Raw genomic sequence first — 42929 nt, forward strand, 5'->3', positions numbered from 1 at the left:
ATCTACTCGAACGCGTTTGATGCGGACGGGGTTCTGGCGCTGTTCGAGGAAGAGCCGCGTCCTCCTATCAGCGAGCAGGAGCTGGCGTCTCCGGGCATCGTCGTGTATGACTCCGTGGCCTACGTGATCATCGAGGAAACGGTTCCAGGCCGCGGCTACCAGCTGGAGGTTTGCCAAGACATCAGCGATCCGATTTGGGAAGCTGTCGGCGGGTTCAAGATCGGCGACGGAGAGGAGCTGACGCTTGAAATGCCTTGGACTGAGGAACGCGTAGCAGGATTTTTCAGAGTCCGACTACGAAAGTGACGATGCGCGTCGGTTTTCAACGTCAGGGCCGAACACGCTCGATTTTATCAGCCGGTGCCGCGTAAGGTTCCCACTCTTCGATGATGGGCGGAAGCGACCGAGCGCGCTGCCTCATCGTTCGTCTTTCCCACTTCGTGAATCGTAACCCCTCATTCGACACCTCGACATGATTCGAAAACTCAACGAAATCGCCATGCTCTCGCTGCTTCTCTGCCATCCGGCCATCGCTGCGTCGGATCTGCTCAAATACGACGAGCCAGGGCAGATGGAACCGCTCTCCGAGGGGCTGCCCATCGGCAACGGAAGTATCGGCGCCTTGATCATGGGGCGCCCGGCGGAGGAGCGTATCGTCTTGAACAACGATACGCTTTGGGCGGGAGGGCCCTACGATCCAAGCTATCCAGAGGCGAAGGAAGCCTTGCCCGAAATCCGGCGTCTGCTTTTCGAGAACAAGCATCGCGAGGCTCAGGCCCTCGTGCAGGAGTCCTTTCTCTCAAAGCCGCAGGCCCAGATGAGCTATCAAGCGATGGCGGATCTGATGTTGAGTTTCCCCGGCCATGATCAAGCGAAGTCCTACGGGCGTCAGCTCGATCTGAGCGAAGCTGTAGCTACGGTGAGCTACCAGATCGATGGGGTGACCTACACGCGCGAGCATTTCGCAAGCGCTCCCGACGGTGTCGTGGTGGTTCGCCTTCAAGCGGATAGGCCAGGGAGCATCGATGTGACGCTGCACCTCGACTCGCTGCATGAACGCGTTCGCCGGGAGTTTTGGCCGGATGGGTTTAGGATCACTGGGCGAAACAGCGATCGGCATGGGATTGACGGGCAGCTGAGCTGGTCGGTGGAAGCGTCGGTGCTACGCGAAGGCGGCTGGGCGCTGCCGGGAGATAACTACCTCCGTATTCGTGATGCAGATACGGTGACCTTGCTGATTGCCGCCAATACCAGCCATGTGAGCTGGAAGGACGTGAGTGGCAGCCCGATGGCTCGAAATCAAGCGCAGCTCGAGACGGCTAATGCTTATTCCTACGACGAACTGAAAGAGCGGCATCTTGAAGACTATCGATCCCTGTTCGAGCGCGTTTCTCTGGAACTGGAGGGCGCTGATCCGGAACTGGGCCAGCGCTTCACTGACGAGCGCATCGCAACCTTTTCGCAGGATCAGGATCCCGAGATGGCGGCCCTCTACTTCAATTTCGCCCGCTATCTGCTGATCTCCTCATCGCGTCCGGGTGGGCAACCAGCCAATCTGCAAGGGCTCTGGAACGACAAGCTTTTCGCTCCTTGGGACAGCAAGTACACCATCAACATCAATACGGAGATGAACTACTGGCCGGCCCAGGTCACGCAGCTCGCCGAATGCGTCGAGCCTCTGGCTTCCATGTTGCACGACCTGGCGGAATCCGGTCAGCGAACCGCGAAAAACTTCTATGGCGCATCCGGTTGGGTGACCCATCACAATACGGACCTTTGGCGAGCGACCGGCCCGATCGATGGGGCGTTCTGGGGCATGTGGCCCACGGGTGGCGCTTGGCTGAGTCTCTTTCTCTGGGAGCGCTTCGAGTTTAGCGGCGACCTCGAAACGCTGGAGGCGGACTACCCGGTGCTCAAAGGGGCCGCACGGTTCTTTTTGGATACGCTAGTGGAGGATCCAAGAACTGGATACTTGGTGACGGCGCCTTCGAACTCGCCGGAAAACGCCCACCATCCAGGTGTGACCAATGCAGCGGGCCCGACCATGGACAACGCCATCCTGCGCGACCTGTTTTCTGCGGTGGTCCAAGCCAGCGAAGAGCTCGGCGTAGACGAGGCGTTTCGTGAAGAAGTGGAGTCTGCGGCTGAACGCTTGCCTCCTTTCAAGATCGGTGAGGCGGGGCAGTTGCAGGAGTGGCAGTTCGACTGGGATCTAGAGGCTCCGGAAAGGGACCACCGACATGTCTCCCATCTCTACGCGCTGCACCCCAGCAATCAGATTTCTCCCGTACAGACGCCGGAGCTCGCCAAAGCCGCTCGCAAATCGCTGGAGCTGCGGGGAGATGAAGGAACGGGCTGGAGCTTGGCCTGGAAGGTGAATTTTTGGGCCCGCCTGCTCGAGGGCGAACGAGCTCACGATCTGTTGGAGCTGCTGATCAGCCCGGGATTTTGCTACACCAACATGTTCGACGCTCATCCGCCGTTTCAGATCGACGGCAATTTCGGTGGCGCAAGCGGTGTCGTTGAAATGTTGTTACAAAGTCATCTGGTTGAAGGCGAGTCTCGGGTCATTCATTTGCTGCCAGCTCTTCCTGAGGCTTGGAAGGAAGGTGAAATCCGCGGATTTAGAACGCGTGGCGGTTTCGAGGTCGATATGTCTTGGAAGCAGGGAGCTCGCGTATCCGCCAAAATCGAATCGCGATTAGGCGGCTCGTTGGTGGTGAAGATTGGGGATCGTACCCATCGTTTCAATACCGATAAGGGCGAGCTCATCGAGGTCTCAGAGAAGCTCTAAGGGACCTCGCGACCAAACCCGTTTGAAGACGCCCCTCGGGCGCGTCGTTTCCGCATGGACCTTGGCTTACGCCTCGCCCAGCGCGCGAGGCATAGCCAGCGGCCGGGAGCGATCGGAAGAGCTCACTCCTCGATTTCCGCTTCGTCCTCCATGACGTCGACGACTTCCAGTTCGCCCATGGAGACGTCGCCGGGCAACAGGTTGCGTTTCAGTCTTCCGGATTCGTTTCCGAAAAGGCTGGACGCCGCTCGAGCCATGTTGGCGAACTCCTCGTCGAAACTTCTGCCCCTCGCCCTAATGCTGAATCGCGTGATCCAGAGCAGATTCTTCTCTTTGGATTCCACAAGTTTCCTGAAGTCGTAGGCTTGCAGGATTACGAAGTAGCGCTCGGTCTCGATCTCGGCTTCGAGGTCGTTCAGGATGTTGCGTTGCGGCCCTAGGATAGGCCCCATGCTGTAGTAGTCGACCAGCGTGGGCGCGTATCCGAGCAGCTGCGCGTTGTACTCGTTGGCCTTGCGCCTGGCGCGTTCCGCCATGTCCTGCAGGAGCAGCATCGTTTCCAGTTCTCCGATGGACTGGCTCATTTCGGAGCTTTGTTCCGCTGTGAGGCTTCCGTCTGATCCGATGTCGCTGTTGATGCTGTTGATCGAATTCATGGCGTTCGCCATCTCGTCGATGGCGACGTTTCTGAAGCCGTCGTGATGGGGGATCGTCTTTCCCCAGTTCAGGACGATGAGCAGGTCGGTCTTTTGGGGGTCGGTTTCCGGCACGTAGTTCTCTTCCGCCAAAGCGGTCGCGATATGGTTGGCCAACTCCTCCTGGCTCAGGGCGATCAAGGATTCGTCCTTTTCGGTGGGGTCGATCAGTTTGCCAATTCCCAGAGCGTAGGTCTCCGGCTTCCATTGACCGTCTTCGAGCCGCTCGCGTTGGTAGAGCGGACTGACCACCGAGTGGGCGACGGTGCGTGGTGGCTTTTTTTTCACTTCCTTTGCGAACAGCCCGGGAGTGGAAAGAGTCAGTGCGGCGACGCAAAGGAGCGGCAGGGCGAGCGGAGTTGCTTTATTCATGAGAGAAAACGATTCCTAAACTGATAAGAAAGCGCAACGGCTGAAGCTAGGCTTGGAGGCCTCGGAAGTGGATCCCATAAGGAAATGAACGTAGCAGCATCGTCATTTCCGAAACGGAAAACAAGGGACTTCGCTACCTTTAAGGCAATTTTCTAATAAGGCCTTCGAATCGCTATGACTAAGGTTATAACAAGATGATTACGATCATTGGCTTGTGTGGTTCCGTTTCATTTCGCTTCATGATTTCTGCCGTTTTCACATCGGAGCAGGGGGTTCGTTCTCTGTTTCGATTTCCCTCCTCGTTCGTCACAACGCTGCTCTCGCGTGCAGGCCTTGTAGCGTATTCCCCCCTTTTTAGTGAAATGCCGCAGTTCTTAATGGTTTTTGAAAATCTAGAATCGCGAGCCTGGTTCTTGTTTTATATAAAATATATATAGTGAAAAGACTTCTTAACGATAAGGTCGAGTTTGCTTTTCTCGGTTCCTATCGGTTGCCCCAAGTATAAATGCTGCAGTCTTCGTAAGCGAGCGAAGGCTGCAGTCGCTTGTAACGGCTGTGGACGTGACCTTCTCTGTTCGAGATGAATGTGATTTAAGATATATTATGATAAAGTATAAGCGATTCGCGCTGAGCCTTGGGTTGAGTTCAGTCTTTATTTCGAGTTCGATGGCGACGCCTGAAGCGGTGGCATTTGACTGGTTCGAATACTCGGGGCACGACAAGACGATCAGTCGCGTTGTGGAGCCTGGCCAGTTTCACAATCCCATTCTATCAGGTTTCTACCCGGATCCGAGCATTTGCAGGGCGGGCGACGACTACTATCTGGTGAATTCCACCTTCGCGTATTTTCCAGGACTCCCGATCTTTCACAGCAAGGACCTGGTGAACTGGAAGCAGGTGGGGAACGCCATCGATCGACCGAGCCAGCTGACCTACGATGGGCTTGAGGTGTCTATGGGCATCTTCGCACCTGCCATAACCTATCACGACGGGCTCTTCTACTTGATCTGCACTCATGTGACCCGCGAGGGCAACTTCGTGTTGACTGCGGAGGATCCTGCGGGACCGTGGTCCGACCCGTACGTCTTGAAGTTTCGCGGTATCGATCCATCGCTCTTTTTCGACGACGATGGACGGGCTTGGATCGTGAACAACGACGATCCGGAGGGCGAGCCCTTGTACGAGGGCCATCGAGCTATCCGCATCCAGGAGTTCGATCTTGAAGCCATGCAGGTCAAGGGTCCGCGCAAGGTGCTGGTGAATGGAGGTGTAGACATTTCGACCAAACCGATTTGGATCGAAGGGCCGCACCTTTATAAGAAGGACGGCTGGTATTACCTTTCGGCAGCCGAAGGTGGCACCGGTCCAGGCCATTCGCAGGTGGTTTTCCGCAGCAAAAAAGTGGATGGTCCCTACGAGCCTTGGGACCGGAATCCGATCCTCACCCAGCGCGGTCTGCCGGACAAGGTTTTCGGAGCGGTGACTTGCACTGGCCATTCCGACTTGGTCGAGGGGCCCGACGGCAAATGGTGGGCGACCTTCTTGGGAGTCCGCCCCTACGACGGCTCCGCTTCGCCTATGGGACGTGAGACCTTTCTCATGCCTGTGGAGTGGACCGAGGACGGCTGGCCGACGATCTTGCCCGTAGACGAACGGGTGCCTCTCTATCTCGACGCTCCTGGAGGGGCGGTGGTTGAGACATCGGAATCGCTTCCGCTGTCTGGCTCGTTCACCTGGCGCGACCAATTCGACAGCGGCACGCTTTCGAAGGCTTGGATCATGCTCCGCGCGCCCTCCGAGCAATGGTGGAGCTTCGAGCAGGGCTGGGAGGGCAGCGTGGCCATCGCTCCGAGGAAGGCGACCCTGAGCAGCAAGGAAAACCCCAGCTATCTCGCTCGTCGCGTGCAGCATCACGAATTCTACGCTGAAACCTTGATGGAGGTTCCGAGCGAAGAGGGCGTATCCGCAGGGCTTGCCCTGTTTCAAAACGATCGTTTCCACTACTTCCTCGCGGCGCGGAGGCTCGGGCAGAAAAGCATCCTCAGCCTGGAGCGCGTGAAGGATGGAGAAACGGAGGTCTTGAACGAGGTCGAGGTCGCGAACACGGACAAGATCGCTCTTCGAGTGGAAGGAGACGAGGATCTGTGCTCCTTTGAATACGCGGTGAAGCCGGACGCCTGGCTTACGCTGGCGGCGAATCTGGATGCTCGAATGATAACGACTGCTGTCGCGGGTGGATTCGTCGGGGCTACGGTCGGAATGCATGCGCGGCTCGACTGATCGCCTCCGTTGTCCGACAGGCAGATTGTTTCCAGGGAGAGCGACTGTGTTGTTCGCAGCTTCGCTGGTCTTCTGGCGACTGGACCGTAGCGATTGCCGGGAGGGCTGCGCCTTGTTCGGAAGAACGGGAAGGCTGCTATTCGAACGCTGCTCCTCATCGCGAATGCTACGCCCCTTCGTCTGTTTCGTTTCGACGACACCGGTCCTGATTCGGAGAGTGGCGCAGCTCGCTATAGCATTTTGTCGGAGACTGACTTTGGATAATCCCCTCTGTTTTGAATCAATCAGACTCTCGTCCCTATGCTGCTGTTTTCACGGTCTAGAAGCTGTCTCCAATACTTAGGTTATAGAGAAGTCTTCACTAATGCCGCCTAGACTAACACCGCGCTGCGTACAACCTACAGGCTGTTTGTTTGTATTTTTGTTTACGGGCATGCGCGCGCTAAAAGCCTAGCGACAAAGACATTGAACGCCTTGCGCGAAGGAGCGCCTGCATGCTCTCTGGTATATCAGTTGGCGACCCTCTTTGGTTGGAGGGTCGCCTTCGGTATGTGGCGAGTTGACTTCTTTCTTTTATCGCATTCGAGCGTCGCTATATCGATTGTCAGTCGGTGCATTCGAAAGGCGGTCGCATGCTCGTTGCCTTCTGGAGGAAGGCCGGATTTGGAATCGGCTGCGATTGAGTTTGCAAGCGCTCGGCTTGAAACGGGAAGAGCATGTCCGGAACGAGCGCCCGCTTATTTGATACCTTTGCAATCTAGCGATGGACAGCATGCGTCTCTGAATTTGATTCCCCGCATCGGCGGATCTCGATCCAGTTGATCTCGAAGCCTAAGGCTTCAGCTCTGGCGCCAAGCGGTTCGCTCTAGCTTAGATCGGAAACCAAAGGCATCAGGGACGGTTTTTCGTCCTTCTGAGGAGGCAGCTCTGCTCGGCGTCCCCCATCTCCCGGCAGACCTTCGCGAACTCCCAGCTGCGGGCGATTTGCTTCAGGGCGCTTGCGATTCGCTCCTTGCGCAAGCGCCTCGCTTTTAGCTTTTCGATTGCCGTTCCCTCGGTTCCAGGCCGCCGGAAGAACGGACTTCAGCCCGACGCGGTTCCAGGAAAGCAGCGCCTCGGACGAAATGACGCGATGGGGACTGCGCGAATGCAGGTTCGTACGAAGACGACGGATAGGGAGGTTTTGAGAGCTGTTTTTGGAAAAATAGCGTAAGAGGGTTGAGAAAACGAGCAATGTCTTTGTTGGGGAGTTGTTGGCAGGCCATTTGCTCCGCCGAAAAGCGGTGTGGGAGCGCCTTGGAGCGCTTCTCCGCTGAGGCGCGAACAGTAGGTCGTGGTAAGGCCGCCGCGGCTTTTTTGGTGCATTAGGAGAGCTGATTCGATACGCGCAAAAGAGTAGATTCTGGAATATGAGAAATTCCCTTTTTCAACTTGTTGTAGTGGTAGCCTTTTGCAGGATGGACGCCCGACCATGCTGCTCGAAGTGAGAGACCTCCGAATCGAATTCAGCAGCCGCCATTCAAGCGTGGAGGCTGTTCGGGGGATTTCCTTTTCCTTGGAGAAGGGGCAAACGCTTGCTATCGTTGGCGAAAGCGGCAGCGGCAAGAGCGTGACCGCCATGTCGCTTTCCCGTTTGTTGCCGGCGCCTCCGCGCTGCTCGGTCTCGGGCTCGGCCCTATTGGATGGCGTGAATCTGCTGGCGCTGCCGGAGAAGGCGTTGCGTTCCGTGCGCGGCCGCCGCATCGCCTACGTTTTCCAGGAGCCTTCCACCTCGTTGAATCCGTATTTCACCGTTGGCAGCCAGATTGAGGAGGCCTTGAGGTTTCACCGGAAGGACGTGAGGAACGTTCGGGCGGAGGCGATTCGTCTGCTAGAGACGGTGGGCATTCGAGATGCCACCCGTCGCTGCGACGATTATCCGCACCAGATGAGCGGCGGCATGAAGCAGAGGGTGGTGATCGCCATGGCGCTGGCCTGCAAGCCGGACATTTTGGTGGCGGACGAGCCGACTACCGCCTTGGATGTAACGATCGAAGCTCAGATCATCGATCTTTTGCGTTCGCTTCGAGAGAAGGAAGGCATGTCCATTATATTGATCACCCACAATTTCGGCATCGTCGATGGTTTCGCAGACCAGGTCGCTGTGATGTATCGGGGCAGGATCGTGGAGTCCGGGGAAACAGCCAAGGTGCTGGCGTCTCCGCAGCATGAGTATACGAAAGCTTTGATCCGCTGCATCCCACGTCTCGGGGTGAAGCGGAAGCGTCTTCCAGTGGTCGATCACGCCCTGATCGGCGAGACCGGAAATGGGGTCGGTCATGGATAGGGACGCATCCGCCCATTCGCGTCCGCTGCTGGAGGTTCGGGATCTCAGCGTCAGCTACCCTTTGAGCGACGGCGGCCTGTTTCGAAAAGGAGCCTCGTTTCGAGCGGTCAATTCCGTCTCCTTCGCTCTTACCCGCGGACAGACCCTCGGGTTGGTCGGCGAGAGCGGCAGCGGCAAGAGCACCATTGGGAAAGCGATACTGAAGCTGATCCCCCACGACTCGGGCCAGATCGTCTACGACGGCGTGGCGATCGGAGGCATGAGCGAGAAGGAGTTCAAGCCCTTCCGGCGACGCATTCAGACTATTTTTCAGGATCCCTACGCCTCCCTTAACCCTCGGCTAGCCATCGGGGACATCGTGGCCGAGCCGATGCTGGTGCACGAGAAGGGGCTCGGGCGGGCAGATCGCGATGAGCGGGTGGCGCAGCTGCTTAATAAGGTTGGGCTGCCGGCCGATGCCATGCGGCGCTATCCGCATCAGTTCAGCGGTGGACAGCGGCAACGCATTTGCATCGCCCGGGCATTGAGCTCGCGACCGGAGTTCATCATTTGCGACGAATGCGTGAGCGCCCTGGACGTGAGCGTTCAGGCCCAGATCGTGAACCTGCTGCAGGACTTGCAGGAAGAATTCGGACTGAGCTATCTTTTTATCGCCCATGACCTTGCGATTGTGGAGCACATGAGCCATCAGGTGGTGGTCATGCAGAACGGCGAGATCGTCGAGCAAGGCTCCTCAGAAACCATCTACAGTGACCCTAAAACGGAGTATACGAAAGCGCTGCTAAACGCCGTGCCTGCTATGCCTAGCATAGACGGCGCTTAGCGGCATGATCGTGCTGGTACTCGAAACGCTGCTCCTGACAGAACAGAACCGAATAGCGAAAAGAAAATAACCATGAAAACGGATTGGACCGACCTCAAAACTCGAATAGGATTCGACCCTGTGAAGGGCGAGAACTCGTACGACGAGGAGAAGCTCATCGAGTACTTGAACATCAAACTTCGCTCCCGCGGCTGCCCGATCTTTGGCAAGGAGGAGGACTACCCATTTTTGCAGATGGGCAACTCTTTGCTGAAGAGCGTCGAGGAGAAGAACCGTCTCCTGAAGGAGCACCTCTGCCCCGTGGACCAGCGCATCCAGAACTATCTGGAGAGCTTGTTCGCCGACCTGGATGTCCCCGACCAGATCTGGCTTCCTACCAATAGCTTGGTGCTGGAACGTCACGGCATGGCGCGAGCTCTCTCGCTGCCGCCGGACAAGGATAAGTTCGAGTCGGACATCGTGAGCGCCTTCCGCGTGAAGCAGGGCATCATCAACAATCCGAAGAGCGACCGACGCACCACCAAGGGCGTCTTCCACGTGGCCGAAGGCGGCCTCCCGATCCCGGCGGACAAGAAGCAGGTGCCGCTGATCACCTTCGCCCGTCTGCTGGCCGCCGCTCTGCAGCCACCGCAGGAGCTGCTCGAGCTGCCGTTCACTTCCTCGCAGGAGGAGAAGGCTCGCTTGTTCGCTTCCATCATGCTGCGCCCGCTGGTTCAGCCGGAAGTGCAGGGCGTCACGGAAGAGAAGCGCATGGAAGTGCGTTTCTTCGCTCCGGGCAACCTGACCAGCAATCTCGATTTCGTAGAATCGATCTTCGGCAACGCAGGGGATCCTTTCCTGGCGGAGAACGACGCGGGCCTCGACGTCAAGGGCTGGTCCGGACACACCGGCTGCGTGATTCTCGCCCCTCATCTGATCCGCTTGAAGAAGAAGGACGTGGGACTGCCGCACATCTCCGAGGCTACCGAGCGCCAGAAGCGCGACGGCATGTGCTGGGAGAGCGAAGACGAGCTCTACAACGACGGCGGCGCGTTCAAGATCACCTCCCGCGACAATCGCGGCGTAGTGGTCACAATCATCGCGGACAACTACTACGGCTACTGCAAGAAGGAGGTGAAGACTCAGATCTCCTACGCCTCCAATCTCTACGGAAACGTCGAGGAGGAACACGCGGGCGGGGCCCTGGCTTTCGCGAGCTACGATCTCGGCGAGGAGTTCCACCTGAGCAATTACGTCAAGGAGATCGAGCACTCCTTCGCCGACACCGTAAAGGCCATGGGGGATACCATCGAACTGATGCCCGAAGGCTACGCCGTCGACAAGAAGTATTCGGATATCTACTACATCCCCGAAGACTCTCGCATCACGCTGCACGACCAGACCATCGCGTGGACTGCCAATGGCGAAAGCCGCTCCCTGCAGCTGCAACCGGATACGACCTATGTATTGCCTAATGGATACAAGGTGGAGATGCGTCGTCCGATGTCCGGTCGCCGCTGGCGTCTGCTCGGCACGGCCCCAGACGGGACCTTCTGTCACAAGCCCTGCACGGTTTCCGGCGGTGGCAAGTCCGAGATCTCCAAGTCTCTGATGGACGCCATCGTGTTTGGCCCAGTATTCACCGCGGACTTGCAGAAGGACTTCGACATGGTCGAAGAAATCGTCAACTACAGCTACAGCAAGCGCTTCAAGGACGAGTCCCTCAACCGCGTGAACAGCCGCAAGGTGCTGAGTTCGGCTCGGTCCCTGGGTTCGGTGATCAAGCTGCTTTCCCCTTCGCCGGCCTACACCGACGAGTACAACGCCTGGCTGAGCAAGTTCCCCGGCTACGTCATCGACATTGTTCTGGTGGTCAAGCGCTTCTACAAGGAGGACTGGGGCACCAACTGGCGCGACCGTTTTGGCGTGGACGTGGTGAACGGCAAGCCGGGCAACGAGCTCAAGTACCGCGACCTGAAGTTGATTTCTCAATACCTTCGCGTCGGCTTCGAGGCGGACGGCTCCTGGCGTGTGTTCAGCCTGCGCAAGGACTTCTTCCCCGCTTCCAAGATCCAGTACGAAGACGATATCTCGGCCGCGGTGATGGTCCCCGGCGAACATGCCAAGGGCTTGAACGACAGCGCTCAATCCTACCGCTCCATCAAGTTCATCCAGAACTGCGAGTATCGACTCTTCCAGCGCCCCGACGAAGCCATTCACCGCGGTTACGACAAGACCACGGAGTGGGACTTCTCGCGCAAGGGCCTGTTCTTCTCCAACTATGAGCCGATGACTCGCAAGGAGACCTTGGAGATGGAGAAGGACGCGATCCGCTTCGGAAACTTCACCGAGCCGATGCAGCGCACCATCCGCGAGTTCAATCGCTCGGACAAGCCCGACTACGTGGTGTCGTCCTCCAATCCGCGCATCTTCGAAGGTCAGCCATCCAAGAACCCGCGCTACTTGCAGAATCGTCTAGACCTCGAAGACGAGCGCAGCGTGTACGTGGCCGATGTCGGCGCTCGCCTGCACCGTCGTTTGGATCTGGCTACCAAGCCGCCGTTCCCAGTGAACGCGGTCCTGCCAGGGCGTCGCAACAACCCGCCGAGCGAAGGCATCCGCGCCTTGGCTCCCTTTGGTCCGGTTCACTATCAGGAGCTGCCGGAAATCTTCATGGACTTCATCGCCAGCTTGACCGGCAAGTCTCCCTCCACCACGGGAGCTGGGTCCGAAGGCGCTCTGACCAAGGGTCCGTTCAACGCGTTGCTTCCGATCGTGGATCTGAACGCTGCGATGGTTTCGTATATCGTTTCTGGATACGAGTGTTTCGTTTCCTCGGCAGGTTGCGTTGGCCCGAAATTCCGCTCCGATCACGACATCAGCTTGCTGGTGCCTGAAATCTGGTGCCGCATGCGTCCGAGCGAGCGCAAGGCGAAATACCTCATCGAAAACGGCTATCTCGAGCATTGCGACGATTTCGAGCACAAGGGCGAGAAGGTCGAGGCGCATCGCCTCGGCTACCGCATCACCGCGAAGTTCGTGCAGGACTTCGGCGGGCGCGTCTTCTCCAACCCGAGCTCTGTATTCCCGGAACACATACTGCGTCCGGAGCAGCAGGACCTGGAGATCTTCGTGGATGGCATCAAGAACATCGTGGAGACGCAGCGTCGCGTGGCTCTCAACTACTTCGAAGACGGATCGATCGACATCGCTTGTCCCCCGCTCAAGGCCCTGCTCAACATCATGGCCTACGGAAGCTACGAGGGCAAGGGCATCGACGATCCGGAAGTGCGCGATCTCTTCACCTACGAAGCGGTGATCGAGAGCGACTGGTACAAGGCCCGTCTCGACGCCAAGCAGAAGGTGGACGTGGCCCTTTGGGAGCGTCACGCCAAGTACTTGGACGAGTACCTGAGCAACGATCTCAACCAAGGCATGGGAGACAAGATCGAAGAGGAGCGCTTGCGTCGCCTCATCGCCCGCCGTCTGGAGACCTTCCGTTCCCCCGAGTACCGGGCAAAGCTCAAGGGCTGCATCGGAGTCGATCCGAATCTGTACGCATAGAGCTTCGCGCTCGTCCCGAAACGGAGAAACGAGTTTCAATTCAGGCGCCAGCTTCCTCAGGGAGGCTGGCGCTTTTTATGTAGAGCGATTCCTGATGGAGGTTTTTCGTGGCCGGGTTGGCGCTCCCGATGCTATCGTAAGCGTATCAAAAGAAATGCTACGAAACGCTCAAATTTGCTCAAGGGAAGCTTAACTCTGCTATGTGATCAATGCTCCTTCGCTTGCCGGCCTGTTGCCATATGCGGCAGGCGAAGGGCCTAATGATCCGGATCTTTCGTCTACTCGTACGCGGGTGCCGATTTGAATAGGTTGATAGAAAAAACGAAGCGCCAAGCCACCCGGCTTGGCGCTTTGTTTTTTTTGGAGAAACGCATGCGGCTCCAGCAGCTCGCCAGTCGAATGCTGGCCTAAACGAAGATCGTGGCTTTGCTGTACAAGCCAGCCTGTCCCGAGATGGCGACGCGCTCACCTTTGAGCTCGCATCCGACTTCGCCGCCGCGCCGGCTGATCTGGCGGGCTCGCAGCTTGGTTTTTCCCAAGCGTTTGGACCAGTAGGGCGTGAGCATGCAGTGGGCGGATCCGGTGACCGGATCCTCGTCGATGCCATCGAAAGGCGCGAAGAATCTGGATACGAAATCGTGATCGTCTCCAGGTGCGGTGACGATGCAGGTCGAACCGGCGATGCGAGCCATCTGGCTGAGATCGGGCTCGATGGCTTCGATGATCTTCTGGCTGGAGAACACCGCCATCTTGTAGGGTCCGCCGTAGAATTCGCTCGGGTTGGCCCCGAAGACCGAGGTGAACCAAGAGGGTGTGGCTTCGGAGTGCGGGGGTTGCGTGGGAAAGTCCAAGGTGTAGCGCACGCCTTGCCGCGACACGCCTAGCCGTCCGCTACGGGAGTGGAAGACGATCTGCTCCGCATCGGTTCGACCCATCACCTCGCAAAGCGCGAAGGCGCTGGCGAGGGTGGCATGTCCGCACAGCGGCACTTCGCGAGCCGGCGTGAACCAGCGGATTTGGTAGCTGCCATCCTGGTTTGGAGTGAAGAACACGGTTTCCGCCAGATTGTTTTGGGCCGCGATTGCCTGCATGGTTTCGTCAGGCAGCCATTTTTGCAGAGGACAAACGGCGGCGGGATTGCCGGTGAAAGGCTTGTCGGCGAAAGCGTTTACAGTGTAGAGAGCGAGTTCCATGGTAGGTGATTGTCTTGAACGGTTGCGGGGGCAGCTACAATCGTTAAGAGCGATTCGGCACGCATTGCGATTGCCCACCAAGCAGGATCGGGCAAAGTAGGGCGGCATGAGAGGCGCTTTACACCTGTTGCTCGTTCTCGCTTTGGTTTTGGTCGGCTGCAGTCCGAAACAGTCGACCCAGTCGGAGGCTCCTGACACTTTCGTCTTCGCTCGGGGCAGCGACGCCCACAAGCTGGATCCGGCCGACATCGACGACGGCGAGTCGGTCAACACGGTATCTCAGATCTTCGAAGGACTCGTGCGTTTCAAGAGTGGTACTTTGCAGATCGAGGAATGCTTGGCGGACTCGTATTCCATTTCCGACGACGGACTCGTCTACACGTTTAAGATTCGAGAAGGGGTGAGCTTTCATGACGGGACTCCTTTGGATGCGGCGGCGGCGGCGTACACGTTTCTTCGTCAAATGGACGAGGATCATCCAGGACACTTTCCCGAGGCCGCCTTTTCCTATTGGAACTATTTGTATCAGGATATCGATGACATAGCCGTAGTGGACGATATGACCTTGGAAATCCGTCTTTCGCGGCCGAACGCATCCATGCTCTATTCGCTGGCGATTTTTCCAGCTTATCTCGTCAGCCCGAATTCGGTTCAGACGTATGGCTCTGACATGCAGCGCCAACCAGTCGGTACCGGTCCCTATCGCTTCGCAGCCTGGCGCCCGAACGAAGCGATCGTCTTGGAACGGTATCCAGACTATTGGGACGAACCAGCGGCCTTTGAGCGCATGGTTTTCACGGTGGTTCCGGACAATACCACACGCCTGCTGCAGCTCAAGTCGGGCTCGGCGCACGGGATGGATGGCCTTCAACCTTCTGAGGTGCAAGCCTTGCAGGACGACGAGTCGATCACCGTGTATCAGGAAAGCGGGCTCAACGTAGGCTACCTAGCATTTAACTTGGAGACGGATCGGGTATCGATACCCGAGGTGCGAGAGGCGATTTCTCTCGCCATCGACAAGCAGCGGTTCGCGACCGTGGCATTGGAGGGAGCGGGCAGGGCGGCCCGCTACCCGTTGCCCAAGGGATTTCTGGGGTATCCGGAAAACGAGGACCCGTTCGAGCATGATCCAGCTCGCGCTCGCGAATTGCTGGAGCCCTACGCTAATCTGTTTGAAGGAAATCCGCTGGAGATTCTCGTGATGAATGCGCCACGTCCTTATCTGCCCGATCCGGTGACTGCGGCGACGTTTCTCAAGGGCCAGCTGGAGGCCGTCGGAATACCGACCAAGGTGACGGCTTTGGATTTCAAGACCCAGCTCGATTTGCTGCGCAATGGAGATTTCGAGGTCGGTCTCATCGGCTGGGTGGGGGACAACGGCGATACCGACAATTTTCTCAGCACGTTTTTCGCTAGTTGGGCGGCGGAAAAGGGGTCCGCCACCAACTACAGCTTTTATCGCAACGATGAGATGGATGCTTTGCTGCAGGCTGGTCGCGAAGAAACGGATACGAAGCGCCGAGCGAAGATTTACGAAGATGCCTTGAAGCTGTGGAAACGGGATCTGCCGATCCTGCCGCTCTGTCACGGAGACAACATTGTCGCCTTGGACGCGCGTTTCTCAGGTTTCGAGCTTCAGAAGATAGGCGACCTGCGTCTGACGGACCTGCGGTACGAGGGAGAGTGAGCCGGATAGCTTTTACGGCGTAGCGGACATGGCTTTGTTGAGAAAAGCGCCCTTCTTTTTGGGACTCTACTTGCTCTCGAGCTTTCTGATTTTCGCTGCGATCGAGGCCATCCCCGGCGATCCGATAGCCCTGCGTTTCGGCAAGTCGGTGGATCCGGAAAGAGTGGCGCTGGAGCGGGAGCGGCTTGGTTTGGATCGACCTTACCTCTGGCGATACCTCGCGAGCCAGGGGCGCTTTTTATCGGGCGATTGGGGCAGGAGCCTGAGCACGGGTCGCGAAACCAGCGAAGATGTGGCCTTGTTTTTGCCAGCGACCATCGAACTGAGCGCTTTGGCGATGGCGATTGGAATCGGCGTGGGCATGACGGTCGCTCTCTTCGCAGCCTTGGGTTCTCATCCATGGGTTGGACGTCTGGCCCATCTGCTGGCGTCCATCGGACTGATCGTACCCATTTTTTGGATAGGCATTGCTTTGCTGATGGTGGGAGGGCTTTGGCTGGAATGGTTTCCTATGGGAGGACGGTTCGATATGATGGCCGTGGCGCCCGATGGACCTACGGGGCTGCTTCTTGTCGATGCCCTGCTCAGGGCGGATTTCGCCGCCTTGGCGATCGTGTTGAGGCACTTGGCTCTGCCGGCCATCTGCCTTTCGTTTTTTCCAGCTGCCAGCGTGACTTCGGTGGCTTACGCTCGCTTGAAGGAGCCCGAGTTGCAGGCCTTCATCACGGCTTTGCGCTCCCGTGGTTTCGGGAGCGGGAGAATCTTGGGGCGACATCTCCTGCGCGTCGCCGCCACGCCCGTCGTCACTGTGATCGGCACCACCTTTGGAGCCCTGTTGGGCGGGGCCTTTTTGACGGAGACGGTTTTTTCGTGGCCTGGCATCGGGCGCTACCTGGTCAACGCTATCCTTTCGCGGGATGTTTTTGTCGCTCAGAACCTGCTGACCTTTCTGGTGCTTCTGGTGATCGTGGTGGCGTTCGTTTCCGATTTGCTGGTTTGGCGGCTGGATCCGAAGCGCCATGGCCGGAAAGGGGGCGCGAGTTGAGCCAGCGGTGGCGGCTCTGGGCGCTGGCGTGCGGCGCGGCCTGTTGTTTGGCGGGGCTAGGGCTGACGCCTTACGACCCGTATGCCCAGGCGTTTTTCGAGCTGCGGTTGTCCGGTCCCAGTTGGCAGCATTGGCTGGGGGTGGATCGCTTGGGGCAGGATTATTTCAGCCGCGTCTGGCGCGGTGCCAGCAATTCTCTGATTTTCGCGTTGGCGGGCAGTCTAAGCAGTTTGACGCTTGCGGCCGGTCTGTTGGTTTTGGAGCGCAGGGGCGGTCCATTGCTGGCCAAGGCAGCTCGAGCCTGGGTGGCCTTCGGCATCGCCTTGCCGGCGATATTCATCGGCTTGCTGATCGCCACCTTCATGGAGCGATCGGCCGGAGCGCTGACGCTGGCCATCAGTCTGGCAGGGGTGCCGTTCGCCTTTCGCCAGTTGCGGGTGCTCTGGATGGAGCTGACTGGGGCCGCCTACGTGGAGGCTAGTCGGGCGATCGGGGGCGGGAGCTGGCACCTGTTTCGCTTCACGCTTTGGCCGAACCTGCTGCCGCAGCTGGTGGAGATCTGGAAGCTGGTTTTCGCCTACGCCCTGCTGGAGCTCAGCGCCCTGACTTACCTCGGACTGGCGGGAGATCCGAATTGGGCTGAGCTTGGCACCTTGATGCGGGAGGGGCAGAAACTGTTGCTCAACGATGCCCGTTTCGTGCTTTGGCCGGGACTGCTTCTGTGCGCTTTGCTCGGCATGGTCCGGCTGGTGAGGGTCGAATAGCGAACGCTGGCAGTCGAGGGGCGGAGCGTCCGACGGGGGGGCGAGCGCTGCTTTCGTGAAAAAGCCCATCTGGCGCGGGGCGCGAATGGGCTGGAAGCGGTTTCGGCTGCTATCGCTGGAAGGCGTCTACCTGCCGCCCTCGGTGTAGTAGTTGAGGCGCTGCAGCAGGGCGCGGGCTTCGCGGGGGACTTCGAACCAGTCGCTCATCACGATTTCCGGAAGCTTGTAGTTGGTATTGTAGAAGAACTGGGTGGCCTTGGTGTCTGGAGCGACCCAGCCCGCTTTCACGGAAACGCCGGCGAAAAGCCCCTTTTTGGTAGTGTAGACGAGGATCTTTGCGTTTTTATAGTCCTCGTCGCTACGGGCTTCGGAGGAGCGGGAGATCGGGCCAGCCACAGCGGCGGCGTCCGCGCCCAGATCGAAGCGGCCGGTGTAGGCTCCGCGCAAGGTATCGAGGTCCATGATGACGTAGATCGCGTCGAACTCCTTCAGGCCCAGCTGCAAGCCGATGTTGGCTCCGCCGGTCTTGACGAAGGCGGGCACGCCCCATTCGTCGGTGATGGGATTCTTGGCGATGAGCACCCCATTGCCGGCGTGGCCGCCGATGAGGATGCCGCCACGGTAGTTGAGCGTGAAGATGATGCCCTTGGCATCCTGCAGAATTTCGGCGGGAATTGCGGTGGCCGGATCGGCCATGATTTCCTCGAGCACGTATTCTCCGGTGACGATGCGTTCGACGAGGCGCTCCCGCTTAGGTGCGGCGGAGGCCGAAACGGCGATGATTAGGCCGATGCAAAGGAGTGCGAGCCGGTTGATTTGCTTCATAACTATTTAGTGGATGGTCTCTTTCAGGAGAGGTTCCTTGGCTAGGACGACTAGGATGAAGGCAATTAATTGAGGCATGGGAAACTTTTTGCAACAGAAGATCGACCCAGGGACGGAGCGGTTTGGCTGCCTAATTCCTCCGCTGTTAGGTGTTTATTCGTTGAAACCCAGTTTGGCGTAGCTTCTTTATAGCTGGCCTATGTCGAAAACGTTTCGATCTCATTACCGAGATAACCGTCGATTTGTGGCGAGCCTGATGGAGCGAATCGCTCTGAGCAGGCAGGGTCGTTTCAATCTGCTGGCGGTGGTCATAGGGGTGCTCAGCGGTCTATCGGCGGTGGCGTTCCACCAGTCGATTCATTGGGCGGAGCACAGCTGGATCGGGCGAGCGAGCGAGGTACCCGGTTGGCTGGGGGCGCTTCTGCTGATCGCTTTGCCAACGGCTGGGGGATTGATCGTGGGATTTCTGATCAAGTACTGGTCACCTGAGGCGGCGGGCAGCGGCATTCCCCAGGTCAAGGCGGCGTATTTTCTGAAGTTCGGGCGCATCCGCTTTCGAGCGGCTCTGGGCAAGTTTGTGCTGGGAACGATATCGATTGGATCGGGGGCCAGCTTGGGTCGCGAGGGGCCGACGGTGCATTTGTCCGCGGCTATCGCCTCGTGGGTCGGCCGCTGGTTTGGTCTAGCCCCGCGTCAGGTGATGGCTCTGATCCCGCTGGGTTGCGCGGGCGGCATCGCGGCGGCGTTCAACACCCCGTTGGCGGCCATCGTCTTCGCCATCGAGGAGATCATGGGCGACCTCAAGCACAAGGCCTTCGCGGGGATCGTCATGGTGGCGGTGATCGCGGCGGTGATCGAACGGGCCTTGCTCGGCTCGAGCGCCATGTTCGAGGTGCCCATGCATCCTGAGAACCTGTCATGGATGGCTTTGGTGTGGAGTTTGGCTCTCGGGGTGATCGCGGGCTTCGTTTCCCACGCCTTCGTGGGAGCCCTGCTGCGAGCCCGCGAGCGCGTGAAACTGGTTCGCGGTCGGTTTAGCTGGATGATGCCCGGCGTGGGTGGATTCGCCACCGGCTGCGTGGGAGCTTTGGTATTCGTGCAGTTGGGACACATCGGCGTATTTGGAATTGGATACGCGGACCTTTCCTCCGCCTTGGCGGGTGAGTTGACCATTTGGGTGCTGCTGGCCTTGTTCGTAGGAAAGTTCGCCGCTACCATCTTTTCCTATGCTAGCGGCGGTTCGGGGGGCATTTTCGCCCCCACGCTCTTCATCGGAGCGATGCTAGGCGGCTCGCTCGGCATTTTAGCGAATCTTCTCGGGGAAAGTTCGGGAATGATGCCGGAGGTGCTGGCGCTCGTGGGCATGGGGGCTTTGTTCGCAGGGGTGATCCGCGCTCCGGTCACTTCCATATTGATCATCTTCGAGCTGACGCGCGACTACAACCTGATCCTGCCCATCATGCTGGCGAACCTAAGCGCCTACGCCATCGCCACCAAGCTGCGTCACGTGCCGATCTACGAAGCGCTGCTGTTGCAGGACGGGGTGAATCTGCGCAAGTTTCCCATACTCAGTCCGAGTCATGGTTGGCAGTCCATGCCAGTGAGTTCGATCATGACGAACACAGTGCACACGCTACAGGCTGACATGAAGCTTTCCGATGCGTATCAAGCGATCAAGGACGAAGGGTTCAAGATTTACCCGGTGGTGGACGAAAACAATCGCTACGTGGGGCTGGTGCATCGCAAGGGCGTGCGCATCGTGAGCAAGGAGTCGCCGGACAAGACGGTGCGGGAGATTTTCATATCCGATACCTTTCCGAGGGTTTATCCGGATACGAAGATTAAAGAAGTGGCGAAGCAATTCGTGAATACGGAGTGGATCGCGTTGCCAGTGGTGAGTCGTCTGGACGCGGGACGCGTGGTGGGGGTAGTGACCTTGCACGACATCACTCGTCAGCAATTTCTACAGGAAACGAAAGGCGACTAGTGTCGCTAAAGTTTGGATACGAATATGGCGGATAATAGAAGTCGCAATTTTTCGGGGCGTAGCCCGTATCGAAGCATCGACTACGGAAGTCGGAAGACCCCGTGGGTGGAGATGAAGACCTTCTCCTTTCACCCGACGATCTACAAGACGATGCTGGGAAAGGCGTCGCCGGACGCAGGCGCGGGCGACATCGTGACGGTCTACGACCGCAAGGGGCAGATCTTTGGCTCTGGGCTTTACAATCCAAGCGCTCGAGTGCCCTTGCGGGTGTATCAGCATGGAGAGGATGCCTTCGACGAGGAGAGTTTTCTCCAGCTCTTGTCTCGGGCCATCGCGCTGCGCAAGGATACGCTGAACCTGGAGGCTGGCACCCAGGCGTATCGCGTGGTCCATTCCGATGGCGACGGCTTGAGCGGGCTGGTGGTCGACAGGCTCGGCGATTGCCTGAGCGTCCAGGTTCATAGCTTGGGAATCTATCAGCGTCTGCCGAAATGGATACCGTTTTTGAAGGAGCAGCTGGGAGCGGAATCCGTGGTGGTGGAGGTGGACGAGAAGATCGCGATGCTGGAAGGCATTCGTATCGATCCCTCTTTGAGCGACGAAGCGCGCTTCGCTAAGTTCGAAGAGCATGGCATTCGCTACGAGGCGGATTTTCGCGATGGCCACAAGACCGGTTTCTTCTGCGATCAGCGCGACAATCGCCTGCGTTTCGGCCAGTTGGCGAAAGGCAAGGATGTTCTGGACGTGTGCTGCTACACCGGTGGCTTCGCCCTGAACGCCATGGTCAACGGTGGAGCGGAAAGCGTCACCGCGGTGGATCTCGACGAGAAGGCCATCGCTCAAGCCAAGCGCAACGCCAACCTCAACGGGCAGGCCCGGGTGAATTGGACGCACTGCGACGCGTTTTCCTTCATGCGGCAGATGCAGCGAAACGGGAATCAGTGGGATCTGGTCAACCTCGATCCGCCCAAGCTGATTTTCAGCAAGGAGCAGCAGGCGGAGGGCATGAAGAAGTACGAAGATCTCAATCAGCTGGCTTGCACGCTGGTGAAGCCCGGCGGGGTGATGGCGACCTACTCCTGCTCCGGTCAACTCTCGGCGGAGGACTTCGAAGCCATGGTCATTCGCTCGGCCCATCGGGCGGGCCGGCGCTTGCAGATTCTGGATCGCACCGGAGCCGGGGCGGACCATCCGGTGATGTCGAATTGCCCAGAGAGCCGCTACTTGAAGGCGCTGTGGTCGGTGGTGTGGTAGTTTTTTCAGATTGTTGTAAGAAATCCGTCGGCGGGGTTCACTAGTATGGGTGAGCGACTCTACGTGTGACCTTCAAACGACAGAAAAGGATATTCGACGACTGGCTGGATGAGCATTCGGCGGTGATTTTCAAGGTGGTGCGGGCGTACGCGTTTTCGCCGCACGATCGCGATGATCTGTTTCAGGTGGTCGTCTTGGAGATTTGGCGATCGATTCCGAAATTCGAAGGAAAGTCCAAGGAGACGACCTGGTTGTATCGAATATCTCTTTACGCTGCGTTGGCTTGGTCTCGCAAAGAGAAGCGGGCAAAGGAGCGAATAAGTGAAGCGAACGGCACCGCAGGCGTGTATTTGCAGGCTAACGACAAGCCGAACCGGCGGGTGGATTGGCTCTACGAGCGGATCGCTAAACTCGAGGCGGTGGATCGCTCGCTGACGTTGTTGATGCTCGATGGCTACAGCTATCGGGAAATCTCAGATATAGTGGGTTTGACGGAGAGCAGCGTGGGAGCGCGACTCTCACGTATTCGGAAAAAGCTTACGGAACAACTGGAAAAGGAGGATGGAAATGGACTTTAGCCGATTTCAGATGATTTGGGATGAGCAGGAGAAGGATTCGCTCTTCGCGATCGATCGAGCTGCCCTGAGCGAGCTGGTAGGGAAGGCGGGGCGAAAGGCTCGCCTGGATCTGCGCGCGTTCGAGTACGTGACGATGCTGAGCATTCTCGGGATCGCGATCGCGGTGGCGTCGGAGCCGTTTTTCGAAAAGCACGAGTATTTTCAGTATTACGAGGCGGCCCTTTTTCTAGCGGCGGCGGTGGCGATGTTTGTCCGCCATCGGCAGCGGGCTCGGGAGGAGGCGAGGTTCGACACGTCGCTATGCGGCGAGGTGGACCTGACGATCTGGCGCTTGGAGTCGCTAGCGATGCGCTTGCGGGAGTATTGCTGGATCGCTCTGACGCCTATGATTCTCACGGGGTTGGTTCGCATCGTTTTCCAGTTGGCCTCGAAGCCGCTTTGGCTGCAGCTGGCTTGGGCCGCCCTGATGGTGCTGACGCCCATAGGGATGCACAAGATTGCCCGAGAAAAGGTGCAACCTCAGTTGCGGAGCATGAAGGCGCTGCGCGAGACCTTGCGAGGCGGCGAGGCGTCGCAGTAGCGGTTTCCGGAAGAGACTCGACAAAAACGAGGCGATGCGCAGTCGTTTTTCCTCTTATGGCTACCAAGGTTAACAAAATCTCCCGCGGAAACGTCATCGAATACGAGAAGCAGCCCTGTCTGGTGATCGAGTGCAAGATTGTCGCTCCGCCAAACATGTCGGCGCTTTGCCAGATGACATTGAAGAACCTCAAGACCGGCAAGGTCATCCACAATCGTACCAACGTGGGCGATTCCTACGAGGTTCTGCACAAGGAGATCAAGGATCTCGAGTACTCCTATCCCAATGGCGACATGTACGCCTTCATGGATCTGGAGACCTACGAGACCATCGAGTTGCCGGACGAGGTGGTGGGCGACGCCAAGGACTTTTTGATCGAGGGCAAGAGCTACCAGGTTTTCTTCGTGGATGGCAGCGCCTTGGGCGTGGAGCTTCCTGCCTCCATCGAAATGAAGGTGATCGAGGCCCCGGAAGTGGTGCGCGGCGACACCTCCGGCAACGTGCAGAAGACGGTGGTTTTGGAAACCGGCATCGAAGTGAAGACGCCTCCCTTCATCAAGGAAGGCGAGATCATCAAGATCCGCCCGGAAGACCGCAGCTACCAAGGCCGAGCCTAGGCTCGACACGGCACGAGTTTTCTCAAGGCGCGCCCGTTTGGCTCGGGGGCGCCTTTTTCGTTTTCGAGTTTGGGAAACGACGTCGTTTGAAGGCAAGTTTCCCGAAGTGGCTTGAGAGCTAGGGATCCTTCTATAAAGGGGTAGGGCGTAGGGGGAGAGACGAAATGGAACCGCACCAAAGAAAGAGAGCTCACTGGCTGGCCTGGCTGGTGTTCGTCCTGGCGACGGCGGGCACGGCGAGCGGCGTGCTTCTGTTTCGTTCGTCCGCCTTGGAGGTCGATTTGCACCGGGCTCTCGAGCAGCAGCAGGAAGCGGCGCAACTGGAGGCGGCGGCGCTGCGCTTCAGGCTGGAGGCGGAGGTCCTCTCGACCATCTACCTGATCACCAGCCTCTCGACCTATCTGGGAGTGAATCCCGAACCGACGATAGAGGAGTACCATCGAGTGGCCAGCTCCATCCTGCAGGCCAAGCCCAGTTTGGTGAACATCGCCGCGGCGCCTGACATGGTGGTGCGCTACATTTATCCCGTGCAGGGAAACGAAGCTGCGCTCGGCTTGGACTACCGCAGAAATCCGGAGCAGAGGGCTGCGGCCATGCAGGTGAAGGAGCTGGGCACGCCTGTGGTCGCCGGGCCGCTGGAGCTGGTGCAGGGCGGGATCGCGATCATCGGGCGCATCCCGGTGTATGTGGACGAATCCGGAGACTCGCGATTCTGGGGCATCGTGTCGGCTCCGGTTTATCTGGAGGAGCTCCTGGCCGCGGCCGGCGCGTTCAGCCCAGGGCTTGATTTGCAGATCAGCCTGAGGGGCAAGGATGGCAAGGGCTCCGAGGGCGAAACCTTTTTCGGGGAAGCGTCGCTCTTCGAGAAAAAGGCGATCCGTCTGCCGGTGCGCTTGACCACTGGATCATGGGAGCTGGGCGCCATTCCTAAAGACGGTTGGATCACGACCGCCCCCAATGCGTACACCATCAACGTCATCTGCTGGATGGTCGGCGGACTGGTCATCTCGCTGCTGGCTCTTCTGCTGGTGTATGTGCTGGCCTTGCAGCGTCGCCACGAAGTCGAAGCCAGCGTGAGCCGAGCCAAATCGCGTTTCCTTTCCACCATGAGTCACGAGATTCGCACCCCGCTCAATGGCATCAACGGGGTGGCCCAATTGCTTGAGATGACGGATCTGGACGAAGAGCAGCGGGATTTGACGGAGACCTTGATCGATTCCACGAAATCGCTGAGCGACCTGCTGACGGACATCCTCAGTCTCAACCGGCTCGAGAGCGAACGCTACCCGGTGAGCACGGAGGTCTTCGAGTTCGATGTGCTGATCGCCCCGGTTCTTCAGCTGATCGAGGCTCAAGCCAAGGCCAAGGGGATCGCCTTTCATGCTCCCGAGATCCCGAAGGAGCTCAAGGTGATGGAGTTCGACCCCATCATTCTGCGTCAAGTGCTCTGGAACTTGCTGAGCAACGCGGTCAAGTTCACCCCCAAGGGGGAAGTGCGTTTGAAGATCCAGTCCATCACGTTCTACCCCGGGGCCAAGCCGGGCATAGGTATCGAGGTCGCGGATACGGGGATCGGAGTCGCCAAGGAGCGCCAACAGGCGATCTTCGACGACTTCGTGCAGGAGGACGACAGCACCACGCGAAAGTTCGGCGGAGCGGGCTTGGGGCTGGCCATCGTGAAGCGGCTGGTGAACGCGGTGGGAGGAAGCATCGATCTGACCAGCGCCAAAGGCGAAGGCAGCCGTTTCCAGGTGCGCATGCCATTGGGAAGCGAGAAATTGGATCGGATCAGGAATCCCGAGTAGGGCGCTCGGGTCGACGCCTCGCTACTTCGAGATTGCTCGATTCGAGACGGTGAATCAGAGTCGTCGCCTATGTTACGTCATCTTATCCCCGCAACGTTGTGTTTCGCTTCGATCGTCTCCGCGAACGCTCGAGAGTATCAGGTCTACCTCATGGCCGGTCAGTCGAATATGGAAGGCTACGGCTACGTGAATGAACTGGAGCCCGGCTATGCCGATTTTCCGGGCGAGGTTCGTATCTTCCATGGCAATACAGCCGATGACGACGAGCCCAGAGATGGTCGCGGCATCTGGGCGCCTTTGAAGCCGGGCCACGGCACCGGATTCAAATCCGACGGAAGCGCCAATGAGCTGTCGAATCGTTTCGGTCCGGAGCTGGGTTTCGCGAAAACGTTGAGCGCCCACGATCCTGATTCGCCGATCGCCATCGTGAAGTATGCGAAGGGCGGCAGCTCGCTGGATGCCTTGAGCGAGGAGCCTTGGGGCAACTGGTTTTTTGGATACGATCGGAGCGAGGGGGTGAACCAGTGGGACCACTGCCTTGCCACGATCCGAAACGCCTTTGCCGCTCGCGACATCGATGGAGATGGCGAGGACGATCAGCTGGTCCCGGCGGGCATAGTTTGGATGCAGGGCGAAAGCGATGGCCACCAGATCGGCGCGGCCTATCGCTACGCGGAAAACTTGGAGCAGCTGGTGGGACTCTTTCGGGCCGCGTTGCGCGATGACGATCTTCCCGTGGTGATCGGACGCATCAGCGATTCCGGCCAGGATCCGGAGGATGGTCTGGTTTGGAATTTCGGAAACGTCGTCCGGCACCAGCAGGCCGCCTTTTGCGAGAGCGATGCCAACGCCGCTTTTGTCACGAGCACCGACGGCTACGCGTATTCAGATAAATGGCACTACGACAGCGACGGCTTCGTGGATCTCGGCGAGCAGTTTGGCAAAGCCATGCTGGAGCTGCAGAAATAAAAAAAGCCGTCGCTGCGGCGCGACGGCTTGGAGAGTGTCGTTTGCCGCGTTGGCGGCTGTTCCAGTCGGCCTAGGCCTTGATCTGGCCCTCTCCGACGACCTTGTACTTGTAGCTGCAGAGCTCGCGCAAGCCCATGGGACCGCGGGCGTGGAGCCGATCGGTGGAGATGCCGATTTCCGCCCCGAGCCCGAACTCGAAGCCGTCGGTGAAGCGGGTGCTGACGTTCCAGTACACGGTGGAGGAGTCCACCCCGTTGAGGAACTGGGTGGCGGCCTCCGGATTGCCCGTGATGATGCAATCGCTGTGCGAGCTGCCGTAGTGGTTGATGAAGCCCATGGCCTCCTCCACGGAATCGACGATCTTGATGGAAATGATCAGGTCGAGGTACTCGGTGCCCCAGTCCTCTTCCGTGGCGTCGACGCAGGGGATGTCCTCGGAAACGAGGATGGCCTTGGCGTCGGCGTCGGCCCGCAGTTCCACGCCTTTTTCCTTCAGGGCTTTGGCGATGACCGGCAGGGCGCTGGCGGCGATGGAGCGATCGACCAGCAGGTTTTCGCCCGCGTTGCACACCGATGGGTAGTGCGTCTTGGAGTTCACCACGATCTTGGTAGCCATATCGATGTCGGCCGCCTGATCCACGAATAGGGTGCAGATGCCGTCGTAGTGCTTGATGACGGGAATGGTGGAGTTTTCCGAAACGAAGCGGATCAGGCCCTCGCCGCCGCGCGGGATGATGCACTGGATCTGATCCTGCAGCTTGAGCAAGGTGTTCAGAGCGGCGCGGTCGGTGGTCGGGATGAACTGAACCGCTTTCGTGGGAAGGCCGGTTTCGTCGAGAGCTCGGGAAACGAGGGCCGCCAGGGCGGTATTGGTGTGAAAGGCTTCCTTGCCCCCGCGCAGGATGCTGGCGTTTCCTGACTTCAGGCAGAGGATGGCGCAGTCCACGGTGACGTTGGGGCGCGATTCGTAGATGATGCCGATGACTCCGATGGGCACGCGCACCTTTTCGATGGTGAAGCCCTGCGGGTGCTTGTAGATGTCGAGAGATTCTCCCACCGGGTCGGGCAGGGCGGCCACCTGCCGCGCCCCTTCGATCATGCCGGCGATGCGGGAGTCGTTCAGCTGCAGCCGATTGAGCATGGCGCCGCTGATGCCGGAGTTTTCCGCTGCGGCCAGGTCTTTCGCGTTCTCCGTGCGCAGCGACTCGACGTTTTCCTCGATGAGTTCCGCCAGCCGCAGGATCGCCTTGTTTTTCTTCTCGGTGGAGACGTTCGCCAAGGCGAGGGAAGCCTCGCGGGCGTCGACGGCGATGGTTTTGACTACGGATTCGATCTCTTGGAGGTCAGTGCTCATAGAGATCGTTGAAAGAAGAAACCGGGCCAAAGGTCAATGGCTCAATGGTTCGGAGCTCTGGGGGAGGGGTCGCGCAGCGGGGTCAAAGCTGCCTTTTGAAGCATCTGATTGGGCTCCAGTCGACCAGTCTCTGGAAGGCTGCGCTACGGATGTAGGCGAAGGCTCCGAGGAGCGCTCCAACGCTGTCTGCGAGCCAATCGAGAGGATCGCCGGTGCGGGCTGGATTGAAGTGCTGGGCGATTTCGTCGCTGAGGCCGAAGGCGCTGACCAGGGCGAAGGCGACCAGCCAGCGGGGCATGCCGCGGAGCTGGGTCGGCAGGGCCTTTGCGGTCAGAATGCCCAGCAAGAAGTAGACGCTGAAATGGTCGAGCTTGTCGCGAAGGGAAAAGGCGATTTCGGGCGCCCTCGATCCGGGCTTCCACGAATAGAGGGCGAGGCAGAGGCAGGCTGCGAGCACCGGCAGCCATGGCCGCAGGGCGCGGGCGAGGTGGCGGAGGCGTGGCGATGGAAGGCTCGGATTGGCTCGTGACATGGCGTTCGAGCTTATCAATCGGCCGCGAGGCCCTTCGGTGAAGGCGCGGATGCCCGGAGAGGCCTTCGCTAGGGGCGTTTCGGGGCATGACTGGCAGGCGGCTTCTGGGCTTTCAGAGGCAGATGGATGTTCGCCACGGCGCCTTTTCCCAGTCCTTCGCTATCGATTCTGAGGCGCCCGCCGAGGTTTTTGATGGTATTGGCGCAGCTGTGCAGGCCGAAGCCGTGTCCTTCGCTCTTTGTGGTGAAGCCGTGCGAGAAGAGTTTTTTCAAATGCTCCGAGGCGATGCCCAGGCCATTGTCCGCGATGCGGATTTCCACCTGTTCGGCGTCGGCAAGCTTGGAGAAGCCGATCGTGATCTCTCCCTGGTCCGGTCCGCGCTCGAGGATCGATTCCTTGGCGTTTTTGATGAGATTGATCAGCACTTCCAGCAGCTGATGCTTGTCCGATTCGATGGCAAGTTCCCCTGGATAGTCCTTGCGGATGGAAAGGCGCAGGGGATCGCTGTCGTCCAAGGTGATGGCTAGGGCGGAATCGAGCAGTTCGGAAACGTCGATCCGGCTGACGATCCCGATGGTTTTGGCGTGAGCTTGCTGGGCCGTGATGATGCGCTTGATGTGCTCGATGTTCTGGCCGATCTGTCGCAGCTCCAAGCTGAAGTCGCTCAACTCGTTGCCGAGCGCGTCGGCTAGCTTGTCGAGGTAGGCGGGCACCTGGACTCCCTTTTCGTCAGTGGTGAGGTATTCCGCGAGGTTTTCTCGATGGGCGTTGAGCATTTTGGAAACCTGTTTCAATCGTCCGATGCGGGATTTCTCCATGGAGCGAGAGAGATTGGACAGGCCGATGTTCACGCTGTTGAGTACGTTGCCGACGTTGTGCAGCACGTTGGTGGCGACCTCGGCCCGACCGGCGGTGCGGGCGGTCGCGAGCAGCTGGTCCTGGGCGCTGCGGAGCTGGTCGAGCGCGTCTGCCAGCTGGGATGCCTTACGGCTCAGCTCGTCGGACTGGCTGGCCAGCTCCTCGTTTTTGTTTTCCAGTTCCAGGTTCTTCGATTCGATCTCCTGAGTGCGCTCGGCCACCATGCCTTCGAGGCGGAGGTTTTGCCGTTTGAGGCGCTTGGAGTAGAGCTCGACCGAGATTTGCACGATGAGCAGCAGGATGACTAGATAAATGGCGTAGGCCAGGTAGGTCTGGTAGAACGGCGGCTTGATGCTGAAGGCGTAGCTGGTCCATGGGGAAACCTCGCCGTTTCCAAGTTGAGCCCGCACCTTGAAGGTATAGCTGCCGGGATTGAGATTGGTGTAGTAGACGCTGCTATCGCTGGTCCATTGGGTGTCGGAGCTCTCGCTCGACGCTCCTGTGAACCCCTCGAGTATGTATTGGAATTTTGGAGACCTAGTGCTGTAGGAGAACTTGTTGGCGACGTTGAAGGACAGGCTGTTCTGGCTGTAGTTGAAATCTCTGCTTTGCGGGGTCGAGCCCAGACCGATGGTGTTGAAGTGGATGGTGTCGTCCGAAGCGCTGCGAATTTGGGCGATGATGGTCTGCGGCGGGGGGGCGCTTGTCCGCGTCGCTGAAGGATCAGGTCGGTAGTGGAAGAATTCGAAGGAGGTCATGATGAGCGCCTCGCCTCCGTCGAAGGTGGTGAGAAACTCGAAGTAGGGCTCGCCGATTTCGGATAGGGCGTTTTCGTCGAGGCGGTAGCTTCCGTCGTCCTGCCGCCAATAGATGAGATTTTTCCCGCGAGCGGAAATCCACAGGTTTCCCTCCGGATCGGTGAAGGCTCGTTCGATGCCCATTTCGAAGTCGGGATCGATCTCCTGCATGAAGTTGGCATGCACGAATCGCCCAGTTTCCTGGTCCAGGGTGATGATTCCTTGGCTGTGGGTGTAGTAGGCCTTGCCCTGGTGCATCCAGATGGTGATCCACTCTTTCGCTGGCAGCCCGTCGTCCAGGGTGTAGACATCGAGCAGCAGGCGCTCGTCTTCGATGCGGACCCGGCCGGTATGATTGAACCCGTACTCCAGCCAGAGGTTTCCTTCGGCGTCCTCCTCCATGCGGTTGACGAATCCGACTGGGTTTGCCGCGCGGTCGAGCTCGATCAACTCGTCGCCGGCCTTGCGGTAGAGCACGATCTCCTTGCCATTTCCTCCCACCAGCAGGTCGGGGCGTCGGGCGGGTTCGACCAACCGGTCGAACTCGGCGCTGTCGGAGAGGGAGGTCAGCGTGTCGTTCGACCAGCGGAAGAGCCCGTCGTCGGCGGTGTTGATGTACATCCCGTCCGTTCCCACGGTGACCGACCAGACTTCGAAGTCCTGATCGGCGAGGACTTCTTCGAAGCCGCTGATGCGATCGTTTTCGTCGTAGTAGGCTCGGTAGAGCTTGTAGAAGCTGCGCACGTAGAGATCGCCTTCGAAGAGGTGCTGCGTGGCGTAGAAGAGGCTAGGCCGAAGGTGCTCGTCTATGGGGGTCAGCTCCGAATCGAGCAGGATCTTGGCGATGGAGGAGCTGAAGGTGGCCCAGATGGCTCCGGACTGATCGATGGTGATGGAGCGGGCGCTTTGGAATCGGTAGTCGATGGACTTGTCGAAGTGGTCCAGGGTGTTTCCGCTCTTGTCCAGCACGATGATGCCCCCGCCTAGGGTGGCGACGATGAGGCGACCGTTTTCCAACAGCTTTATTTCCCGCAGCAGGTATTCCGGTTTCGGATGAAAGTTCCGGTAGGCCGGCTCCAGCGTCTGCCCGTCCCAGCGGAATATGCCGCGCCGTTCGGAGGCCATGATGAGCGATCCGTCCTCGTCGACCTCGGTGGAGGAGATGGTGATTTCCCGCTGGTCGACGATGCTGGTGAGCTCGGGGATCGCGGGAACGAACTGCTTGTTTTCGTAGCGAAAGATCTCGTTGTTGTCCTTCACGATGTAGTAGACGCCCTCGAGGATGAATCCATTGGTGATCCATGTGTCGAAGGCGTGCACGTCCGCCTCTCCGGTTCGCGTATCGTAGCTGACGAAGTTTCTCCTTCCGCGGAAGTAGACGATGTCTCCGTGCTTGGTGATCGTCTCGAGCTTTTGCGTGATGTTCAGCTCTTCTGGGGGGGCGAGGTCGCGCAGAGCGACCTGGTTGTTCTCGTCGAGCGTCAGTTCGCAAATCTCGTTGTACCCGCTGGCGTAGACCGTTCCGTCCTGGTCCCAGTAGAGGGCGGTGATCTTCTTTTGGCCGCTGTTGTCGTACACCTTGTGCCAATCCGCCCCGTCGTAGAAGAAGAGCCAGCTCTGGTCGCAATAGTAGACATGCCCGTCTCGCGAGATCGCGATGAAGTTTGCCGTGGCGCTGCTGTCGAAGTCTCGTTCGGTATAGATTCGGTAGTCGGGTATGCCGCGAAAGTTATGCGGAGGAGGCTCGGCTTTCAGCAAACTGGCGAGGCAGCTCGCGAGCAGGAAGGCGAGCAGCGCCGTGACATGTGGCGAAACGCGGCGTAGGATAAGTTTGAATACGGGGTAGCTCACGGAAATGAGGGGAGTTTGCCCAAGGGGGTAGGCTGGGGTGCGGATCGGGCTCCGGCGCCCGGCGCTACTCGCGATAGAGCGGCAGGTAGCGTTCCTTGAGGTAGCGAATGAGGAATTTCGGGGAAAGGGAGGATCCAGTCGCCTTTTTGCTGAGCTCCAGCAAGTGGTAGCGGGCTCCGTGGCGATGCACGGCTTGGCCGAGCCAATCGAGCAGTCGTTTGAATTCGCCGCGGGCGAAATCGTCCTCCAAGCCGGGCAGCTGTTCGAGGGCGGTGTACCAGAGCTGAGCGGCGAGCATGTTGCCAAGGCAGTAGCTGGGGAAATAGCCGAAGGCTCCGCCAGACCAGTGCACGTCCTGCAGCACGCCCTCGGCGTCGTTCGCAGGCGTGATTCCGAGTAGCTCCTGGTATTGGGTATTCCAATACTCTGGAAGTTCGTTGACGCTCAGTTCGCCCGAGAAGAGTCGCCGTTCGATTTCGAATCGAACGATAACGTGCAGGTTGTAGGTCACCTCGTCCGCGTCCACGCGAATAGGGGTGCGGCCTACGGCATTGATGGCCAGGTAGAGATCGTCGGAGCTGATGGCTTCGAGCTGTTCGGGGAACGCTGTCCGGAGCTTCGGCTCGTAGTGTTTCCAGAAGCTGCGACTGCGGGAGACCTGGTTTTCCCAGAGTCGGCTTTGCGATTCGTGAACCCCCATGCCTGCCGCTTGACCCAAGGCGTTGTGCAGCGAGTCGAGCGGGAGCCCTTGCTCGTAGAGGCCGTGCCCCGTTTCGTGGATGGACGAGAAGAGCGAATCCAGAGGATTGTCTTCGTGAAACCGAGTGGTCATGCGGGTGTCCGCGCCGTTGCCGCTGCAAAACGGATGTAGGGAAATGTCGATACGTCCGCGTTTGTAGTTGAAACCCAATGACGATGTCACGTCTTCGAGAAACGCCTTCTGCTCAGGGATGGGAAATCCGCGAAAGATGTCGGGGCGAGCTTTTATGGGAGAGTCGAGGATTTCCTGCGCGAGCGGGGCCAGGTCTTCTTTGAGTTCGCTGAAAAGCCGATCGATGGTTGCGGCGTCGATCCCTGGGTCGTGCAGGTCGATCTGAAGGTCGTAAGGTCGCTCGCCCCAGCCCAGCGATTCGGCTCGCTCTTTGGCGAGGTCCACGTGGCGCTGGAGATAGGGGGCGAAGGATGCGAAGTCGTTGTTTTGTCGAGCTCTCGCCCAGGCGTGGTAGGCTTCGCTGCACAGGCGCGCATGGTTTTCCACCCAGGATGCTGGCAGTTTGGTGGCGCGATCGTACTCGATGCGGGCGTCGCGCAGAACCGGGTCCCCGCTCGGGTTCGGCGAGGCGTTTTCCAGGCGTTGGAGCAGCGTTTCGATTTCGGGATCCGTCTCCGCCGCATGCAGAACCTTGGCCATGGCGGCGCTTTGGTCCTGTCGCTGGTCCGAGCTGTCCGGCGGAAGGAATACCTGCTCGTCCCACTCCAGCAGGCCCGCCACGCTACGGAGGGCATGGATGTGTTTCTGTTTAGCGGATAGGGCTTGTCGGTCGCTCATCGAGGGGAGAATGGACGTGGCTCGTCTTCTGAAAAGGGAAGGAGCGTCGGCCCGTCCCCCTGACTTTTTTTTGGAGTATCCAGAGACTGGATGCAAACGCTACAGCTTGGGCATCAGTTCGCTTAGGCTGGATTTGCCGAGCAGCTTGAGAAGCTCGTCCGCGACCTGTTTGGCGACCGCGAGCTCCTTTTGGTACTTGGTTTGAAGGTCCTTGAGCTGTTCGAGGCTGGATGGGTTGAAATTGGATACGATGCTCTGCAGCGAGCCCAGGCTGCTTTGCAGTTCCGGCAGCTTGTTCTCGAAGGTGGTGACGGCGCTTTCCGGAAGCTTGTCCTTGAGCGACTCGTATTTGGACGTGAGCGATTCGAGCTGCGTTTCGATGGCCCGGTTGCTGGCCGCGTACTGGGCTTTGAGCTCTTCGGCTTGGGCGGCAAGCTCGGCTTTCATTTCCTCCTGCATCTTCGCTTTCTCGTCGGCCAGCTTGTCCTCCATCTCGGATTTGAGATTGGCGAGCTTGCCTTCGGACTCGGCTTTCATGGCTGCCATGTCCTGTTCGTGTTTCGCGTCGGACTCGGCGACGGCCTTTTGAGCGGCCGCGTCGGCGATGGCTTGGGTTTTGGCTTCTTCTTCTTCCTGATTGGAACACCCGAAGAGCAGGGTGGCGGCGAGGAGGGGGAGGAGGGGCTTAGTCAATGTGGTTCCTAGGTTCATAGAACCGCAATCGTGTCCGATCAGGGTTCTTGATCAAACGCTAAATAGGGATAGCCCCGCTTGGCGCGAAAAATTCCCGGGGATTTTCGCGGGAAGTAGCGACCAGCCGGCCTTCAAGCGGATTGGTCGCTGCCAGGTTTGCCGCTAATGCTCGGCGGCCGCTTGGCCGGCGATGCGGCCGGTGGTCCAGGCGGCTTGGAAGTTGAATCCGCCGGTGACGCCATCGATGTCTAGCGCTTCGCCTGCGAAATGGAGTCCTGGGCAATGCTTGCTTTGCATGGTCTTAAAATCCACGTCGCGCAGGTCGACGCCCCCGCAGGTGACGAACTCCTCTTTGTTCGTGCTCTTGCCGTCGACTTGCAGCTCGCTGCGCGTGATGCGCTCGACGAGCTGATTGAGTCCCTTCTTGGGGAGCTGAGCCCATTGGGTGTGCGACGGCAGCGAGGAGACTTCGAGCAGCCTTTCCCAAAAGCGTTTGGGGAAGTCGAAGGGATTGACGCTGGCGAGCGCCTTGCGGGCGTGCAGGCGCTTGGCCTCTTCGAGGGCGTCGCGGGCGCTCTCCGGATTGGAGTCGCCCAGCCAGTTGACCACGATGCGAAAGCGGTAGTCGAGCTGCTGAAAGGTTCGCGCCCCCCAGGCGGAGAGTTTGAGGATGCCCGGCCCGCTGAGCCCCCAGTGGGTGACGAGCACTGGGCCGGTTTGCTGGAGCTTGCTGTCCGAGTGGGTGACGGAGACGCGCGGCAGGCTGAGTCCAGCGAGATCGGTCAGGAGAGGGTCTTGGATGTTGAAGGTGAAAAGGGAGGGGGCGAGCTCGGTGATGCGGTTTCCAAGCCCGCTGGCGATGCGGTGCCCGATGTTGTTTTTGCCCCCGCCCGTGGCGAGGATGAGGCGATTGGCCTCGACGGTCTTTCCATTCGTCAGTTCGAGCCTAAAGGAATCGTCGTCTTGTCGAGCGACGTTGGACACCCCGGTTTTCAGGTGCAGGGAAACTCCCGCCCTATCGGCGGCTTTCTGCAGGCAGTCGATGATGGTCTGCGAATCGTCGGTAGTGGGAAACATGCGACCGTCGGCCTCGGTTTTCAGTTTCACCCCACGGCTTTCGAACCAGTCGATGGTGTCTTGCGGCTGCCAATGGAAGAAGGCGCCGCGCAGCTCGCGGGACCCGCGCGGGTAGAATCGGGCGAGCTCCTTCGGCTCGAAGCAATGGTGGGTGACGTTGCAGCGGCCGCCTCCCGAGATCGCGACCTTGGCTAAGACGCGCCGCGACTGCTCGAAGATGTGTACCGAGGCGGCTGGTTTCGCTTCGGCGGCGGTGATGGCGGCGAAGTAGCCTGCCGCCCCGCCGCCGATGACGGCTATGGAAGGCGACTGGTGTGCCGAGCGAATCGACTCTTGAGGCGCGCTGCGGCGAGACATGGCGAGATGGGAGGTGCGATCGGCTTGGGTCAGGCGTGGCGCGGCGGCCACGCCCTACCGGGATCTAGAGCAGGGCTTTGGCCTGGGCTTTGCTCAGGCGCGGACCAAATTTCGAAACGACGGCGGAGGAGGCTCGGCTGGCGAGGGCTCCGGCCTCGGCGTGGGAAAGGCCGTTGGTGATGCCGTAGAGGAAGGCGCCGGCGAACAGATCGCCGGCTCCATTGGTGTCGACGGCCTTGGTCGGCACCGGGGCGATCGGGATGCTTTGGCTCCCGTCCCAGACCAGAGCGCCTTTGGGTCCGAGGGTCATGACGAATTGCTTGGCGGAGGCCTTCAGGGCCTCGAAGGCCGCTTCTTCGCTATCGGCGCCAGTGAAGATCATTGCTTCCTCCTCGTTGCAGAAAAGCAGGTCCACGCCATCGCCGACTACCTCCTTCATGCCGTCGCCGAAGTACTTGACCATGGCGGGGTCGGAGAAGGTCAGGGCGACCTTCACGCCGCTTTGCTGGGCGATTGCCTTGGCGGATTTCATGGCCTCGCGGCCGTTGTCGCTGGTGACGAGGTAGCCTTCGATGTAGAGGTATTCGGAGTCGAGCAGGGCGCTGGTAGCGATGTTGTCTTCCGAGTAGCTGGCGGTGATGCCGAGGAAGGTGTTCATGGTGCGCTCCGCGTCCGCGGTGGTCATGACGAGACACTTGCCGGTGGTGCCCTGCGGGAGCTGACCGGAGATGAGATTGGTGTCCGCTCCATTGGCTTGCAGGTCGGCGATGTAGAATTCGCCGAGCTCGTCCTGGGCCACCTTGCAGCTGTAGAAGACGGAGGCCCCGAACTGGGCGGCCCCGATGACGGTGTTGGCGGCCGAGCCGCCGCATTGCTTGTCGGCGGCCAGCATATCGATGGCCGTGACCAATGCTGCTTGGCGCTCTTCGTCAACCAGGGTCATGACGCCCTTTTCGATGCCGTTGGTCGCGAAGAAGGCGTCATCGACTTCGGTGACGATGTCGACGAGCGCGTTGCCCATTCCGTAAATGTCGTATTTTTTTGCCATCGCGTTCGGTTGTGGGGAATCGACGGCGCTTGGCAACGGGGAAAGACGGCGGTTTTTGGGTTCCGCCGTCCGTATTGTCTGAGGCGCGACTAGCAGCAACAGCAGGAGCAATTGCCTTCGCCGCAGTCGCAGTCATTGGCACCCGTGCAGCAGGCGCTCGCCTGGGTTAGTTCCTCGATGGATTCTTCGCTGCCGGAGCAGTTATGTTGGTGTTTCATTTTTTTCCTTTGGTTGTGGTTTTCGTGACGTCCGGTTGTCCGGACAAAGCGGTAGCTCTGGCCGCGGAGGAGTCCGGGCCGATCTTACGTTTTTTTTAGGGGGGAGAGGCTTGGCGAGAGGTCGCTGAGGCGTGGGCAGGTCTAAATCTTAGCCGCAGCCGCAGCCGTTTCCCAGCTGGTCGATGTTTTCCATGATGTTGCAGTCGCAAGCCGCCTCCTCCAGCGGAGCGCAGCGTTTCACCCGCTCAAGCAAGGCCCGTTGTCGTTGCAAAGTCGCGATCTGCTGGTCGATCTCCTGGATCTTGACGGCCGCTTTTTCGCCCAGGCCGCGGCAGCCGGCGTCCTCCAGGTCGTGCAGTTCGAGCACGGCGGCGATCTCCTTCAGGGTGAAGCCCAGGTCTTTGGCTTTGGCGATGAAGGCCAGCCGGGCTACGTCCTCTTCGCGGTAGCGGCGGTAGTTGGAGCTGTCGCGGAAGGATGGGCGGATGAGGCCGCGCTGTTCGTAGTAGCGCAGGGTTTCGAAGTGAGTGGAGCTGCGTTTGGCGAGCTCGCCTCGAGTGAGGGGCATCCCGGTTTTCTCGGTCGTGGGGGCGGTCTTCATGATGGGCGAAGTCTAGGGCTTGTAGTAGGGCGCAAGGTCAAGCGGGACGGTGCAGCGGTTTGCCAAAAAAACGAACGAAATGCCCTCTCGCAGGCTGTGGAAGCAGCGATTTGGGAAAAGTGCAGGCAACTCGCATTAGGAGTTGATGCGTCGAGCCGCGCTCACCTAGAGTCGCCCTCCATGGCGCCAATCATCGACGAAATCCGAGGACTCTATGGACTTTACCCGTCCTGGCTCGTCACGACCTGCCTTGTCATCGTGGGGCTCGGTCTTGCTTGGCTTCTTTGGAAATTGATCCGTATCGGCATGGTGGTGATCGTCACCGTGCTGCTGCTGGCCATCGTCGGTTTCGCTGGCTGGATGATTTTGGGCGCCTGACGCGATGTAGTTGACCTCCTCCTTTTTATCTCATTCTCATGGCAGCCAAAGTGGAACAGAGTAAGGCAAAGAAATATATTTTCGTGACCGGGGGCGTGGTATCGTCGCTGGGCAAGGGTTTGACCGCCGCCTCCTTGGGCGCCTTGCTCGAGGAGCGAGGCACCACGGTGCGTATCCAGAAGTTCGATCCCTATCTGAACGTGGATCCGGGAACCATGAATCCCTTCCAGCATGGCGAGGTGTACGTGCTCGATGACGGGGCGGAGACCGATCTGGATCTCGGTCACTACGAACGCTTTACGTCCGGAAAGCTCAGTCAGTTCAACAACCTGACTTCGGGCCAGATCTACGAATCGGTGATTCAGAAGGAGCGTCGCGGCGAGTACCTGGGAAAGACCGTGCAGGTGATCCCGCATGTGACCAACGAGATCAAGGAACGCATCCGGGCGGCCAGCAAGGACGTGGATATCTTGATCACGGAAATCGGCGGGACGACGGGAGATATCGAAGGCCTGCCGTTTCTCGAAGCCATGCGCCAGTTCGCGCTCGAGGCGGGGCGCGAGAACGTGATGTTCATCCACGTGACGCTGCTGCCTTATTTGACGGCGGCCGGCGAGCTGAAGACCAAGCCAACCCAGCAGAGCGTGGCCAAGCTGCGCGAAATCGGCATCCAGCCGGACATCTTGGTGTGCCGCACCGAGCACCCGATCGACTCGGAGTTGCGCGAGAAGATGAGCCTTTTCTGCAACGTGCCGGCCAAGGCGGTGATCGAGGAGATCGACGTGGAATCGTCCATCTACGAGCTTCCTTTGATGCTGCATCGCGAGAAGCTGGACGATCTGGTGGTAGACCGTTTGCAGCTCGACGCTCCGCAGGCCAAGGACAGCATTTGGGTCGACATCGTTCGTCGACTGAAATCGCCTTCGAAACGCGTAACCATCGGCGTCGTCGGCAAGTACATCGAGCTGCAGGACGCCTATAAGTCGGTCTACGAATCCATCACGCACGCGGGCATCGCCAACGATTGCCATGTGAACATCAAGCGCATCGACGCGGAGTCGCTGGAAACGGCGGAAGGGCGTGAAATCCTGAAGAATCTCGACGGCATCCTGGTGCCGGGGGGCTTCGGGGACCGTGGCACGGAAGGCAAGATCGCCGCCGTGCGCTACGCCCGCGAAAACGGCGTGCCCTATTTCGGACTCTGTCTCGGGCTGCAGATCGCGGTGATCGAGTTTTGCCGAAACGTGCTGGGGCTCACCGAAGCGAACAGTTTGGAGTTTGACGAAGATACCAAGGATCCGGTCATCACTTTGATGGAGGAGCAGAAGTCGGTGGTCGACAAAGGCGCCACCATGCGGCTCGGCTCCTACGAATGCCGCGTGAAGAAGGGAACCAAGGCTTTTGCGGCCTACGGTCAGGAAATCGTGCGCGAACGCCATCGCCATCGCTACGAGTTCAACAACGACTATCTGGAGCAGGTGGAGGCCAAGGGCATGGTGATCAGCGGCGTCAATCCCAAGCGCAATCTGGTCGAGATGGTGGAGCTGAAGGATCATCCCTGGTTCCTCGCGGTCCAGTCGCACCCTGAGTTTCTGTCCAAGCCGAACAAGGCCCACCCGCTCTTCAGGGCGTTCGTGGAGGCTGCGATCCGCAAAGAAGAAGCTCGCTAAGGTTGCTTGAGTCTTCGCGACTCGTCCTTTTTCTATCCCTCGAACCTCATAAACGTATCATGACCTTTCAAATCGACGTTCCGATCCCCTCCATGGGAGCGACTGTCAATGAAATGACGCTGATCGATCTGTTGGTCGATGCGGGGAAGCGCATCGCCAAGGGCGAAAAGATCGCCGAGCTGGAAAGCGACAAATCCGTATTCGATTTCGAGGCGCCCTGCGATGGCGTCATCCGCCGCATCTTCTGCCGAGCGGGCGACATCATCGAAGTGGGGACTCCGTTTCTCCGTATTGAGACGGATGATACATCGATGGGGCACATGAAGGTGGAGGATTCGGAGGTGCAGGAGGCGCCCGCGGCGAAATCCGCTCCTGCGGCGTCGGACCCTAAAACCTCGACCGGCTTGCGGGAGATCGCGCCCGCGACGCCCGCGGCTTCGGCCGCAGCTTCGGCCCCATCGTCCGCTGAGCACTCCAGCATTCGTTGGACGCCTAGGGCGAAAAAGCTGGCCTTGGAGCGTGGTGTAAATCCGGATACAATCACCGACATCGTCGGTACAGGTCCGGGCTCCCGCGTTACGGGCGAAGATATTACAGCCTATCTGGACACCCAATCTGCAGCCGAGACGAACGCGTCCGCTCTGCCTGTCTCCAGCGAGGCCATAGGTGGGGAATCGGCTTCTCGCACGGTGCGGGTCGCGGGCATCGGCTACGCGGTGCCTAAGAACATTCGCTCCAACGCGGAGATTCTGAAGCAGTTTCCGGGCAAGACCGAAGACGAGATCGTCAAGGTGACCGGCATCCAGCAACGCTACGTGATCGAGGAGGGCGAGTCGGCCACCAGCTTGGCCAGTTCCGCCACGCGCGACGCCCTGGCGATGGCGGAGTTGGACGTTTGCGACATCGATGCGGTGGTGGTGGCGACCTTGCTGCCGGATCAGCCGGTACCCGGCGCTGCGAGCGCCTTGGCTAAGAAGCTGGGCATCGAAAAGGCGCTGGCCTTCGACTTGAACGCGGCGTGTTCCGGCTGGCTCTACGCGCTCGAAGTCGGCCGCAGTCTCATCCTCGGCGGCACCGCGAAGAACATCCTGGTGGTCACGGCTGAAATCCTCTCGCGCATCACCAATCCGAAGGATCACGAGACGGCCTTTCTTTTTGGCGACGGCGCTGGCGCGGCTATCCTGACCCCGCAGTCAGGTGGACATCGTTTGAATCGTTTGGAGCTCAGCGGCGACGCTCGCTACACCGACGCCATTTCCCGGGCTGGCGGCGGAGCGCTCAACCCGATGCCTAAACCCGGCGATGACTTGGATCCGTTCTATCTGAAGATGGATGGCGGCGTGGTGTTCAAACGGGCGGTGCTGGCGTTTTCCAACATCATCGAGAGCGCTCTGGAGCGCCATGGTCTGACGCCCGACGAGGTTTCCTGGGTGGTGCCGCACCAGGCCAATGCTCGTATCCTGCGGGCCGTGAGCAAGCGCGTCGGCATCCCTTACGAAAAATTCGTGGTGACCATCAACAAGTACGGCAATACTTCGGCAGCTTCCGTTTCCATGGCCCTTGGTTGGGCGGCCAAAGAGGAGATTTTCGAAGAAGGAGACAAGATCATCTTCTGCTCCGTGGGTGCCGGATTCACCTACGCGGGTGGTTTGATGACCTGGTAGAGACCTTGGCGGATGCCTCCGGTCGGAGCGGCTCCTTTGGGTGTTAGGCAGCCTATTCGTTGGCTCCCGACGCTAGCTTTCGGCAGAGGCGTCGCAGCACTTGGAAGGAAGCGATGGCGATCAGAATGGCGCCGATGGCGATGAGTCCCGTTTCGGCGCCCAGCCAGCCGCCAAGCGACGCTTCGGATGCCCCGGTTTCCCGATAGGAGCCGGTTTGAATGAGACTTTCGGATGCTTCGCTGTTCATCTGTAGTTGCGGGTGAGTCGGTCGGCGGATCGTCCGACCGTGTTGGCGGTCCAAACTCTCGTTTCGGACGATCCGATTTCTAGGTAGCTAAGCTCATGCCAACATTGAGCGTCATCGCTTTTACGTTTCGCCATCAGCGGCTTAGAGATTTGCGCTTGTTTTCCGCGAAACGAAAAAGCGTAAGCAGACTTAACAGCTTGCAAGGAAAGCCGACATGATTGGGGCATGGGGAAATTCGACGGGAGCTCCGTCAGGGAAACGCTGATGGGCGCTAGCTCGTGGTAAGCTCGTACTGAGTAATGCTGAGGGCGTATTGAGCGGCGGTTTCGCACCGCATTACGTGGGGGCCGAGCGTGGTAGGAAGAAACCCGCAGGAGAGGGCGAGTTGCGTCTCGTCTGGCGTGAAGTCGCCTTCCGGCCCCACGAGCCAGATGACGCTGCGTGGCTTTTGTCCACCGTTTTTTTCCAGGCTGCGCTGCCAATGCGTTTTCAGCGACGCGGCGCCTGGGGCGAGGCTGGCGATAAGCTTGAGTTCGAACTGGGCCGCATTTTCTAGAAAGGAGGAAAAGTCCTGCAAGGGCTCGATACGCATGAGGAAGGGATTTCCGCTCTGCTTCGCTCCTTCCAGAGTGGCCGCTTCCCATTTCTGGTTTTTTGTCTCCTGTCGCTTCCCTTCGATTCGGCTTTCGGTGTGGCTTGTGAGAATCGGGTACAGCTGCTGCGTGCCGATCTCGGTCGCTTTCCGGATGATGCTTTCCATCAGTTTGCCTTTGGGCACCGCTTGAGCGAGAGCCAAGGTATGCTCGGGAGGGGCGAACTGGTGCGCGTGTTCGATCTGAAGCCGTGCTTTGCGCTTGTTGGCGTCGACCAGACGGGCGTCCCATTCGTGTCCGGCGCCGTCGAAGACGCGCACGGGATCTCCCTTTCGCGCTCGGTTCGCCGCTACCAGATGGTTGGATTCCTCGGGGGAAAGGAGGATGGAATCGCCCTGAATCCACTCGATTTGGCAGAAGCATCGATAGTCTGGCATGAGAAAACCTATCGGGAGGTGGACGCTTGCTGACAAATAGAAAAGACGCCACTTTCGCGGCGCCTTTCCTAACTTATCAAACTACAAACCAGAATCTATAAATACTTTATCTACCTCTTGGGGGGATAGGCGCGCCCGGCATGGATTCGTTCAAAAAAAAGAGGGGTTTTGAGAAAAAAAGCAGGGGTCTCACAGCGACGCGTTGCCAGAAGGATGCCGAAATGCGGACGCAAAAAGAGCGCCGCTTAGCGGCGCCCTTTTCGACTTATCAAACTACAAACTAGATACAAAAAAATGAACAAACCCTTATTTATCCTGCAGTGATAGACGAGGTGGGGGGCAAAGCGTTCAAAGTTTTGAGCTTCTTTTTTCGAAGCTCTTCGGATGTTTTGTAACATGTTGATTCCCAGTCTGAAATGAATGAGGAAATGTCGCATTGGACGGCGCGAGCCGAAGATCTCCATGGAAAATGTCGAAAAGTTCGGCGGATCCGAAGCCCGTTTTATTCCGCCAATTTGGCTTGCATCGGATGGTGAGAGAAGCAATACACCCCACTTCATTTTCGCACGCGCGAGCGTGCAGCTGGAATGCCCAGGTGGCGGAATTGGTAGACGCGCCTGACTCAAAATCAGGTTTCTTCGGAAGTGAGGGTTCGAGTCCCTCCCTGGGCACCACGTTCGGCAGTTCGCACGTGCAAGAAGGAGAGTCGTGTTTCGCGAGACTCGGCTCCGCGAGGGACGAAGAATCCCGAAAGAGGGTTTGACGGAGCGAGTGTTCTGGCGAGCGCAGAAGGGGCGGCGTGAGCCGGTCCGCAGGACTTGCGACGTGAAGGAGCAACCCAGTCCCTCCCTGGGCACCACGTTCGGCA

General features: G+C 59.0%; 33 protein-coding genes and 1 tRNA gene (1 of these 34 cut by a window edge). 20 read left to right on the forward strand and 14 right to left on the reverse strand.

The features are described 5' to 3' along the window. Positions 1-306, forward strand: the end of a protein-coding gene (locus tag QEH54_RS10865) for a family 43 glycosylhydrolase (protein ID WP_309018698.1). Its footprint begins 4263 nt before the window's first position; only the last 306 of its 4569 coding nucleotides appear in the window; its start codon lies beyond the left edge, outside the window; it ends in the stop codon at positions 304-306. A gap of 166 nt (positions 307-472) precedes the next feature. Beyond that, a complete protein-coding gene (locus tag QEH54_RS10870) occupies positions 473-2794 on the forward strand; it encodes a glycoside hydrolase family 95 protein (RefSeq protein ID WP_309018699.1) in 2322 nt (773 codons plus the stop codon). 122 nt (positions 2795-2916) lie between these two features. Here the strand turns inward: QEH54_RS10870 and QEH54_RS10875 are convergent, their stop codons facing one another. Further along, positions 2917-3861, reverse strand: coding sequence for a hypothetical protein (locus tag QEH54_RS10875; RefSeq protein ID WP_309018700.1), 945 nt, complete (start codon positions 3859-3861; stop codon positions 2917-2919). 666 nt (positions 3862-4527) lie between these two features. Between QEH54_RS10875 and QEH54_RS10880 the strand changes: the two genes are divergently transcribed. The 4 genes from QEH54_RS10880 to QEH54_RS10895 all read left to right on the forward strand — a co-directional run bounded on the left by QEH54_RS10880 (position 4528) and on the right by QEH54_RS10895 (position 12833). Then, a complete protein-coding gene (locus QEH54_RS10880; protein ID WP_309018701.1) occupies positions 4528-6141 on the forward strand; it encodes a glycoside hydrolase family 43 protein in 1614 nt (537 codons plus the stop codon). Between the two features lie 1471 nt (positions 6142-7612). Then, positions 7613-8467, forward strand: a complete 855-nt coding sequence (locus QEH54_RS10885) for an ABC transporter ATP-binding protein (protein ID WP_345785650.1) — start codon at positions 7613-7615, stop codon at positions 8465-8467. Then, positions 8460-9290, forward strand: a complete 831-nt coding sequence (locus tag QEH54_RS10890; protein WP_309018703.1) for an ATP-binding cassette domain-containing protein — start codon at positions 8460-8462, stop codon at positions 9288-9290. Before QEH54_RS10885 ends, QEH54_RS10890 begins: the two co-directional genes overlap by 8 nt. 72 nt (positions 9291-9362) lie before the next feature. Beyond that, the gene (locus QEH54_RS10895) at positions 9363-12833 is read left to right on the forward strand and encodes a hypothetical protein (protein ID WP_309018704.1); all 3471 of its coding nucleotides are present in this window, start codon (positions 9363-9365) and stop codon (positions 12831-12833) included. 407 nt (positions 12834-13240) lie between these two features. Here QEH54_RS10895 and QEH54_RS10900 read toward each other — a convergent pair whose 3' ends face one another. Next, the gene (locus tag QEH54_RS10900) at positions 13241-14026 is read right to left on the reverse strand and encodes a PhzF family phenazine biosynthesis protein (protein ID WP_309018705.1); all 786 of its coding nucleotides are present in this window, start codon (positions 14024-14026) and stop codon (positions 13241-13243) included. 106 nt (positions 14027-14132) lie between these two features. Between QEH54_RS10900 and QEH54_RS10905 the strand changes: the two genes are divergently transcribed. Genes QEH54_RS10905 through QEH54_RS10915 form a run of 3 tightly spaced genes read left to right on the forward strand, consistent with a single transcriptional unit; the run spans position 14133 to position 17522 of the window. After that, positions 14133-15713 carry an ABC transporter substrate-binding protein gene (locus QEH54_RS10905; RefSeq protein WP_309018706.1) on the forward strand — a complete coding sequence of 527 codons (1581 nt, stop codon included), beginning with the start codon at positions 14133-14135 and terminating at the stop codon, positions 15711-15713. A 28-nt stretch (positions 15714-15741) separates the two neighbouring features. Continuing rightward, a complete protein-coding gene (locus tag QEH54_RS10910) occupies positions 15742-16758 on the forward strand; it encodes an ABC transporter permease (protein WP_309018707.1) in 1017 nt (338 codons plus the stop codon). Positions 16759-16805: 47 nt separating this feature from the next. Continuing rightward, positions 16806-17522, forward strand: a complete 717-nt coding sequence (locus QEH54_RS10915) for an ABC transporter permease subunit (protein ID WP_309018708.1) — start codon at positions 16806-16808, stop codon at positions 17520-17522. 126 nt (positions 17523-17648) lie between these two features. Here QEH54_RS10915 and QEH54_RS10920 read toward each other — a convergent pair whose 3' ends face one another. Then, the gene (locus QEH54_RS10920; RefSeq protein ID WP_309018709.1) at positions 17649-18347 is read right to left on the reverse strand and encodes a lipid-binding SYLF domain-containing protein; all 699 of its coding nucleotides are present in this window, start codon (positions 18345-18347) and stop codon (positions 17649-17651) included. A 256-nt stretch (positions 18348-18603) separates the two neighbouring features. On the opposite strand from QEH54_RS10920, the gene QEH54_RS10925 reads away from it, so the two are divergent. The 7 genes from QEH54_RS10925 to QEH54_RS10955 all read left to right on the forward strand — a co-directional run bounded on the left by QEH54_RS10925 (position 18604) and on the right by QEH54_RS10955 (position 26137). Beyond that, a complete protein-coding gene (locus QEH54_RS10925; protein ID WP_309018710.1) occupies positions 18604-20334 on the forward strand; it encodes a chloride channel protein in 1731 nt (576 codons plus the stop codon). A 24-nt stretch (positions 20335-20358) separates the two neighbouring features. Continuing rightward, complete coding sequence (locus QEH54_RS10930) at positions 20359-21588, forward strand: class I SAM-dependent rRNA methyltransferase (RefSeq protein WP_309018711.1); 1230 nt, start codon at positions 20359-20361, stop codon at positions 21586-21588. A 65-nt stretch (positions 21589-21653) separates the two neighbouring features. Next, a complete protein-coding gene (locus QEH54_RS10935) occupies positions 21654-22166 on the forward strand; it encodes an RNA polymerase sigma factor (protein ID WP_309018712.1) in 513 nt (170 codons plus the stop codon). Further along, on the forward strand, positions 22156-22746 hold the full coding sequence (locus QEH54_RS10940; RefSeq protein WP_309018713.1) for a hypothetical protein: 591 nt from the start codon (positions 22156-22158) through the stop codon (positions 22744-22746). Before QEH54_RS10935 ends, QEH54_RS10940 begins: the two co-directional genes overlap by 11 nt. A 56-nt stretch (positions 22747-22802) precedes the next feature. Then, the gene (efp, locus tag QEH54_RS10945) at positions 22803-23363 is read left to right on the forward strand and encodes an elongation factor P (protein WP_309018714.1); all 561 of its coding nucleotides are present in this window, start codon (positions 22803-22805) and stop codon (positions 23361-23363) included. 164 nt (positions 23364-23527) lie between these two features. Beyond that, positions 23528-25168, forward strand: coding sequence for an ATP-binding protein (locus QEH54_RS10950; protein WP_309018715.1), 1641 nt, complete (start codon positions 23528-23530; stop codon positions 25166-25168). 69 nt (positions 25169-25237) lie between these two features. Next, positions 25238-26137 (forward strand): sialate O-acetylesterase, encoded by a 900-nt coding sequence (locus QEH54_RS10955; protein WP_309018716.1) that lies wholly within the window; start codon positions 25238-25240, stop codon positions 26135-26137. Between the two features lie 70 nt (positions 26138-26207). Here QEH54_RS10955 and QEH54_RS10960 read toward each other — a convergent pair whose 3' ends face one another. The 9 genes from QEH54_RS10960 to QEH54_RS11000 all read right to left on the reverse strand — a co-directional run bounded on the left by QEH54_RS10960 (position 26208) and on the right by QEH54_RS11000 (position 37072). After that, the gene (locus tag QEH54_RS10960) at positions 26208-27491 is read right to left on the reverse strand and encodes a glutamate-5-semialdehyde dehydrogenase (protein ID WP_309018717.1); all 1284 of its coding nucleotides are present in this window, start codon (positions 27489-27491) and stop codon (positions 26208-26210) included. Between the two features lie 82 nt (positions 27492-27573). Further along, a complete protein-coding gene (locus QEH54_RS10965) occupies positions 27574-28023 on the reverse strand; it encodes a VanZ family protein (protein WP_309018718.1) in 450 nt (149 codons plus the stop codon). A gap of 68 nt (positions 28024-28091) precedes the next feature. Next, positions 28092-31529, reverse strand: a complete 3438-nt coding sequence (locus tag QEH54_RS10970; protein ID WP_309018719.1) for an ATP-binding protein — start codon at positions 31527-31529, stop codon at positions 28092-28094. A gap of 64 nt (positions 31530-31593) precedes the next feature. After that, on the reverse strand, positions 31594-33078 hold the full coding sequence (locus QEH54_RS10975; protein ID WP_309018720.1) for a carboxypeptidase M32: 1485 nt from the start codon (positions 33076-33078) through the stop codon (positions 31594-31596). 99 nt (positions 33079-33177) lie between these two features. After that, positions 33178-33771: a hypothetical protein gene (locus tag QEH54_RS10980; RefSeq protein ID WP_309018721.1), complete on the reverse strand. Its 594-nt coding sequence runs from the start codon at positions 33769-33771 to the stop codon at positions 33178-33180. Between the two features lie 162 nt (positions 33772-33933). After that, positions 33934-35205, reverse strand: a complete 1272-nt coding sequence (locus QEH54_RS10985) for an NAD(P)/FAD-dependent oxidoreductase (protein WP_309018722.1) — start codon at positions 35203-35205, stop codon at positions 33934-33936. A gap of 64 nt (positions 35206-35269) precedes the next feature. Beyond that, the gene (locus tag QEH54_RS10990; protein WP_309018723.1) at positions 35270-36253 is read right to left on the reverse strand and encodes an adenosine kinase; all 984 of its coding nucleotides are present in this window, start codon (positions 36251-36253) and stop codon (positions 35270-35272) included. 89 nt (positions 36254-36342) lie between these two features. Next, on the reverse strand, positions 36343-36471 hold the full coding sequence (locus QEH54_RS10995) for a hypothetical protein (protein WP_309018724.1): 129 nt from the start codon (positions 36469-36471) through the stop codon (positions 36343-36345). 148 nt (positions 36472-36619) lie between these two features. Then, positions 36620-37072 carry a MerR family transcriptional regulator gene (locus tag QEH54_RS11000; protein WP_309018725.1) on the reverse strand — a complete coding sequence of 151 codons (453 nt, stop codon included), beginning with the start codon at positions 37070-37072 and terminating at the stop codon, positions 36620-36622. A 180-nt stretch (positions 37073-37252) separates the two neighbouring features. Between QEH54_RS11000 and QEH54_RS11005 the strand changes: the two genes are divergently transcribed. Genes QEH54_RS11005 through QEH54_RS11015 form a run of 3 tightly spaced genes read left to right on the forward strand, consistent with a single transcriptional unit; the run spans position 37253 to position 40784 of the window. Beyond that, on the forward strand, positions 37253-37450 hold the full coding sequence (locus QEH54_RS11005; RefSeq protein ID WP_309018726.1) for a hypothetical protein: 198 nt from the start codon (positions 37253-37255) through the stop codon (positions 37448-37450). 38 nt (positions 37451-37488) lie between these two features. Next, positions 37489-39120, forward strand: coding sequence for a CTP synthase (locus tag QEH54_RS11010; protein WP_309018727.1), 1632 nt, complete (start codon positions 37489-37491; stop codon positions 39118-39120). A gap of 59 nt (positions 39121-39179) precedes the next feature. Beyond that, a complete protein-coding gene (locus QEH54_RS11015) occupies positions 39180-40784 on the forward strand; it encodes a beta-ketoacyl-ACP synthase 3 (RefSeq protein WP_309018728.1) in 1605 nt (534 codons plus the stop codon). Between the two features lie 52 nt (positions 40785-40836). On the opposite strand, the gene QEH54_RS11020 is transcribed toward QEH54_RS11015, so the two are convergent. Both QEH54_RS11020 and QEH54_RS11025 read right to left on the reverse strand, forming a co-directional pair. Continuing rightward, on the reverse strand, positions 40837-41031 hold the full coding sequence (locus QEH54_RS11020; RefSeq protein ID WP_309018729.1) for a hypothetical protein: 195 nt from the start codon (positions 41029-41031) through the stop codon (positions 40837-40839). A gap of 271 nt (positions 41032-41302) precedes the next feature. Next, positions 41303-42061 carry an RsmE family RNA methyltransferase gene (locus QEH54_RS11025; protein WP_309018730.1) on the reverse strand — a complete coding sequence of 253 codons (759 nt, stop codon included), beginning with the start codon at positions 42059-42061 and terminating at the stop codon, positions 41303-41305. 589 nt (positions 42062-42650) lie between these two features. Between QEH54_RS11025 and QEH54_RS11030 the strand changes: the two genes are divergently transcribed. After that, positions 42651-42735 (forward strand) — tRNA-Leu (locus tag QEH54_RS11030). Positions 42736-42929: the final 194 nt, after the last annotated feature.

The sequence above is a fragment of the Pelagicoccus sp. SDUM812003 genome (assembly GCF_031127815.1).
In the GTDB taxonomy this organism is placed as follows: domain Bacteria; phylum Verrucomicrobiota; class Verrucomicrobiia; order Opitutales; family Opitutaceae; genus Pelagicoccus.

Bases quoted from the DNA above. Each gene is read 5' to 3' on its own strand.
- QEH54_RS10870 (WP_309018699.1), top strand. From the start codon at position 473: ATGATTCGAAAACTCAACGAAATCGCCATGCTCTCGCTGCTTCTCTGC.
- QEH54_RS10875 (WP_309018700.1), bottom strand. From the start codon at position 3,861: ATGAATAAAGCAACTCCGCTCGCCCTGCCGCTCCTTTGCGTCGCCGCA.
- QEH54_RS10880 (WP_309018701.1), top strand. From the start codon at position 4,528: ATGGCGACGCCTGAAGCGGTGGCATTTGACTGGTTCGAATACTCGGGG.
- QEH54_RS10885 (WP_345785650.1), top strand. From the start codon at position 7,613: ATGCTGCTCGAAGTGAGAGACCTCCGAATCGAATTCAGCAGCCGCCAT.
- QEH54_RS10890 (WP_309018703.1), top strand. From the start codon at position 8,460: ATGGATAGGGACGCATCCGCCCATTCGCGTCCGCTGCTGGAGGTTCGG.
- QEH54_RS10895 (WP_309018704.1), top strand. From the start codon at position 9,363: ATGAAAACGGATTGGACCGACCTCAAAACTCGAATAGGATTCGACCCT.
- QEH54_RS10900 (WP_309018705.1), bottom strand. From the start codon at position 14,026: ATGGAACTCGCTCTCTACACTGTAAACGCTTTCGCCGACAAGCCTTTC.
- QEH54_RS10905 (WP_309018706.1), top strand. From the start codon at position 14,133: ATGAGAGGCGCTTTACACCTGTTGCTCGTTCTCGCTTTGGTTTTGGTC.
- QEH54_RS10910 (WP_309018707.1), top strand. From the start codon at position 15,742: ATGGCTTTGTTGAGAAAAGCGCCCTTCTTTTTGGGACTCTACTTGCTC.
- QEH54_RS10920 (WP_309018709.1), bottom strand. From the start codon at position 18,347: ATGAAGCAAATCAACCGGCTCGCACTCCTTTGCATCGGCCTAATCATC.
- QEH54_RS10925 (WP_309018710.1), top strand. From the start codon at position 18,604: ATGGAGCGAATCGCTCTGAGCAGGCAGGGTCGTTTCAATCTGCTGGCG.
- QEH54_RS10930 (WP_309018711.1), top strand. From the start codon at position 20,359: ATGGCGGATAATAGAAGTCGCAATTTTTCGGGGCGTAGCCCGTATCGA.
- QEH54_RS10940 (WP_309018713.1), top strand. From the start codon at position 22,156: ATGGACTTTAGCCGATTTCAGATGATTTGGGATGAGCAGGAGAAGGAT.
- efp (WP_309018714.1), top strand. From the start codon at position 22,803: ATGGCTACCAAGGTTAACAAAATCTCCCGCGGAAACGTCATCGAATAC.
- QEH54_RS10950 (WP_309018715.1), top strand. From the start codon at position 23,528: ATGGAACCGCACCAAAGAAAGAGAGCTCACTGGCTGGCCTGGCTGGTG.
- QEH54_RS10955 (WP_309018716.1), top strand. From the start codon at position 25,238: ATGTTACGTCATCTTATCCCCGCAACGTTGTGTTTCGCTTCGATCGTC.
- QEH54_RS10960 (WP_309018717.1), bottom strand. From the start codon at position 27,491: ATGAGCACTGACCTCCAAGAGATCGAATCCGTAGTCAAAACCATCGCC.
- QEH54_RS10965 (WP_309018718.1), bottom strand. From the start codon at position 28,023: ATGTCACGAGCCAATCCGAGCCTTCCATCGCCACGCCTCCGCCACCTC.
- QEH54_RS10975 (WP_309018720.1), bottom strand. From the start codon at position 33,078: ATGAGCGACCGACAAGCCCTATCCGCTAAACAGAAACACATCCATGCC.
- QEH54_RS10985 (WP_309018722.1), bottom strand. From the start codon at position 35,205: ATGTCTCGCCGCAGCGCGCCTCAAGAGTCGATTCGCTCGGCACACCAG.
- QEH54_RS10990 (WP_309018723.1), bottom strand. From the start codon at position 36,253: ATGGCAAAAAAATACGACATTTACGGAATGGGCAACGCGCTCGTCGAC.
- QEH54_RS10995 (WP_309018724.1), bottom strand. From the start codon at position 36,471: ATGAAACACCAACATAACTGCTCCGGCAGCGAAGAATCCATCGAGGAA.
- QEH54_RS11000 (WP_309018725.1), bottom strand. From the start codon at position 37,072: ATGAAGACCGCCCCCACGACCGAGAAAACCGGGATGCCCCTCACTCGA.
- QEH54_RS11005 (WP_309018726.1), top strand. From the start codon at position 37,253: ATGGCGCCAATCATCGACGAAATCCGAGGACTCTATGGACTTTACCCG.
- QEH54_RS11010 (WP_309018727.1), top strand. From the start codon at position 37,489: ATGGCAGCCAAAGTGGAACAGAGTAAGGCAAAGAAATATATTTTCGTG.
- QEH54_RS11015 (WP_309018728.1), top strand. From the start codon at position 39,180: ATGACCTTTCAAATCGACGTTCCGATCCCCTCCATGGGAGCGACTGTC.
- QEH54_RS11020 (WP_309018729.1), bottom strand. From the start codon at position 41,031: ATGAACAGCGAAGCATCCGAAAGTCTCATTCAAACCGGCTCCTATCGG.
- QEH54_RS11025 (WP_309018730.1), bottom strand. From the start codon at position 42,061: ATGCCAGACTATCGATGCTTCTGCCAAATCGAGTGGATTCAGGGCGAT.